Source organism: Nocardioides psychrotolerans, assembly GCF_900113685.1.
GTDB classification, from domain to species: domain Bacteria; phylum Actinomycetota; class Actinomycetes; order Propionibacteriales; family Nocardioidaceae; genus Nocardioides; species Nocardioides psychrotolerans.
Map to the genome: position 1 here is coordinate 1 of NZ_FOQG01000012.1, position 56,373 is coordinate 56,373.

At 68.4% G+C, this 56,373-nt stretch carries 57 protein-coding genes and 1 pseudogene (1 of these 58 only partly in view); 37 read left to right on the forward strand and 21 right to left on the reverse strand.

All coding sequences use genetic code 11. The features are described 5' to 3' along the window. Nucleotides 1-11: 11 nt before the first annotated feature. From BM204_RS14395 to BM204_RS14430, 8 genes and pseudogenes are all read right to left on the reverse strand, one after another. Nucleotides 12-293 (reverse strand): annotated as a pseudogene (locus tag BM204_RS14395) (transposase); the annotation flags it as partial. Between the two features lie 37 nt (nucleotides 294-330). After that, entirely contained in the window at nucleotides 331-1,203 is an 873-nt protein-coding gene (locus BM204_RS14400) for an alpha/beta fold hydrolase (RefSeq protein WP_218153745.1), read from the reverse strand. A gap of 435 nt (nucleotides 1,204-1,638) precedes the next feature. Beyond that, complete coding sequence (locus BM204_RS14405; RefSeq protein ID WP_091114676.1) at nucleotides 1,639-2,229, reverse strand: YceI family protein; 591 nt, start codon at nucleotides 2,227-2,229, stop codon at nucleotides 1,639-1,641. Between the two features lie 37 nt (nucleotides 2,230-2,266). Further along, nucleotides 2,267-2,602 carry a rhodanese-like domain-containing protein gene (locus tag BM204_RS14410; RefSeq protein ID WP_091114680.1) on the reverse strand — a complete coding sequence of 112 codons (336 nt, stop codon included), beginning with the start codon at nucleotides 2,600-2,602 and terminating at the stop codon, nucleotides 2,267-2,269. A 203-nt stretch (nucleotides 2,603-2,805) separates the two neighbouring features. Beyond that, on the reverse strand, nucleotides 2,806-3,255 hold the full coding sequence (locus BM204_RS14415; RefSeq protein WP_091114681.1) for a MarR family winged helix-turn-helix transcriptional regulator: 450 nt from the start codon (nucleotides 3,253-3,255) through the stop codon (nucleotides 2,806-2,808). Between the two features lie 239 nt (nucleotides 3,256-3,494). Then, complete coding sequence (locus tag BM204_RS14420; RefSeq protein WP_091114683.1) at nucleotides 3,495-4,103, reverse strand: DJ-1/PfpI family protein; 609 nt, start codon at nucleotides 4,101-4,103, stop codon at nucleotides 3,495-3,497. Nucleotides 4,104-4,423: 320 nt separating this feature from the next. Further along, nucleotides 4,424-4,681 (reverse strand): putative antibiotic biosynthesis monooxygenase, encoded by a 258-nt coding sequence (locus BM204_RS14425; protein ID WP_246166246.1) that lies wholly within the window; start codon nucleotides 4,679-4,681, stop codon nucleotides 4,424-4,426. Between the two features lie 242 nt (nucleotides 4,682-4,923). Then, a complete protein-coding gene (locus tag BM204_RS14430) occupies nucleotides 4,924-6,177 on the reverse strand; it encodes a DJ-1/PfpI family protein (protein ID WP_170259166.1) in 1,254 nt (417 codons plus the stop codon). Nucleotides 6,178-6,946: 769 nt separating this feature from the next. On the opposite strand from BM204_RS14430, the gene BM204_RS14435 reads away from it, so the two are divergent. Continuing rightward, nucleotides 6,947-7,909: a GlxA family transcriptional regulator gene (locus tag BM204_RS14435; RefSeq protein WP_218031228.1), complete on the forward strand. Its 963-nt coding sequence runs from the start codon at nucleotides 6,947-6,949 to the stop codon at nucleotides 7,907-7,909. A 73-nt stretch (nucleotides 7,910-7,982) separates the two neighbouring features. On the opposite strand, the gene BM204_RS14440 is transcribed toward BM204_RS14435, so the two are convergent. Continuing rightward, nucleotides 7,983-8,840, reverse strand: coding sequence for a helix-turn-helix domain-containing GNAT family N-acetyltransferase (locus BM204_RS14440; protein ID WP_091114689.1), 858 nt, complete (start codon nucleotides 8,838-8,840; stop codon nucleotides 7,983-7,985). A gap of 94 nt (nucleotides 8,841-8,934) precedes the next feature. Here BM204_RS14440 and BM204_RS14445 point away from each other — a divergent pair, with 94 nt between their 5' ends. The 3 genes from BM204_RS14445 to BM204_RS14455 all read left to right on the forward strand — a co-directional run bounded on the left by BM204_RS14445 (nucleotide 8,935) and on the right by BM204_RS14455 (nucleotide 12,187). Further along, a complete protein-coding gene (locus BM204_RS14445) occupies nucleotides 8,935-10,284 on the forward strand; it encodes an FAD-dependent oxidoreductase (RefSeq protein ID WP_091114692.1) in 1,350 nt (449 codons plus the stop codon). A gap of 29 nt (nucleotides 10,285-10,313) precedes the next feature. Continuing rightward, complete coding sequence (locus BM204_RS14450; RefSeq protein ID WP_091114693.1) at nucleotides 10,314-11,555, forward strand: MFS transporter; 1,242 nt, start codon at nucleotides 10,314-10,316, stop codon at nucleotides 11,553-11,555. Between the two features lie 233 nt (nucleotides 11,556-11,788). Next, the gene (locus tag BM204_RS14455; RefSeq protein WP_091114696.1) at nucleotides 11,789-12,187 is read left to right on the forward strand and encodes a hypothetical protein; all 399 of its coding nucleotides are present in this window, start codon (nucleotides 11,789-11,791) and stop codon (nucleotides 12,185-12,187) included. Between the two features lie 188 nt (nucleotides 12,188-12,375). On the opposite strand, the gene BM204_RS14460 is transcribed toward BM204_RS14455, so the two are convergent. Next, nucleotides 12,376-13,431 (reverse strand): helix-turn-helix domain-containing protein, encoded by a 1,056-nt coding sequence (locus BM204_RS14460; protein WP_307725908.1) that lies wholly within the window; start codon nucleotides 13,429-13,431, stop codon nucleotides 12,376-12,378. Nucleotides 13,432-13,557: 126 nt separating this feature from the next. On the opposite strand from BM204_RS14460, the gene BM204_RS14465 reads away from it, so the two are divergent. From BM204_RS14465 to BM204_RS14480, 4 genes are all read left to right on the forward strand, one after another. Then, the gene (locus tag BM204_RS14465) at nucleotides 13,558-14,250 is read left to right on the forward strand and encodes an MBL fold metallo-hydrolase (protein ID WP_369675204.1); all 693 of its coding nucleotides are present in this window, start codon (nucleotides 13,558-13,560) and stop codon (nucleotides 14,248-14,250) included. 691 nt (nucleotides 14,251-14,941) lie between these two features. After that, entirely contained in the window at nucleotides 14,942-15,343 is a 402-nt protein-coding gene (locus tag BM204_RS14470) for a cupin domain-containing protein (protein ID WP_218031229.1), read from the forward strand. Between the two features lie 165 nt (nucleotides 15,344-15,508). Further along, nucleotides 15,509-16,363 (forward strand): PhzF family phenazine biosynthesis protein, encoded by an 855-nt coding sequence (locus BM204_RS14475; RefSeq protein ID WP_091114702.1) that lies wholly within the window; start codon nucleotides 15,509-15,511, stop codon nucleotides 16,361-16,363. A gap of 33 nt (nucleotides 16,364-16,396) precedes the next feature. Beyond that, nucleotides 16,397-17,071 (forward strand): HD domain-containing protein, encoded by a 675-nt coding sequence (locus BM204_RS14480; protein ID WP_218031230.1) that lies wholly within the window; start codon nucleotides 16,397-16,399, stop codon nucleotides 17,069-17,071. 21 nt (nucleotides 17,072-17,092) lie between these two features. Here BM204_RS14480 and BM204_RS14485 read toward each other — a convergent pair whose 3' ends face one another. Then, nucleotides 17,093-18,343, reverse strand: a complete 1,251-nt coding sequence (locus BM204_RS14485) for a tyrosine-type recombinase/integrase (protein WP_091114704.1) — start codon at nucleotides 18,341-18,343, stop codon at nucleotides 17,093-17,095. Between the two features lie 288 nt (nucleotides 18,344-18,631). Here BM204_RS14485 and BM204_RS14490 point away from each other — a divergent pair, with 288 nt between their 5' ends. Beyond that, nucleotides 18,632-18,949 carry a hypothetical protein gene (locus tag BM204_RS14490; RefSeq protein WP_091114706.1) on the forward strand — a complete coding sequence of 106 codons (318 nt, stop codon included), beginning with the start codon at nucleotides 18,632-18,634 and terminating at the stop codon, nucleotides 18,947-18,949. Next, a complete protein-coding gene (locus tag BM204_RS14495) occupies nucleotides 18,946-19,380 on the forward strand; it encodes a hypothetical protein (RefSeq protein ID WP_091114708.1) in 435 nt (144 codons plus the stop codon). Before BM204_RS14490 ends, BM204_RS14495 begins: the two co-directional genes overlap by 4 nt. Before the next feature lie 121 nt (nucleotides 19,381-19,501). Here BM204_RS14495 and BM204_RS14500 read toward each other — a convergent pair whose 3' ends face one another. Beyond that, nucleotides 19,502-19,918, reverse strand: a complete 417-nt coding sequence (locus BM204_RS14500) for a hypothetical protein (protein WP_091114710.1) — start codon at nucleotides 19,916-19,918, stop codon at nucleotides 19,502-19,504. Between the two features lie 121 nt (nucleotides 19,919-20,039). Here BM204_RS14500 and BM204_RS14505 point away from each other — a divergent pair, with 121 nt between their 5' ends. Further along, on the forward strand, nucleotides 20,040-20,360 hold the full coding sequence (locus BM204_RS14505) for a translation initiation factor IF-2 N-terminal domain-containing protein (RefSeq protein ID WP_091114713.1): 321 nt from the start codon (nucleotides 20,040-20,042) through the stop codon (nucleotides 20,358-20,360). 213 nt (nucleotides 20,361-20,573) lie between these two features. Here BM204_RS14505 and BM204_RS14510 read toward each other — a convergent pair whose 3' ends face one another. Continuing rightward, nucleotides 20,574-21,287, reverse strand: a complete 714-nt coding sequence (locus tag BM204_RS14510) for a hypothetical protein (protein ID WP_091114714.1) — start codon at nucleotides 21,285-21,287, stop codon at nucleotides 20,574-20,576. A 287-nt stretch (nucleotides 21,288-21,574) separates the two neighbouring features. Between BM204_RS14510 and BM204_RS22270 the strand changes: the two genes are divergently transcribed. Further along, the gene (locus BM204_RS22270; protein WP_246166253.1) at nucleotides 21,575-21,835 is read left to right on the forward strand and encodes a TrkA C-terminal domain-containing protein; all 261 of its coding nucleotides are present in this window, start codon (nucleotides 21,575-21,577) and stop codon (nucleotides 21,833-21,835) included. Here BM204_RS22270 and BM204_RS14520 read toward each other — a convergent pair. Both BM204_RS14520 and BM204_RS14525 read right to left on the reverse strand, forming a co-directional pair. Beyond that, nucleotides 21,723-23,342, reverse strand: coding sequence for a cyclic nucleotide-binding domain-containing protein (locus BM204_RS14520; RefSeq protein WP_091114717.1), 1,620 nt, complete (start codon nucleotides 23,340-23,342; stop codon nucleotides 21,723-21,725). The two genes, BM204_RS22270 and BM204_RS14520, sit on opposite strands and share 113 nt — an antisense overlap. Further along, entirely contained in the window at nucleotides 23,339-24,391 is a 1,053-nt protein-coding gene (locus BM204_RS14525) for an adenylate/guanylate cyclase domain-containing protein (protein ID WP_170259167.1), read from the reverse strand. Before BM204_RS14525 ends, BM204_RS14520 begins: the two co-directional genes overlap by 4 nt. A gap of 334 nt (nucleotides 24,392-24,725) precedes the next feature. Here BM204_RS14525 and BM204_RS14530 point away from each other — a divergent pair, with 334 nt between their 5' ends. Together BM204_RS14530 and BM204_RS23660 are read left to right on the forward strand one after the other, a co-directional pair. Further along, nucleotides 24,726-28,010 carry a hybrid sensor histidine kinase/response regulator gene (locus BM204_RS14530; RefSeq protein ID WP_091114721.1) on the forward strand — a complete coding sequence of 1,095 codons (3,285 nt, stop codon included), beginning with the start codon at nucleotides 24,726-24,728 and terminating at the stop codon, nucleotides 28,008-28,010. A gap of 71 nt (nucleotides 28,011-28,081) precedes the next feature. Continuing rightward, nucleotides 28,082-28,858, forward strand: coding sequence for a DUF6884 domain-containing protein (locus BM204_RS23660; protein ID WP_371863256.1), 777 nt, complete (start codon nucleotides 28,082-28,084; stop codon nucleotides 28,856-28,858). On the opposite strand, the gene BM204_RS23555 is transcribed toward BM204_RS23660, so the two are convergent. From BM204_RS23555 to BM204_RS14540, 3 genes are all read right to left on the reverse strand, one after another. After that, nucleotides 28,769-28,990: a DUF6112 family protein gene (locus tag BM204_RS23555; protein ID WP_369675205.1), complete on the reverse strand. Its 222-nt coding sequence runs from the start codon at nucleotides 28,988-28,990 to the stop codon at nucleotides 28,769-28,771. The two genes, BM204_RS23660 and BM204_RS23555, sit on opposite strands and share 90 nt — an antisense overlap. A 604-nt stretch (nucleotides 28,991-29,594) precedes the next feature. Further along, nucleotides 29,595-29,729, reverse strand: coding sequence for a hypothetical protein (locus tag BM204_RS23295; RefSeq protein ID WP_256215719.1), 135 nt, complete (start codon nucleotides 29,727-29,729; stop codon nucleotides 29,595-29,597). A gap of 10 nt (nucleotides 29,730-29,739) precedes the next feature. Then, a complete protein-coding gene (locus BM204_RS14540) occupies nucleotides 29,740-30,663 on the reverse strand; it encodes a ferritin-like domain-containing protein (protein WP_091114722.1) in 924 nt (307 codons plus the stop codon). Between the two features lie 359 nt (nucleotides 30,664-31,022). Here BM204_RS14540 and BM204_RS14545 point away from each other — a divergent pair, with 359 nt between their 5' ends. After that, a complete protein-coding gene (locus BM204_RS14545) occupies nucleotides 31,023-32,261 on the forward strand; it encodes an Nramp family divalent metal transporter (protein ID WP_091114723.1) in 1,239 nt (412 codons plus the stop codon). Nucleotides 32,262-32,519: 258 nt separating this feature from the next. On the opposite strand, the gene BM204_RS14550 is transcribed toward BM204_RS14545, so the two are convergent. Together BM204_RS14550 and BM204_RS14555 are read right to left on the reverse strand one after the other, a co-directional pair. Continuing rightward, nucleotides 32,520-33,209, reverse strand: a complete 690-nt coding sequence (locus BM204_RS14550) for an aspartate/glutamate racemase family protein (protein ID WP_091114726.1) — start codon at nucleotides 33,207-33,209, stop codon at nucleotides 32,520-32,522. 15 nt (nucleotides 33,210-33,224) lie between these two features. Beyond that, on the reverse strand, nucleotides 33,225-34,097 hold the full coding sequence (locus BM204_RS14555; protein ID WP_091114729.1) for a sulfotransferase: 873 nt from the start codon (nucleotides 34,095-34,097) through the stop codon (nucleotides 33,225-33,227). Between the two features lie 144 nt (nucleotides 34,098-34,241). Here BM204_RS14555 and thrS point away from each other — a divergent pair, with 144 nt between their 5' ends. The 7 genes from thrS (at nucleotide 34,242) to BM204_RS14590 (ending at nucleotide 41,752) form a co-directional block, all read left to right on the forward strand. After that, nucleotides 34,242-36,239, forward strand: a complete 1,998-nt coding sequence (gene thrS, locus BM204_RS14560; RefSeq protein ID WP_091114731.1) for a threonine--tRNA ligase — start codon at nucleotides 34,242-34,244, stop codon at nucleotides 36,237-36,239. Nucleotides 36,240-36,286: 47 nt separating this feature from the next. Continuing rightward, a complete protein-coding gene (locus BM204_RS14565; protein WP_091114733.1) occupies nucleotides 36,287-36,757 on the forward strand; it encodes a PPOX class F420-dependent oxidoreductase in 471 nt (156 codons plus the stop codon). A gap of 1 nt (nucleotide 36,758) precedes the next feature. Next, nucleotides 36,759-37,724 (forward strand): glycoside hydrolase family 25 domain-containing protein, encoded by a 966-nt coding sequence (locus BM204_RS14570; RefSeq protein WP_091114736.1) that lies wholly within the window; start codon nucleotides 36,759-36,761, stop codon nucleotides 37,722-37,724. A 93-nt stretch (nucleotides 37,725-37,817) separates the two neighbouring features. Further along, nucleotides 37,818-38,777, forward strand: a complete 960-nt coding sequence (locus BM204_RS14575; protein WP_091114738.1) for an AurF N-oxygenase family protein — start codon at nucleotides 37,818-37,820, stop codon at nucleotides 38,775-38,777. Nucleotides 38,778-38,780: 3 nt separating this feature from the next. Then, complete coding sequence (locus BM204_RS14580; protein WP_091114740.1) at nucleotides 38,781-40,484, forward strand: FAD-dependent oxidoreductase; 1,704 nt, start codon at nucleotides 38,781-38,783, stop codon at nucleotides 40,482-40,484. A gap of 3 nt (nucleotides 40,485-40,487) precedes the next feature. Continuing rightward, nucleotides 40,488-41,216, forward strand: a complete 729-nt coding sequence (locus tag BM204_RS14585) for a TetR/AcrR family transcriptional regulator (RefSeq protein WP_091114949.1) — start codon at nucleotides 40,488-40,490, stop codon at nucleotides 41,214-41,216. Continuing rightward, the gene (locus tag BM204_RS14590) at nucleotides 41,213-41,752 is read left to right on the forward strand and encodes an HIT family protein (protein WP_091114743.1); all 540 of its coding nucleotides are present in this window, start codon (nucleotides 41,213-41,215) and stop codon (nucleotides 41,750-41,752) included. The genes BM204_RS14585 and BM204_RS14590 overlap by 4 nt, the downstream gene beginning before the upstream one ends. Nucleotides 41,753-42,109: 357 nt before the next feature. On the opposite strand, the gene BM204_RS14595 is transcribed toward BM204_RS14590, so the two are convergent. Beyond that, a complete protein-coding gene (locus BM204_RS14595; RefSeq protein ID WP_091114746.1) occupies nucleotides 42,110-43,261 on the reverse strand; it encodes a N(5)-(carboxyethyl)ornithine synthase in 1,152 nt (383 codons plus the stop codon). A gap of 244 nt (nucleotides 43,262-43,505) precedes the next feature. On the opposite strand from BM204_RS14595, the gene pgsA reads away from it, so the two are divergent. The 15 genes from pgsA to secF form a co-directional block, all read left to right on the forward strand. Continuing rightward, nucleotides 43,506-44,174 carry a phosphatidylinositol phosphate synthase gene (pgsA, locus tag BM204_RS14600; protein WP_091114748.1) on the forward strand — a complete coding sequence of 223 codons (669 nt, stop codon included), beginning with the start codon at nucleotides 43,506-43,508 and terminating at the stop codon, nucleotides 44,172-44,174. 18 nt (nucleotides 44,175-44,192) lie between these two features. Then, on the forward strand, nucleotides 44,193-45,110 hold the full coding sequence (gene pdxS, locus BM204_RS14605; RefSeq protein WP_091114751.1) for a pyridoxal 5'-phosphate synthase lyase subunit PdxS: 918 nt from the start codon (nucleotides 44,193-44,195) through the stop codon (nucleotides 45,108-45,110). Between the two features lie 158 nt (nucleotides 45,111-45,268). Continuing rightward, complete coding sequence (locus BM204_RS14610) at nucleotides 45,269-45,805, forward strand: alternate-type signal peptide domain-containing protein (RefSeq protein WP_170259168.1); 537 nt, start codon at nucleotides 45,269-45,271, stop codon at nucleotides 45,803-45,805. 19 nt (nucleotides 45,806-45,824) lie between these two features. After that, on the forward strand, nucleotides 45,825-46,352 hold the full coding sequence (locus BM204_RS14615; protein WP_091114756.1) for a signal peptidase I: 528 nt from the start codon (nucleotides 45,825-45,827) through the stop codon (nucleotides 46,350-46,352). After that, nucleotides 46,345-46,971: a TasA family protein gene (locus BM204_RS14620; RefSeq protein WP_170259169.1), complete on the forward strand. Its 627-nt coding sequence runs from the start codon at nucleotides 46,345-46,347 to the stop codon at nucleotides 46,969-46,971. Before BM204_RS14615 ends, BM204_RS14620 begins: the two co-directional genes overlap by 8 nt. An 11-nt stretch (nucleotides 46,972-46,982) precedes the next feature. Then, the gene (locus tag BM204_RS14625) at nucleotides 46,983-47,930 is read left to right on the forward strand and encodes a signal peptidase I (protein ID WP_170259170.1); all 948 of its coding nucleotides are present in this window, start codon (nucleotides 46,983-46,985) and stop codon (nucleotides 47,928-47,930) included. Nucleotides 47,931-48,099: 169 nt separating this feature from the next. Then, a complete protein-coding gene (locus BM204_RS14630; RefSeq protein ID WP_091114764.1) occupies nucleotides 48,100-49,629 on the forward strand; it encodes a carboxylesterase/lipase family protein in 1,530 nt (509 codons plus the stop codon). Next, a complete protein-coding gene (pdxT, locus tag BM204_RS14635) occupies nucleotides 49,626-50,255 on the forward strand; it encodes a pyridoxal 5'-phosphate synthase glutaminase subunit PdxT (protein ID WP_091114767.1) in 630 nt (209 codons plus the stop codon). Before BM204_RS14630 ends, pdxT begins: the two co-directional genes overlap by 4 nt. 29 nt (nucleotides 50,256-50,284) lie before the next feature. Beyond that, nucleotides 50,285-51,049, forward strand: a complete 765-nt coding sequence (locus tag BM204_RS14640; protein WP_091114769.1) for a YebC/PmpR family DNA-binding transcriptional regulator — start codon at nucleotides 50,285-50,287, stop codon at nucleotides 51,047-51,049. A gap of 103 nt (nucleotides 51,050-51,152) precedes the next feature. After that, nucleotides 51,153-51,698, forward strand: coding sequence for a crossover junction endodeoxyribonuclease RuvC (ruvC, locus tag BM204_RS14645; RefSeq protein ID WP_218031239.1), 546 nt, complete (start codon nucleotides 51,153-51,155; stop codon nucleotides 51,696-51,698). Further along, on the forward strand, nucleotides 51,695-52,291 hold the full coding sequence (gene ruvA / locus BM204_RS14650) for a Holliday junction branch migration protein RuvA (protein WP_091114772.1): 597 nt from the start codon (nucleotides 51,695-51,697) through the stop codon (nucleotides 52,289-52,291). Before ruvC ends, ruvA begins: the two co-directional genes overlap by 4 nt. Nucleotides 52,292-52,316: 25 nt before the next feature. Further along, complete coding sequence (gene ruvB / locus BM204_RS14655) at nucleotides 52,317-53,372, forward strand: Holliday junction branch migration DNA helicase RuvB (protein ID WP_091114952.1); 1,056 nt, start codon at nucleotides 52,317-52,319, stop codon at nucleotides 53,370-53,372. Between the two features lie 104 nt (nucleotides 53,373-53,476). Further along, nucleotides 53,477-53,770: a preprotein translocase subunit YajC gene (gene yajC / locus BM204_RS14660; protein ID WP_091114773.1), complete on the forward strand. Its 294-nt coding sequence runs from the start codon at nucleotides 53,477-53,479 to the stop codon at nucleotides 53,768-53,770. 1 nt (nucleotide 53,771) lies between these two features. Then, complete coding sequence (gene secD, locus BM204_RS14665) at nucleotides 53,772-55,568, forward strand: protein translocase subunit SecD (protein ID WP_091114776.1); 1,797 nt, start codon at nucleotides 53,772-53,774, stop codon at nucleotides 55,566-55,568. Further along, nucleotides 55,568-56,373: the 5' portion of a protein translocase subunit SecF gene (secF, locus tag BM204_RS14670; protein WP_091114777.1), read on the forward strand. Its footprint extends 436 nt past the window's final position; only the first 806 of its 1,242 coding nucleotides appear in the window; its start codon is at nucleotides 55,568-55,570; its stop codon lies beyond the right edge, outside the window. Before secD ends, secF begins: the two co-directional genes overlap by 1 nt.

Consider the following 56,373-nt stretch of genomic DNA (forward strand, 5'->3'; position numbering starts at 1 on the left):
CGGGTACATCATTTTGGGTTGACGTCACGCGAGAGGTAGGCGACCGCACGTCGCATCACCTCGGCCTCCTGCTCGAGCAGACGGATCCGCTTCTTGGCCTCACGCAGCTCGGCTGACTCGGCCGCGGTCGGGCCTGGCCGGGCACCGTCCTCGATGTCGGCTTTCTTCATCCAGCCGTGAAGGCAGCCCTCGGAGATCCCGAAGTCCTTCGCGATCTGGTTCAACGGAGCTTCGCCCTTGCGGGCAACGGCCACGACATCGTCGCGGAACTCCTTGGGGTACGGCTTCGGCATGACAGACATCCTTCCAGCGAGGAGCGATCCTCACAGGTCAGGTGTCAACCGATCCCTGGGCAGTCCCCTCGGCCGTCTGCTGCGGTGCGTGCTCGGGGATCCAGTGACTGATGCCGGGCAGCGTGACCAGCTGGTAGGGCCCGGTGACGTACCGGTGGGTGGCGTGGGCTCCGTACTCCCCGAGCGCCCAGTCGTCGTCGGACCAGATGTGGAGGGTTGGGACGGGTGTGTGCGGGGTAGCCAACGCCCGTTCGACAGACTGGGCGGCGTACCAGTGGAGGGCGCGCCGAAGCCGGTCGGGGGTGCCGACCTGGCTCAGGATGTGGTCGATGTCTACGCCCGTGCCAACCCCGAACAGCGCACGGAACTTGATGGCATCGTCAGCAAGCAGCGTTCTCTCGTAGCCTGGCGTGGCGAAGTCGATCATGTAACCCGAACGGCCCTGCTGGTCGGTGTCCGATGTGAGTGCTTCCATGAACGCTCCGGGGTGAGGTACCGAGATCGCGGTGAGGGTAGTGACCCGGTCGGGAAACAGGCTGGCCACCTGCCAGGCCACCGCGGCCCCCCAGTCGTGACCGACCAGGTCGACCGACTCGATACCGAGCACGTCGAGAACGCCGATCACGTCGCCGACGAGATGTTCGCCGGCGTAGTCCTCGACCGCGTCCGGGCTGGCTCCGGGGGAGTATCCGCGCTGGTCCAAGGCCAGCACACGATAGCCAGCGTCAACTAGTGCGGGTATGACGTTGCGCCACGACCAGGAAGTCTGGGGAAATCCGTGCAACAAGAGGACAGGACGATTCCCTGGGGCTCCGGTCTCGCTGACGCGAAAGGTCAGTGACCCGACCGTGATGTCGCGAACAGTCGAGTTGGTTTCCATCGGGACCTGGGTGGGGGAAATGTAGGGCATGGTGCTCCTCGGGCTGTGAACGTGCTTGGGCTGTGGACTTACGCTCAAACGATCAGTTCGAGCTGGCATGTGCCCCGCCCTCGTCAGTAGTGACGTTGCGGGTGAGGGGGTCGCTCATGCAGGCCAGGCTAGGTACCGGAGTGGTGAGGGCCTTGCCACTTCGGCAATGACGAGCTGATGTCGAGCGTGCAAGTCTCGGTCTCTAGGTCAGCGGTGCTGCCTGTCGGGTCGGGCAGGGTGCCCGGTGTGGTGGTGATGGTCATGCCGAGCTCCCATGGGTGAGGTTTGATGCGATGAGACTGTCTGCGAGCACTGTCCGCTCGCTGTCCATTCGGTGTGCGGCCGCTGGCGGGTGCTTTGGAAGCGGGCACAAAGCAGCAGCCGGGTTGCTCGGGCGGGCGACGGAGTGATTGCACTCCGCCACCCGCTGCGGCGTCACGCGCGGTTGAGGACCGTTTCAAGGTTGATCTCGATCTGGATGTCTTTGGAGACGAGGAGGCCTCCGGCTTCGAGGGCGACGTTCCAGGTGATGCCGAAGTCTTCGCGGTTGACCTTGGTCTCGGCGGAGAAGATGCCTCGATCACCGCCCCACGGATCGCGGACGTGTCCCTCGAAGGTGACTGCGAGGGGGACGTTGTGAGTCACTCCATGGATGGTGAGGTCGCCGTGAACGACGCCGCTGGCGCCGCGCCATTCCACTTTGGTGCTGGTGAAGGTGGCGGTAGGGAACTGCTCGACGTCAAACAGCTCATCGGACTTGATGTGTGTGTCGCGTGCTTCGCTGCCGGACTCGACGCTGGCCATGTTGATGGACACCTCGACCTTGGAGTCGTTGAGGTTCGGGGCGATGACGACGGTGCCGGTGACGTCGGTGAACCTGCCGCGAACCTTGGTGACCAGGAAATGGCGGCCGATGAAGGCCACGTCAGTGTGTCCTGGGTCAATCTCCCAGGCGCCGGGTGCGGGTAGGACGTCCCCGTCGAGGGTACGAGTCGGGGAGACCTCGTGGGTGGTGGTGTCGGACATGATGGTGCTCCTCACGTGGTGCAGTCGGTGATTGTGGTCAGGCGGCCTGGGTCGACTCGGTCTGGTTTCCGGCGGCTACCCAGTCCTCGATGCCTTCGCGGTACTTGCGCACCGCGGTGTAGCCAAGGCGTTCGAGACGGTTCGCGACTGCCTGGCTGTTGCCGCAGGCCTCGTTGGAGCAGTAGGTGACGATCGTGGCGCTCTTGTCGGGTAGGAGGCGAGGTGCCTCGGTGTCGACGTCGGACTCCACGAGGTTGAGGGCTCCGGGCAGGTGGAGCTGGTCGTAGTAGGACGCCGGGAGTGCGTCGACGAGGACCACGTCGCCGGTGGCGACGAGAGCCTCGAGGGCGGTGCGCGTGATGAGCTCGGTCATGGCAATTCTCCTTCGTAGTAGATGCGGGTGCACGCACATACTGTCACGACTGGATATCCAAGTCAAGATGCGTGCGCACGCACAGATAGCCTGGCGCAAACGGTAGCCAGGAGTTGTGCCGAGGGCTGGCTGCATGGAATCGCGCGCCGCTCCGACTGTGTGACGCCAGGTCAGCCAGAGCTCGGGACGACGAGGCAACTCGCTCAGACGATTCGGTCGGCTTCCTCGGCGACTACAACACGCCCGAGTGCGTCGGCGAGAACCCGGCACTCCTCGGCGCTCAAGCGCGACAAGAAGTGGGCCTCGATCGCTGCGAGGTAGATGGGGGCGGCGGCACGGAGTCGCTTGCGGCCTTCCGGCGTGATGACAGTGAAGGAGGATCTCTTGTCGTCCGGGTTTGCCTGCCGGACGACTAGGCCTGCACGTTCGAGTTCGGTGACGACGCGGCTGACTCGTTCGCGACTCACGACTGCCTGCTCGCCAAGTTCAGTCATCCGAAGGCGGCGGCCCGGGGCAGCGTTGACAACGAGCAGTACGTCGTACCACGTCAACGGCAAGCCGGTCGGCGTCAGGGCGCGCTCGACCTTCGGTATGACAGCGGCGTGGGTACGTAGCAGGGCAGCCCACGCACTGACGGGGTCGAAGTGGTCCATACCCTCACCATACATAGGACCGTGCGCACGCACACATAATCCTACGGCCCAATGGTTGGCCGTGCTCCTTCGGCAGTCACAGGCTTGAGGGGCGTCGTGCACCGGGGTGGCGGTCTTTACCCGGTTGTCGGGCCGCGCACCGTCCTCCCGTGCCGGTGATGTCGAGCAGAGCTGTCGCCAGGACCCATGACGGTCGGGAACGCCGAGTCGGTGTCGACTTGATGATGCTTCGATGGTCCTCAGACCGGGGGCTGCGGGTCGTATTGAATTGCGCGGCGGACCTCACGGGCGCGGTCGTCCCCGGCCAGCCGGGCGACCAGGTGCAGGGCCATGTCGATGCCGGCGCTGACGCCGGCACTGGTGATGACGTTCCCGTCATCGACGAATCGCGCGTCCGGGCGCACCTGGATCGTGGGGTCGAGCTCGTGGAGCAGGTCGAGGGACTCCCAGTGGGTGGTCGCGGGCCTCGCAGCGAGCAGGCCGGCGGCGGCGTAGACGAGGGCACCGGTGCAGACGCTCGTCATCAGGGGGACGGTGGTGGCCTGGCGGCGCACCCAGGCGAGGTGTTCCGGGTCCCGCATCAGCGGTCGTGTTCCTTGCCCGCCCGGGTGGATAAGGACGTCGAGCGGCGGGGCGCTGCTCATCGAGTGGTGCGCGGCAAGGGTCAGTCCCTTCGCGGCGAGGACAGGTGTCCCGTCGCGGGAGACGCATGAGATAGCCCAGCCGTCCTCAGGGTGGTGGAGGGTCCAGTAGGCAAGAACCTCCCACGGGCCGACCGCGTCGAGCTCCTCGACGTCGTCGAACAAGAGGAGTCCCAGGTGGCGGGTGGACGTTTTTGCGCTGGTCATGGGAAGTGCCCTTCTTCTTGCCGGGGAAATTGCATAACTGCTTCTGACGGTGTGGTGACGTTGCTAGTCAGCGCGCTCCGGGTGCTAGAAGCACGGGAGTTGCGAGGTGACGTGTCCTGAAACCGCAGGACCATGGGGCCAACGGCGAGAACCCGCAACGAGTCGGGCAGGGACTAGAGGCGTGTCGCTAGCGGCGCATCGGTAAACCGGGTGAGCGCCTCAAGGACAGAGAAGACCGTGCCGAGGATGGGCAGGACTGCGAGCCACTTGGGAACAGACGAGGCCGAGAGGCCGAGGCGAAGAGCCGAAGCGAGCCGAACTCATGGTGAGCTCGCGAGGTGGGTCAGGAAGAGCCGGCGAAGCCGGTGCAACTGCGGCATAACGGCGTAGCTGACGATTGGAACGGCGATGGTGACGAGGACGAAGGTGCGGACGACGGGGCTCAGAGTGTGAAGCCGGTTGCCGAGAGTGAGGTTGAGGACGGTGAGGGTCGGGAAAACGGCCAGCCAGATCATCACCGCCATCTGGTGCTGGGTCGGGGGTCCGGTCGCAGTCGTCTTGGAACTCGAGATGGCCACGATGATTCCTTCTGTGGGCTGTGAGTAGTTGGAGGCAGTGTCGACATCGCGGGCGGCGTTGCACGGCTGGTTTCTGACGATGCGGCGTTGAGGGCAGCGCTGCCTGTGAACTGAGCCCGCAGCGGCTGAGGACCAATCGCAGGGCGGCGTTTCCATTCAGCGCAAGCCTGCAGCGCGTCGTCGATGGCTTCGGTCCAGTCGCGCACAAGTGGATCCCGCGCCCGATGCGATGGGGCAAGGGTTCAAACTGCGGCGTTCACAGTCTCCGTGTCCGTCAGGGAGGCTGCGGCGGACGCGTTGGCCGGTAGGAGGCCGCGGCGGCGCCAGCGGCGTGCCAGGAAGGTGGGTGCCAGGCCGACGAGGACCGCGAGCGCGAGGCTCACGATGCCGAGCAGGATCGGCCGCAAGGACCGGGGTTGGTTTCCGAGGTCGAGGCTGGAGGTCGGGTATCCAATCATCTTGGCCGTGGCGGAAGTGGTGGCGGCGTCGGTATGAGCGGCAAGGTTCTGCAGGGCCGAGCTGAACCCACCCTCGCCGGCAGACCCGTCCGGACCTGGCGGTCCTGTGAGGGGCTCGAGGGAGAGTCGCTGCGCGTCCGCCCAGGCCCGCAGTCCTGGGTCGACGGCGTCGGCTGTGTCGGCGCCGGGGACGACGACACGGGACAGACCGGTTGCGTGCGTAAAGCTTGTGGTGAGCAGGACGAGTCCGTGGCGTGTCCTGACCGTGTCGCTCGTTGCGAGGGCGACGGTGCGGGCTGCTGCCGACTGGCTGTACACCTCGAACGCCGCCGTTGCGTCCAGTTCACCTACGCCCTCTTCCAGGGCGATGCCGACGGTTGGGCGGAACCACGGCATCACGTAGTTGAGCCCGACCGGCCAGTCGTGGACCGCGAAGTGATCCTTGGGGATCGTGGTCGTCTGAGTCGGGGTCCAGCGGAGCTCCGGGTGGAGGTTCGCTACTCGTTGTGCCTCATCGGGCCCGGCGAGCTCTGCGACGAGATGCAGGGCGGCCGGGACGCCGGAGGTCACGGCGGCCGTGGTGGTGACGGATCCGTCCTCGACGTACCGTTGGCCGCGCATCCAGTGCACGTTGGGATGGTCGCTTTCCAGGGCGCTGATGCGAGACCAGTGGCTGGTGGCGTCCAGTCCGTCCAGCATCCCGGTGGCGGCCAGGACGAGCGAGCCGGTGCACACCCCGAGGACCCTGGCCCCGTCGTCGTGCTGGCGCGTCACCCAGTCGCGCAGGGGTGCTTCCGTGGCACCGGTAGGGTGAGTAAGGGCGGGAACGACGACGAGGTCAGGGGTCAGAGCGGGGTCTGCGTCGACGTCGGCGAACGTGTAGGTCGGGACGACGGCCGGTCCACCTTCGAGCGGTGCCGCGCTGGCGACGTCGCTGACGACGTACGTGGTGAACGCTGGCGAGCTCGCGAAGATGTCGTAGGGCGCGAGGAGGTCGCTGGCGATGGTACCGCTGGTCCCGACAACGAACGCGACCACGAGCGGCCGACCGTGCCGCACGGCGGTGGATTCAGCCGCGCTGGTGGGCTCGGCGTGTTGGAGCGAGGTCGGGACCGTGTCCGCCGCCGAACTCGGGACGGGCTGATTGATGCTTCGACCCGTCTCAGTAGCCCCCGCGAAGACGACTCCTGCGACGGTTGCGAGTCCGAGAGCGAGCATGAGGGTCGCCCCGAGTACGCGACGGGGCCAGGTCCTCGTCGTAGGTCGCGCGCTGGTAGTCATTGCTTTGGGTCCTCTCGATGGGCCGATTCGGCCACGGGTATGCGAATGGGGTTCTCGGTAGAGCACGATGACGCGTTGCCTCAGCCTGGGCCCGGCTGTTCTGCGCTTGGGGTGGCCGCTCGGTCGTTGATGTCGCGCTAGGTGACAAGAGGTGGCGCGGCCGTTCCCCGTGAGTGACAGCCGCGGGTCGAGGCACCCGCGCCGCCCAACGACCGCGATTACCGCGTTGAAACGTCGGAGAAGGTCCCGCACGCGATCATCGAGCAGGGGGCGCTGCCGTATGCAACCGCGCGCGACAGGGGGCCACTAGCATCGGGCTCTCCTCGGGCGCGTCGGCAAGGTCTTGGACGGTCCGTCCACGTCGTGGGCGGTGGGACTAGGGGAGAGAACCGGTGCAACCTTCATGCTTTGAGCATGTGGGCATCCGCGTTGGGCGGCAAGGACGCGTTGTTGACGATTCCGGCCACCGCCAAACGGTTTACGCTGCACGCGTGAGTACCCGATGAGCCGTCCGCGTGTTGTCATCGTGACGTTCGACGAGGCGCAGATCCTAGACGTGACGGGACCTCTGGAGGTGTTCGCTAGCGTCACACGTTTCTTCCCGTCCGCGGGGTACCGCACCGACGTCGTCACCACTACAGGCGGGCCTGTTCTGGCCAGCTGCGGTCTTCAGTTCACCGCCACATCCATCGCTGAGGTCGACGCACCCATCGACACCCTCGTGGTCGCTGGAGGGGCTGAGATGAAGGCCGCCGCTGCGGACGATGAACTCTTGGAGCACGTTCGCCGACTGGCGGCTGATGCCCGACGTGTCACCTCAGTGTGCTCGGGTGCCTTCGTCCTCGCTGCGGCGGGATTGCTGCATGGACGACGAGTGACCACCCACTGGGCCGAGTGTGGGCGGCTGCAAGAAATCTACGCAGACGTGATCGTCGAGCCGGACTCGATCTACGTCCAAGACGGCAACGTGTGGACCTCGGCCGGGGTCACGGCCGGTATCGACCTCGCCCTCGCGCTAGTGGCGGACGACCACGGCCAGCAGGTGGCCGCTCGCGTGGCGCGCCACCTCGTGGTCTACCTGCAACGATCGGGCGGCCAGGCCCAGTTCTCCGCACTACTCACGGCACAAGGCGCCGACACGCAACCTGTCCGGGATCTGTTGTCGTGGCTCCGTGACCACCTGGAGGACGACCTCTCTGTGCCAGCCCTCGCTCGCCAGATCAACCTGTCCGAGCGGCACTTCAGCCGAGTGTTCAAGGCCGAGCTCGGCATCACCGCTGCGGACCACGTCGAGACCATGCGGCTCGAGTCGGCCTGCCGGCTGCTCGAGACCACCGGGAGCAGCATCGAACAGATCGCGCGCACCTGCGGTTTCGGGACCCCCGAGACCATGAACCGAACCTTCCGCCGACGACTCAACACCACGCCGGGAGAACACCGCGAGCACTTCAGACCCCCTGACGCGTCGACTCTCGAGACACGGTTCTAGGGCCCGCGGGCGTCCATGACGGCCATGTCGACGTGACGTCAAACCCCCATGCACATCGACCGATGGCAGGGGGTCAGTTCAAGTCGTTGCGACGCTCCAGCAGCACGGTGTCGCGCCACTGACCATCGAGCTGGGCGATGCGGCTGCGTACCGCGAGCGTGCGGTACCCGGCGGAGTGGTGCAGGGCCAGGCTGGCTCGATTCTCGGGGAATATGGACGTCTGCAGGGTCCACATTCCGGCGCCGTCGGCCCCGTTGACCTGGGTGTGAAGCAGCGTCTTGCCAACGCCTTGCCCGCGAGCGCTTTCGGCGACGTAGACCGAGGTCTCGCCAACGCCGGAATAACACGAGCGAGCAGAAATTGGCGTCACGGCGGTCCAGCCGACGACCTGGCCCTCGATCTCGGCGACCCAAGCGAGGTCGGGAAGCCATCCGGACCGCATGTGGTCGGACGTCGGCACGACAGTCTCGAACGTGGCGTTGCGGGTCGCGATGCCCGATGAGTAGATATCCAGCACTGTCTCCATGTCTCTGTCCTCGACGAGGCGCGTGGTGACGTCACTCGGCAGGTCAGTGGGGCAGCACGGCTGTGCGGATAGGGCGCCCATGACCACGTCTGCTGCGTGCGGCAGGCCCGTGCAGCAGGCAGCGTTGACCGAGACCATGCTGGCAGTGCCAACCTTGTCGACCACGACGAAACCCACCTTGTTGAGCACTTCGACATGGTGGGAGCAGGTGGACTGGCTGATGCCCAGTGCGGTGGCGAGGTCGCCGACGCGCAGCGCACCGGTCGGGGACGTGGACAGGGTATGAAGCAGGCGTACCCGAGTGGGGTCAGCGAGCACGCTGAACCATTCGGCGTAGCTCTCCGCGTCGGCCTTGGTCAGACTCGGTGCAGCTTGGGACACGGTCTCGACTGGTGCGGTGGTCATGTGCCGACGATACCTTGCTTTCATCGGTTCGGATCGATACAGTTGTTTTATCGACGATTGTCGATGAACAAAAGATGTGTCAGGAGCAGGTCCCATGCCTCACCCCGTAGTTGTCATCGGAGCCGGTCCCATCGGCTTGGCCGCAGCAGCCAACGCCGCCGAGCGCGGGCTCGACTTTGTGGTCCTCGAAGCAGGAGCGGACGCCGGTGCAGCAGTCGGGGAATGGTCGCACGTACGGCTCTTCTCGGACTGGTCCGAACTCATCGACCCCGCTGGCCGACGGCTCCTCGAGGGCACCGGCACCTGGGTCGCGCCGGACGAGGCGGAGTTCCCGACCGGCGGGGAGTGGCGCAGGGCGTACCTCCAACCGTTGGCCGACGCACTGAATGCCACCGCAGCAGGCTCGGTCCGCTACGGGGCCGAGGTGACCGGCGTCAGTCGCGCTGGTCGCGATCTCCTCGTCGACGCGGGCCGCGAGCGCGACCCCTTCGCTATCCACCTGCGCACTGCCGGTAGAGCCGAGCGCATGCTGGCCAGCGCTCTTGTCGACGCCACGGGCACGTGGCGTCGACCGAACCCGCTCGGAGCCGACGGATACCCGGCGCTGGGCGAGGCCGAGAACGCGGCCCGCGTCACCTACGGCATCCCCGACTTCTCAGACCGGTCCGTCGCTGCGCGTTACGCCGGGAAGCACGTGATCGTGGCCGGAAAGGGAGCTTCAGCGCAGGGTGTGCTCATCGGGCTCAGCAAAGTGGCGACTGCTGACCCCGCGACGCGGGTCTCGTGGCTACTGCGGCGCTCCAGCGTCGGGGACGCCTTCGGCGGCGGCGATAACGACCAGCTCGAGCAGCGCGGCAAGCTCGGGCAGGACGCCCGAAGCGCGGTCGAGAGCGGACTGGTCACGAATCTGACCGGGTTCCGCACCGAGTCGGTCCGCGTCCAGGACGACGACCGTCTCACTGTCACCTCGACCAACGGGCAGCAGGTGGCCGACGTCGACGAGATCATCGTAGTCACGGGCTTCCGTCCAGACTTCTCGTTCCTCTCCGAGGTCCGCCTCGACCTTGATCCCGCGCTCGGGGCCGTCCGGGCCCTGGCCGAGCAGATCCACCCTGATCACCACTCCTGCGGTGACGTCGCCCCGCACGGGCACCGCGAACTGGCCCAGCCCGAGCAGGGGCTCTTCGTCGTCGGTATGAAGTCCTACGGCCGTGCGCCGTCGTTCCTCGCCATGACCGGCTTCGAGCAAGCCCGCTCCGTCGTCGCCGCGCTCGACGGTGACCTCGACGCCGCCGACCGCGTCGAGCTCGTGCTCCCCGAGACCGGTGTGTGCCACGGCGCCGGAGCTTTCGACGACCCGAGTGCCGTGGCGGCGCCCGGTGGCTGTTGCGGAGCCCCGACCGACACTGACCCCCGACTCATCAGCCTCGGGCGCCCCTCCTGATAACCGGGAGCTGAGATTAGGTCGGGCTCATGACCTCGACCCAGACAGCCACCCAGCCCGGCGCCCTCGACGACGCCGGGCTGCGGCGCGTGGTCGTCGTGCTCAGCACGGTGCAGATCGTGTCGTGGGGTTGCCTGTACTACGCCTTCGCGGCCCTGCAGTCCTCCGTCATCGCTGAGACCGGCTGGTCCGGAGTCGCGGTTACCGGTGCGTTCTCTCTCGCCCAGGTTGTCTCAGCCGTGGCGGGCCTCTGGGTCGGGCGGCACATCGACGCCCACGGCCCCCGCGCTGTCATGACGTTCGCCTCGTTACTCGCCGTCCCCGGCCTGCTCGGTGTCGCTCTCGCCCCGACGCTTCCCTGGTTCTACGCCGGGTGGGTCCTGGTCGGCGCAGCCATGGCCGGCACCCTGTATCCTCCGGCGTTCGCGGCCCTCACTCGCTGGGGCGGCAGTCGTCGCATCGGCGCCCTGACCACGCTCACCCTCGTCGCTGGCCTGGCAAGCACCGTCTTCGCGCCCTTGGCCTCCGTGCTGGACGATCTGGTCGGGTGGCGACTGGCGTACATGCTCCTTTTGGGCGGCCTGGTCGTCATCACGGCACCGTTGCACTGGTGGGGCTTGAACGAGCCCTGGGAACAAAGCTCGGGTACGCGTCGCGAGCCGTACGGGTCGACGGCGCAGACTGCCGGCGCAGTGACCCGCAGCCGGGCGTTCCGGTGCCTGATGGTCGCCAATACCCTGACAGCTCTCGCGGTCTTCGCGGTTGTGATCAACCTGGTGCCGATGCTCGTGGAGCAGGGGATGAGCCGCGACCGCGCGGCCATGGCACTAGGGCTTGGGGGTCTCGGTCAGGTCGCCGGTCGACTGGGCTACGCACGCTTCGCCCGCAGCACCACGCTGGTCGTCCGCGCCGTGCTAGTCGGTGCCTGCGTCGCGGTCGCGACCGCCGCCCTGGCGTTGGCGCCGGCCACTGACGGGTGGCTCGTTACCGTCGGGATGCTCCTCGGGCTGGCCCGCGGGATCTACACCCTCGTTCAGGCCACTGCGATCACGGACCGGTGGAGTTCGGCTTCGTACGGAAAGCTCAATGGCGTCCTGACCGCGCCGGCCCTTTTCGCCGCTGCGGCGGCACCCTTCGTGGGCGCTGGTCTCGCGGACCTGCTTGGAAGCCATGCGCACGCGTTCCTGCTCCTTGCCGGGACGTCGGCGGTCGCAGCTGTCCTGATGCTGTGGTCCATTCCCGCTCCAGCCGACCCAAGCCTCCCGGCCTGACCGTCTACGCCCCCGTTTTCGGGGTCGATGGTGCAATTCCGACGACTGAGGCGGGGATGTGGGTCATCCGGGTGAGCTTGTGTCAGCGCCGATTTCGGTGCGTTCGCCGGTAGTGTGATGAGCCCCGTTGCGGCCCGGCCGAGCCTTCTCGCGCGACAGCCTCATCAGGAATGCGGTGGTCCGGTCCGGTGGCAGTTCGACGGCGGCCGCCCGCTGTGTGACAGCATCCTGACGTGAACATCGAGACCGTCGCAATGGTCGCCACTGCGCTCCTGGCGCTCGCCTCGGCCTTCCAGATCGGGCTCGCCGCCGGCGCACCCTGGGGAGCGGCGGCGTACGGCGGACGCGCGGTCCTCAGCGACGGGGCCCTGCCGATAGCCTACCGCTGGGCTAGTGCTGTCGCCGCGCTGACGCTTATCGGCGTCATATGGGTCGCCCTGGCGTCCGCCTCGCTCGTGGGTCGCGGATCGGTGTCCGGATCGGCGCTGACGGTCCTGCTGTGGGCCTTAACCGCCGTCTTCGTCCTCAATACGCTCGGCAACGCCCGCGGCCACCACCCGGTCGAGCGGTGGGGGGCCGGTACCGTCACCGCGATCCTGGCCGCCCTTTGTGCCGTTCTGGCCGCGCGCTGAGCCGCCGCCCCGCGTCTCGATCGACAGCTTGGTCCCCGCCATCGTCGGGTTGGTGACCGGACGAGAGCCGCAGGTCACTCAATGGACGCTTCGGGTGCTGACGCATCCGGGCATGCGGAGCGGGACGCCCGATCACAGTCATGGTCACGGCGACCAGTGCTCGGGGACGGCGAGTGTGGCGGGGCGCCCTATGTGAGGCGGCCGCTGGCGTCGATCGCGCGGAAGGCCTGACGGTAGGCCTGGGGGCTGATTCCTACCTGTCGACGGAAGTGTGGTCGTAGCGACACGCCGGCACCTAGCCCCACATGGTGGGCGATGGCGTCGACGGAGAGGTCGGTGCCCTCGAGCAGGCGTTGAGCGTGCAGCACGCGCTGATGCAGGAGCCACCTCATCGGGGAATCGCCGACAGCAGCACGGAATCGGCGGTCGAAGGCTCGTCTACTCATGTGGGCTCGTGCCGCCATGCCCTCCACGTCCAGGGGGGAGCCGAGGTGCTCGAGGGCATGGGCGAGGACCGCGAACATGTCGTCGTCGAGGCGCCCGGGCACGGGTTGGTCGAGGTACTGCGCCTGGGTGCCGCTGCGCTGTGGTGGCACCACCATCCGTCTGGCGATGGCAGCGGCCGGGCCCGCTCCGATCGTGCGGCGTACCAGGTGTAGACACGCGTCGATGCCGGCCGCGGCGCCGGCGCTGGTGAGCACGTCACCCTCGTCGACGAAGAGCGCGGCTGGGTCGACCGTCACCTTGGGGTAGGCCGCGGCCAGCGCGCCGGTGAAGGCCCAGTGCGTCGCCGCGCGCCTGCCGTCGAGAAGGCCCGCAGCTGCCACCACGAAGGCGCCGAGGCACAGCCCGACGATCACGGCGCCGTCGGCATGCGCTGCCTGTAGGGCTGCCAGCACTGGCTCACCCGGCCGCTCGTGCGGGTCTCGCCACGCGGGGACAACTACGATGCCGGCGGTCCTCAAGGCATCCAGCTCGTAGGGCGCCCGGATCTCCAACCCACCGGTGGTGCGCAGCGGCCCCTGCTCGGCTGCCACCGATTGGAGCTCAAAGCGGTGCCCCGCTCCGCGCGGGATGTCTGTGGAAAACACGCTGAGCGGGACGCTCATCTCGAACAGGGGCGAACGGTCGAAAACCAGAACCGACACCACCGATGGGTCACGCGTCACAACAATGTTCCTCTCGTGGCCGGATCCGATCGTAATGCGGCTGGCAGACCAGTTCCGGCGGCTCGCTAAGAACACCAGGATCGACCCATGCCCACGACGCGATGTTCCTCGACCTACCCTGCCCCCGGATCACAGTTCGGCCTCACCATCGAGGCCTTCGGTGGCCCCACGGCACTGCTGACCGTGGCCGGACTCCGGCTGTTGACCGACCCGACCTTCGACGAGCCCGGCGAGTACCCGGGCGAGATGTTCAAGCTCGTCAAGACCGCTCCGCCGGCGCGCAGCGCCGAGGACATCGGGACCGTGGACGCGGTCCTGCTCTCGCACGACGAGCACGCCGACAACCTCGACGACGCGGGACGCCGCTACCTCGCCACGGTGCCGCTGGTACTGAGTACGGTCGGGGCTGTACAGCGCCTTGCTGGTACGACAATCAGCCGTCCGGCGTGGGAGGGCCTGGACCTGATGGGTCCAGACGGGACGGTCGCTCGCGTCACGTGGGTGCCCGCTCAACATGGCCCCGAGTGGGCAACGGCATTCACCGGCGAAGTCACCGGCTTCGTGTTGTCCGGCCCCGGGCTTCCCACGGTCTACGTCAGTGGCGACAACTCTTCCCTCGACGTGGTCCGCACCATCGCCGAGCGGTGCGCGCCGATCGACGTTGCCTTGCTGTTCGCGGGCGCCGGAGTGGTGCAGCCTCTCGATGCGGTGCTCACCCTGACCGGAGAGGAAGCCGTGGAGGCCTCGGTGATCCTTGGGGCCCGGCACGTGGTCGTGGTGCACGCGGATGGTTGGACGCACTTCACCGAGGGGCGCACCGAGATCGAGGCCGCCTTCGAGCGCGCTGGCCAGTCCGTCACGGTCCTAGCGCCGGGGGCGGTTCTCACGCTGTGAACCTGCCGACTGTGCGACTTCGGATCACACACGTCGTACTCCGGCTGGCCCGGATAGCCCGGATAGCCCGGATAGCCCGGATAGCCTGAACACCCCGCAGCCCCGCACCCCCGACCCGAGAAGGCGCCATGGCCCGGCACTCCCGGCACGCTCGTCCTCCTCACCCATCCCAACCCCTCAACCTCCCGCGTCACACTGGCGACGCTGTCGCGGGCTTACTCGACGTTGCGGTCCGCGAGCTGATGCGGCCCCTGCGACGCCACCGCGCACCAGGGCAGCATGGCCTTCGCCGATCCGTTCGTCGTGGATGGCGCCGGGACCCTCGACAACGACGCGCTGGTGTCATACCGAGCACGCAGTCACATGGGAGGACCGCTGGCACCAATCGCCCGATGCTTGACGGTGGGCCTGCCGGCTCGTTCATCCTGAAGGGAACCTGCAGGTCGCAGCGAGCTTTGCACCCGGTCCCACACGAAGCGGAGGACCCGTTCGCCAGCGTCCACCGGCACTTCGTCGCTGGAAAGCCCAGGATCGCACGCTCCAAGCTCGCCCCCAGAAAGCCAAACACGGGTAGCCGCCACGCGTATTGTCACAGCCCGCCAACACTCCACCTCGACTCAGAAGGGGTCCCTCGTCCAGGTCTGGGGAAGGCCGCGACTCCTCGTGCGTTAGCCGATTCAATTCCACCGTCATGCCGACCTCGACGACTTGGCTGCCGACGACAGTCGGCTACTGGTCTGAGACATCTGCTGCGATCTACCCCTACGAAAGGACCATCATGCAGTTCGTCTCTGCTCATGCCTACACCGGCACAAAGCCCTGGGATGCCCTGGACCTCGTCACCTTCGAGCAACCCACGACGGTCCGATTGCACTGGACGAATGAGCCATACGTCTGGCACGTCAACGACGGCGAGGAAGTCTTTGTCGTCCTCGACGGAGAAGTCGATATGCACTACCGCGTGAACGGCGTCGACAAGATTCAGGCCATGCGTGCCGGCGACGTCTGTCAGGCCGCACTCGGCGACGAGCACGTTGCCCATCCGCGCGGCGAGGCAAGAATCCTCGTGGTGGAGCGACTGGGAAGCATCTGACTTGACACCACTTGCATCGCTGCACCCCGCGGGTCCCCACCCCACGCTTGGCCTGTCGTTTCCCCTGACGAGTGGGCCAGGTCGTCAAGCTCACACGAGTGGGCGCGACGGCCTCTTGAACAGCATCTACTCGTTAGTTCAGATCGAATACCTAGGAGCATGGCCATGGACAACACCCGCAGCGAAGTACTTCGCTACGCGGCCTTTACGGACTCCGGCAAGGGCGGCAACCCCGCCGGGGTGGTCCTCGATGCTCGATCGTTGAGCGAGACCGACATGCTCGCGATCGCCCGGGAAGTCGGCTATTCCGAGACCGCCTTCGTGCTACCGACTCTCGAGCCATCGGAATTTCAGGTGCGGTACTTCAGTCCCAAGTCGGAGGTCGCCTTCTGTGGGCACGCCACCGTGGCTGCGGCCGTCGCGTTGGCCGAGCGAGACGGTCCGGGGGCTCGCGACTTCACCACCCTGGCAGGACTAGTCACGGTGAACGCGGTTGCCGACGAGCGCGGTGTCACCGCCACCCTGACCTCCCCGGCCACCCGCACGCGCCCGGTGGAAGAGTCAGTCCTGAGCGCGACGCTAGCCGCGATCGGTTGGCGCGAAGAAGACCTTGACCCGATGTACCCTCCGCACGTTGCCTTCGCGGGCAACGACCACCTGGTGCTTGGCGTAGCGAGACTCGCGACCCTGGCTGGGCTGGACTACGACTTCGACCAGCTGTCCGCGCTCATGGAACGAGAGCAGTGGACGACCGTCCACATGTTCTGGGCCGAACAGGACGGCGTCTTCCATGTGCGCAACGCCTTTCCCCCTGGCGGCGTCGTGGAGGACCCGGCCACCGGAGCAGCCGCAGCAGCGTTCGGCGGGTACCTGCGCTCACTTGGGTTAGTCACCATCCCTGCTCGACTGACCCTCCTGCAGGGCACGCATATGGGCTCACCCAGCCGGCTCATCGTTGACATTGACGCCCATACCGACAGCGTGCGCGTCACTGGATCGGCTTCTCGAATGCCGCTGTAGTTTGCCGAAGCGCCCTTGAAGGACTCATCTGAAATGAACCACGACCTCGACAATCAGGCCCTGTACACGAGCAAGAACTCAATCATGAGGTTCGATGACATCCCGCAACCCGAAGACGCAGTCAGCCTGGCAGCTTTGGAGGTCGCCAAGGCCTACTACTCGCCCTCGTTGCTGAACCACAGCGTCCGCTCCTACCTGTGGGCTGCCGCGTACGGGCGACTGCACCAAATTTCGTTCGACGTCGAACTGCTCTACGTCTCCGCGCTCCTCCACGACCTGGGCTTGGTGAGTCCGTTCGATAGTCACACGCTCCCGTTCGAGGAGGTCGGCGGCCACGTGGCCTGGGTGTTCGGTGCAGGAGCCGGCTGGCCGTCCGCCCGATGCGAGCGCGCGGCGGAAGTTATCGTCCGGCATATGCGCGCTGACGTAGATCCACAGACGGATGCTGAGGGTCACCTGCTTCAGATCGCGACGAGCCTTGACATCTCAGGGCGCGGTTTAGAGAAGTGGCCGAACGAACTCCGACTAGAGGTCCTCGACCGGTTTCCCCGCTTCGTACTCGGCGAGGAATTTCTGCGGTGCTTTGAAGATCAGGCAAGCCGCAAGCCTGACAGCTCCGCGGCCGCAGCCGTACGCAGCGGCATCGCCGGTCGCATCATGGCCAACCCGCTCGACGGCGAGGTCACCCCACCCCACAGCGTGACTTGAGCGCCACGGCAAGATCCTGGTTCAGATCTCGTCTGGAGCGGCATCGCTTGGCGTCCAGCCTCGTGCCTCGGCCCTCTTTCGCGCGAGCTCGGCCAGGCGACCGGAAGCGGCCTGCTGATAGCGCATGGCCGCCTGATTGGTTGAGTGGCCACCGAGGGCCATGAGCTCAGCCAGGGTGGCGCCGTGCCGGGCGGCTTCGGTGAGGGCTCCGTGTCTGAGGTCGTGGAATCGAAGATCTTCACGCCCGGCGAGACGCCGTGCTTCGTACCAACCCCAGCCTGTCGTGTCGGGTTTGCCGCGGCGCTTCTTGGAGACCTTGCCGTAGAACGCGCTGGGGGAGAGGTGTTCGCTGTTGCGGCCGGGGAACAAGAGTCCCTGCGCGCCCGGAGCTGCGTGCTGCGCAATGTGGTCCCGAAGAGCGTCGAGAATGTCGGGTGGAATCGGCACGTCGCGGATTCCGGCCTCGCTCTTGGGTGCTTTGGCGACCACGCCGGCTGAGCGTGAGCGGACGACTCCGCGGCGTACGCGAATGACGGCGTTGGCGACGTCGATGTCTGAGCGCCGGAGTTCAGCCAGTTCGCCGAAGCGGAGCGCGCACGCATCGGCGAGGAGAACCATCAGCTGGTGGCGCTCGGATATGGCCGCGACGATGGTCGCGACCTCTTCGGCGCTGGCCGGTCGTATCCTGCGCTTGGTGCCCGAGGAGCCGCCGCCTGAGATCCCGCAGGGGTTGTACGGGATGAGGGGACGGCCGTTGTTCTTGGTTGGGTCGGCGGCGGTGCGCATGATCGCCCGGAGCAACGAGTAGGCGTGTGCTTGGTAGGTGGGGGTGTCGGGGGCAGCCGTGTCGTACCACTGGGCGACTGCCTCGGGGGAGATCGCTTTGAGTTCGACGTCTTTGAAGGTCGGGAGGATGATGCGGTCGAGCAGGTCTTGGTAATGGTCGCGGGTGCGGTCGGCCAGCGGCTGGCCCTTGACCTTGCGGGCGGCCAACCAACGGGGCGCATATTCACTCATCGTCGGCGACTTCTCGCGACGGTGTGCCTGGCGGTCGGCGGGGGAGGTCCAGTCGCCGTTCGTGATGAAGCGTCGCTCGTCGACGAGCCACGCTTCGGCGTCTGCTCTGGCCGTGAAGGTGTAGGGAGCGCTGTGACGGAAGGGCAGACCTGCCTCTGTCTGACGACCGTCGGGATCGGCATAGCGTGCCCGGTAGCGTCCGCTTGGCAGTTTGGTGATCTGCCCGAAATTCCGCCGCTCGACTGCGCGTGCCACCGCTGGCCCCCATCCCTTTCGTGTCCACTACGTGTCCACCAAGAGGGTATTCCTGTCCCTGGTAGTCCGCCAATCCGTTGCCACGCAGATCACATAATCGCAGGTCAGCGGCCTAATGACTACTGATGACCACTCGTGACCACTGGGCTAGCAGTCTGGTTCGAACCCAGTATCGCCCACTTGCGTTTGCGCAGGTCAGAGGCCGGTTTCCAGAAATGGAACCGGCCCCGTGCCATCTACATGCCAGACACCGGCAGGCACGCGGCCCCTCATTGAGAGGGATCTCAGATGACCAACACACTCACCGAACCGCAGATCACGACCTGCCCGTCGTGGTGCACCCGAAGCCGGACTACGGCTGAGATTCCTCTACACCGAGCGCGGCGTCTGGTCGCGCGGCCACGGCGGTCCGACGTTCGGCGCTACCTGTTCACGGGCGGCACGGAGTACAGCACCGCTCCGGGTGTCGTCGCCAACGTCGCGGTGGATATCCACACCGACGAGCACGCGATGAACAAGCTGACCCGGACCGACCTGCTAGACCTCGAGGCCGAGGCCGAGGCCGAGGCCGTGGCGGCGGCGGAGTGGCTGGAGCGCGTCCGATGACGCAGCACGACGCGCTCGACAAGTTGGTCGAGGACCGCGCGAAGTTGCCCAAGTTCTGCCCGTCGTGGTGCACGAGCGGACCTGCGGGCCACGCCGAAGCCATGCTCGAGGGGTGCGACCTGGAGAGCGCAAGCATGCACCTCAGTGCCGACATCGGCGGGCAACAGGACGAGATCAGGAACTACGTCACGGGGGAGGTCGTCCGGCCCGGAAAGGGCGGCTGGCGTGTGCAACTCCGGCAGCAGGTGCGGCCCGGTCACAGGCTCGACGTGCCCCTCCTCGGGGTGGAGTGTCACATCCGCGAGAGCGCTACCCCGACCGCCTACGTCCGTACCGAACTGAACCTCACGACGAGCGAGGCCCGCAAGCTCGCGGCGCAGTTGCTCCACCTAGCGGATGCGGAGGATCTCAGGCGGTACGACACCCTGTAGCAACCAGGACCGGAACACCCCCCGGGCCTCCGGAGAGGGGCTGGGGGCGCGGTTCCGTCGGCAAACGGACCACCAGGCTGTCCCGCGACGGGATTGTCGGTCAAGAGCAGGTCTCGGTTCACTATGACTGATCGATGATGACGCCCGTATCGGAGGTCTTGAGCCAAACCACGGCTTTGCCGAATGTATGAACGCAATTCCATCGACCGGCACCCGAGTCGTACCTGTAGTGATCACCGAAGAATTCGTAGGCGCCGCCGCCGTTGTCGAGGGTTCCGATGTCTTGGGAGGTGGCGTAGGCATCGGAGATGTCGTCTCGGTTGGCCAGTAGCAGTTGGACGCAATCGGCTTCAGCGTCCTCGACGGTTGTCACCGTCTCCAAGTCCTCGAAGTAGGGCTCTTCGGCCTCACTGAGAGCGGTACTAGAGATGTGGGCTTCGGCCGGAAGGAACAGCGCGTAGCTGATGAGTCCGACCCAAACCGGGGCGGCAATGACACAGCCGAAGACGACCACAATGATGCGATGAGCTAGGGGCACGGAGAAACGGTAAGGCTGAGCATCGACAGTTGCGGTCGCAAACGAACACCTGGCTAGACCGCCTTAGAGGCGGCCACAGCTCGGCTTCAGTGGCCGCGACTTGACGTAGACTTCATGAGTGATGCGGACGCGGGTGCACGAGCTTGCCAAGGAGTGCGGAGTCGAGTCGCGATGGGTCCTGGCGAGATTCAAGGAGCTCGGCGAGTTTGTGAAGTCGGCGTCATCCACCATCTCCACCGAGGCTGAGGCTCGCTTCCGAACAGAGTTCGGAGATCGACTGGCGTCGGGCGAGTCACCCGAGTCGGTGGGGGCCACGTTCGCCACGCGCGAGTACAAGCGCGGTCCGCGCCCACGCGGCCGCCGAAGGCGCCGAGGCGGACGTGTTGGGACGAAAGCCCGTTCTCGCCGGCTGACGCTGAGATGTGGCGCGAGCGTGGTCTGAGCGAGGATGCCGCGCCGCTGGCGCTCTACCTGCTGGAGAAGGGCATCTGGCCCGACGACCTGGTCCTTGGGTTTGCTCGGCAGGAGTGCCGCCGTTCGTTTTCGCGAGGGCTTTGAGTCGCGATCGGTTCTTGCTGCGGAACTCCTCGAGGTGCGCTCCTCTGTGAAGCCCGCGAGGCGTGAGCCGCCCCTCCACCAGGACCGTGCACCGGCGTTACGTAGGCGACGAATAAGTCTCCGCCCATAGGGCGGCGGTCTTTTGCCGCTCACGGTGATTCCGACTGTGGCGAACGGCGTTCTTGCTGCGGCACTTTAGGCACGCCCACTTGCCGTTAGGCCCTTGGATCGAATGTTCTGCTCGATCGTGCCCGTTGTAGCATTTGCTCGGGTCGAGAACCCTTACCTGCGAATGTGGCGTCTCGTGTTCGTGCCAGACAGCCAAGATCTGGTGCCGACCTCGTCTGAGGGTGCTCAGGTAGGCGGGCTTCTCCATCCCTAGCGCCTTGGCTGCCGCGGTGGTGTCGCCGTCGAATGCGGCCAGCGTGGCAATGACGTCGTACTGCTTGGCCGTGAGGACAGACAGAACGACCGGCAGCGTCAGGCGCTCGGCGACCCGCTCGGTGAAGTCGCCCTCGGCATGGTTGTGGTGGGCCGACCAGTACTGCTGAATCTTGGGCGCTGCGGAACCGTTCGCCTGGTCGCGGGTCGTGCCGGCGTTGATCCCGTGGTAGCTGATCATCCGCTTTATCTCGCCGGACAGAGCGCGGGTGCCGGCCACAATGAGATCAAAACGGGTGGGCGTTGACTCTTCGGTGTAGAGATCCTCGACGATGGCGAGCCAGGCGATCGCGACGGCCTCTTCGGGGTCGATCAGGGTGCTGTGGCGATACAGCGCAGCTCGTCGAGCCAACGCGTCGATGTCAGCCATCGTGCAGCCGTGCGCCAGCGTCGCGGTGTCTGCAACTCTCTTCATCACTTCGCCCTTGCTGCGCCGGAGCGGACGGCTCCATTGATGACCCTGCCGAACTCGACCGGGCTGGCCCGCCCGCGAAGAACTTCGTGATCAGCACGACGACAAGCACCACCCGGTGAAGGTGAGACCGACCGCGTTGATCGCCCGGGAGCGGTGCATGTGCCGCCGGTTGGCCGGGTCCTTCTCGGTCCTCGTACGTCGGCAAGCCGTCCGGGCTGATCCCGTTCCCCGAGAACTGCGCGCTGGCAACGATCCTGCGCGACGGACAGGTCTACCCGCCCGACGCGGACCAGCCGGTCGAGTCCGGCGACGAGCTGCTGTTCGTAGTGTCGGCGGACGTCGAGGAGGAGCTCGAGCGGCTCCTCGCTCCCAGCCTGCACGGGCCTAGAGCTATCGGTAGTGGTCGAAGGCGTGCGCGTCGGCGATCTGCTGCGACTGCGGCGCGGCCTGGACTGCGGTCAGGAACGAGTCCCGGTCGAGCGCCCACAGCTTCACGTCCGTGAGCGCCGTGACCGTGGCCGTCCTCGGCACATCATGCAAGAGGGAGAGCTCGCCGAACCAGTCGCCGCCACCGAGCTCACGGATGAACTCACCGTCCACGGTCACCGCCACAGCACCGCTGTCGATGACGTAGAAGAGGTCCCCCGCGTCACCCTGCTTGATGACGACGGCAGTGGAAGCCATCATCACCGGCACGCAGTCACGTGCCATCCGCTCGACGATCCGGGGAGCCAGGACCGCGAGGATCGGGATGTCCCGCAACAGCGCGAGCACGTCGAGGGGCACCACCGCCTGTGCGTCGAGACCGCGCAGGCGACCGAGCGTCAGCAGGGCGACGAGCGGTAGCAAGGCACCGGCCACCACGCACGACGCCTGCGGTCCGATCGCAGCCACCAGGATCGGCGCGGCAACCACACCGATACCGATTCCGACCATCGAGGAGGACTCCTGCACCGCGAACATTGACGTCAGGAGGTGGTCCGGGAAGAGCCGTTGTACGAGCGTGCGTGACGCCACGTCGTAAAAGAGCTTGCCGGCGCCGCACGCCGCAACGAGCACCATCACCATGGCCGGGGACGGCAGCTGCCCCGCCAGGGCGAACGCCCCCCCGGTGACGACCGCACCGAGGACCAGCGGCGTGGCCAGCTTGGCGCGCCCGATGAGGACGAACGTGAATCCCGCGCCGATGATCCCGCCGATGCCGAGCGCGGAATTGAGGATCCCCGGGCCGGCGCTCGACATCTGCAGCACCTCCACGGCGAGCACCACCAGCAGGATGTCCGACATCCCCAGGAGCGAGAACTCGGCGACGACGAGCAGCGACATGAGGCGTGCCGGCCGGCTGGCCAGGACGGTGCGGATGGGGCGCGCATGGCTGCGCCCGGACCCAGCGGCCACCCGACGCGCGGCCCCCGCCGGCACGGTCAGGGCTGTCGCGACCAGGCTCCCCGCACCCATCAGGACGAGAACTCCCCCGGGCGCCCAGACCGCTGTGACGACACCGCTGATCAGGGGTCCGATGAAGGTCGCAGCGGCCTCCAGCGAGCCCGAGACCGCGTTCCCGGCGGTGAGGTCGCCGGTGGTCCGCGAGACCTCGGGCAGCAGCGCGTGGTGGGCCGGCCGGGTCAAGGTGACCGCAACGGACGCAAGCGCCGCCAAGGTTGCCACCACCCACAGTGGGAGGTCGAGCAAGAGCGCCGAGCCCAGTCCCAGCAAGGTGACCGTCTGCGCGAGGTAGCTGACCGCGAGCGCGAGGGCCCGGGACAGCCGGCCGAACAGCGCGGCTCCGGGAGCAGCGAGCAGAGCGCCCGGCACGAGCTGGACGAGGGCGATGGCGCTGGCAGCGCCGACACCCCCGCGCTCGTAGGCCCAGACCAGCAGGGCGATCCAGCTCGCCCACTCGGCGACGTTGAAGATCAGATAGGCCACCAGCACCCGACGCAGGCGCCGGTTCCGCAGCGACTCCCGCACGACTGCGGCGCGACCGTTGCCGGCACGGTTCTCGCTCACGGGGGAACCGCGGCCACGTCGCTCAGGGTCCAAAGGCGGACAGGGTGCTCGCGCCCACGCAAGCTGAGCTCGTCGACGTAGGACACCGAGGCCCGCTCGCTGGTGAGGAAACCGACGGTCTCCTCCGTCATCAGGACGGGAAGTCCAACCTCCTTGGTGAGCGACTCGACGCGAGCCGCAGTGTTCGTCGTGTCACCCACTGCGGCGTACTCCATGCGTCGCGGGGAGCCGACGTTGCCCGACATCACCGGTCCGGAGGCCATACCCACACCGAGCCTGAAGCCCTGGAGCAGCCCCAGCCGTTCGAGGCGGAGATTGAGGTCACGCAACCGCGCGCCACACATCTCGCGCGCGGCAGCGACAGCCTGGTCGGCGTGATCCGGTGTCTCGACGGGAGCCCCGAAGACGCTCATCATGCCGTCGCCAAGGTAGGACACGAGCGTGCCGCCGTGCTCGAGAACGACGTCGGACATGACCGTGAGGTACTCGTTGAGCACCTCGATCACCTGCTCGGCCGACCGCGACTCCGCGAACGTGGTGAACCCACGGAGGTCGTTGAACATGACGGTGCAGGTCAGCTCGCGAGCGCCGATGCGTAGATCGTCCTGGTGCTCGGCGAGGACCTGGGCCACAACGGTCTCAGGGAGGAAGCGGGAGAACACCTCGTGCACCCGGCGCTGTTCCATCTGGGCGATCCGTACCTTGCGCAGCGCCGCAGTCAGTCGCGCCCGCAGGATCAGCCGGTCCGCCGGTTTCGGGAGAAAATCCTCGGCTCCCAGCTCGATGCAGCGGGCGATGTTGGCGGTGCCCTCGATCCCTGACACCACCACGACGGGGACTCGCGACAGCGCCGGGTCCGCCATCATGAACTCGAGCACGCCGAAGCCGTCGAGGCCGGGCATCAGGATGTCGAGCAGGACCACATCGACGGGAGACGTCGCGAGGATGTCGAGCGCGGCCTCGCCCGAGGTCGCCTGGAAGGTGCGGTGACCTTCGCTGCGGACCCCGGCCGCCAGCAGCCGACCGTTGAGAACGTCGTCATCGACCACGAGGACCGTTGCGGGTTCCGCCTGCCCATCCGCAGCAGCCAGGGGGACCCGCGGCGAGATCCCCGACGGGCTAACCGGCCGATCACCCACTCGCTTCTCCCGTCATGCACTCCCAGCGCGGCGCCTAAGGACACGGCCGCCCGGTGCGACAGTGAGCCCACCACCCGACTTCGACAACCCGGTCTAGCCACGTCTTTGGTCTGGGTCCGGCCTGGATCGCGTTCCTCCATGATCAGGTCGAGCACCCGAATCCGGGGGCCACGACCCGGGGAGGGTGGGCGTGAAGGTAAGCCGGCGAACTGCCGTCCTGACCGCGTGGGGTGTGGTGATTGCGATGGTGCTGCTCCACGCCGTCAGCCCCGTCGGTCCGTTAGGGGACACCACCTACCTCGTCGGCGTCTGGACGGGGGCCGTCCTGGCTTGGTACGGCGCATCCCTCACGTCGGGCGACAACCGCTTCTTGCCCGGGCTGGTCGCATGTGGACTGACTCTCGGCGCGCTCGGTGACCTCATCTGGTTTGCCTACTCCTGGACCGGGAACCAGCCGGACGTTTCGCTGGCGGACATCCCCTACCTGATGAACTTCCTCAGTCTGGGCGCCGCGGTCGTCATCGTCACGACGCTGCGGCAAGGGCGCACGACGTACCTCGACCCCGACGCCCTCATCGACGGCCTGTCGGTGATCATCGTCAGCCTGCTGTTCTTCTGGACGTTCTCGATCCGGGACATCGTCGCGGACGAGTCGGTCTCGGCCCTGACCCGGGCGGTATGGGCGGCCTACCCGATCCTGGACGCGGTGCTCCTCGCACTGGTCCTGCGCGCCATGTCGATCCGGAGTGCCCGCGACGCAGTCGGCATCCCGTTCGCGGCCGGGGTCGGCTGCTGGCTCGTCTCCGACATCGGCTACCTGGTGCTCGACGTCAGCGGGAACGTGTCGATGGTGCTCGACCTTGGCTGGATGCTCGGCGGAATTCTCATCGCCACGTCCACGCTGCGCCCGCAGGCGGCGCCGTGGGAGGAGGCGGAGGAGTGCGCAGAGGACGCCTCCTCCCACCCCATGCGCACGTTTGTCATCGGCATCGTCCCGCTGCTGGTGCCGCCCATGTTGCTGCTCACGAACGCCGTGCTCAGCCGCGACCCCCGGGCGGTGGCCGTGCTCCTCGGAATGCTCGGCCTCGTCGGGCTCACCTTCGCGCGCACCGCCCGCATGCTCCGGTCCGAGGCCCGTGCCCGCTCCGAGCTCGCCACCCAGAAGGCGTACTTCGAAGCCCTGGTCGAGATCAGCCCGGCGGCCGTCGTCACGATGGACCTCGAACGACAGGTCACAGGGTGGAACCCGGCAGCCACGCGACTGTTCGGCTACGAGCCACGTGAGGCCCTCCGACGGTCGATCGACGAGATGGTCCCGGCGCCGCGGACACGAGCCGAGGACGTCGCGTCGACCGGGACAGCCGTCACCACCGCCGGGCGGGTCGACGAGATCACCCAGCGGGTGCGCAAGGACGGCACTCTCGTCGATGTCGAGGTCGTCGTGGTGCCCCTGGTCGTGGGCGGTGAGCAAGTGGGGTCGTACGCGGTCTACCACGACATCACCGAGCTCCAGGACGCCCGCAGCGCGGCCGACCGCGCCAACGACGCCAAGAGCGCGTTCCTCGCGGCCATGAGCCATGAGATCCGCACCCCCATGAACGCGATCATCGGGATGAGCGGCCTGCTCGGCGACACGCCGCTCGACGAGGAGCAGCACGAGTACGTCGACATCATCGGCTCGAGCGGCGATGCCCTGCTGACGATCATCAACGACATTCTGGACTTCTCCAAGATCGAGGCAGGCCAGATGAGCCTTGAGTCGAAGACGTTCTCACTGCGCTCGTGCATTGAGGCGAGCCTCGACGTCATTGGTCCACTTGCTGCCCGAAAGGGGATCTCGCTCGCGTACGAGATGACGGGGGAGGTTCCGGAGGCCGTGGTCGGCGACCCCCTGCGACTGCGGCAGATCCTGCTGAACCTGCTGAGCAACGCGGTGAAGTTCACCGACGTCGGGCACGTGCGGGTGCACGTCACCGCCGCAAGCGGCCAGACCGAACAGACCAAGTGCCTCGTCGTCACGGTCACCGACACCGGCATCGGCCTCACGACGGAGCAGACGGCGCGGTTGTTCCGGTCCTTCAGCCAGGCCGACGCCTCCACGGCACGCAAGTACGGCGGGACGGGGCTGGGACTGGCCATCAGCAAGCAGCTGGCCCTCCTGATGGATGGTGACCTCACCGTGAGCAGCCCCGGCCTAGACGGGAGCGGAAGCACCTTCACCCTGACGGTCGAGTCGGCCGTGCCAGCCGGCCGTGGCACCCCGACCGGGATGACGGCAGGTGCGGACCGGCTGGTCGGACGGATGGTGCTCGTCGTGGACCCGGACGAGATGTACCGCGCAATCCTGGAGCGCTGCCTGGCTGCCTGGGAGGTCCAGACGATCTCGGTCGCGACCCCCGTGGCGGCGGAACGCGTGCTCCGCGAGCGCACCGTCGACCTGGTCGTGGCCGCCTGGTCACCGGGGGACACTGCAGCCGAGGACGAGTGGGGCCATCTCGCGGCGACTCTCCACGCGGGGCCACCCCTCGTCCTCACCTCGTCGTCACCGAAGCGGGAGGTGCTGACGAGACTCGGCGCGGTGGGAGCCGCACCGGGATTCGCGCCTGGGTGGTTCGCCAAACCGATGAAGCCGAAGAGCCTGCTCGTCGCGCTGCTCGACGCCCTGGGTGAGCAGGTGCCCGCCGACCTCGCCGACGGCGGGCCCACGCTGGCCGACGGACCCGAGTTGCCGAGCCGCAGCTTGTGCGTGCTGCTGGCCGACGACAACGCCTTCAACCAGAAGCTCGCCGTCGCGCTTCTCGAGCGCATGGGCCACTCGGTCGTCGTCGTGCCAGACGGTCGCCGGGCGGTCGCCGCCGTCGCGACGGGCGGGTTCGACGTTGTCCTGATGGACATCCAGATGCCGGAGATGGACGGGTACGAGGCGACTCGCCGCATCATCGAGGCGCACGGCGAGAACAGTCCCCCGATCATCGCGCTGACCGCCAACGCGATGGAGGAGGACCGCGAGGCCTCCCTCGCGGCCGGGATGTCCGACTTCCTCACCAAGCCACTCAGGCCCGAAGAGCTCGCGGCGGCGCTGGCCGCCGTCTCCGATCCGGCACCGTCCGGTCCGGTGGGGCACCAGGTGGTCGACGGGGAGGACGTCGGGGAGGACGTCGGGGGCGGGGACGCAGCGGTGCCCGTCGGTGCGGCCAGCCACACCGAGTTCCGGCACTACGTCAGCACCATGGCGGGCGGTGCGGACGAGCACCTCGAGCGTGAGCTGGTCAGCGACTTCCTCGCCGAGCAGGGCGTGCTGGTCGGCGCTCTCGAGTCAGGCTGGCGCGACAACGATCTCGAGGCGCTCCGCCGGGCGGCTCACACACTGAAGTCGCAGGCCGCCGTGTTCGGCGCCTCCCACCTGCGGTCGCTCTGCCAAGCGCTCGAGACGGCTGCCGCCTCGCCCGGCAGCCAGGACCTCCGGGCACTCGTCGACCAGGCCGTCACCGAGTCGGCCAGGGTGGCCGAAACCGTGGCCGCCTTCTGACCCTCGGGAAGCCCCGCGTCGAGTGTCGCGAGCACCGGCGGGCCGGAGGCTAGGCCGGCGACGGCTCCACGGTGGTCCGGTCGCGCGCCAGCAGTGCCACCATCGCGGCGAGGGCTGCCAGCGGTGCAACGCGGGCCGGCCACGAAGCCGGAGCGTCGTCGCTGCTTCTCGTCGCGTGTGTGAAGGCCAAGGCTGCAGCACCGGCGGCTGCTCGCGACTCGTACGTCTCGCCCTTGTTCCGAAAGGAGCGTGACGATGCCGAGCGCTCCGGCCTTCCGTGGTTCATCCTCTCGGCCGAACATGGGTTGGTGGCTCCGGACGTAGTCGTCCGGTCACCGGCTGCCGTAGAGCTGATGGCCTTGCCGGGGGGTCGTGTGCGCCGAGGTGTTTGGCGACGTGGGAGCCTGGTCGAGCAGTTGCGCACCAGGGCAGAGAAGGCCGAGGCCGAGCTCGCTAGGACGCACTCGGTGGTGTGGGAGGAGTACAGGCCCTCCCGGCGCAAGATCGCGCCACGCTCGCCATGGTCGGCGGCCTCGTACTCGCCAAGGATCTGGGCCTTGTACTCCGCGGTGAACGTGCGTCGCTCGGGTCTATCAGCTCTCGGGGTCACGCCCCCATCATCGATCCGGGTCGTGTCAGCCAACGTCATGGTCATCAGATGTCTCGCTTCTCACCCCGTGCAAGGGAAAGAACTCAGTGGCGGTGTCTCACCTCAGCCTGACGCACAGGGTCGCGCCGACGTCGAGCAGCCAGTTCGCTCAGGTGGCGCCGCAGGTGACCACCATGAGAACCGCGATGACCAGGCCGTAGGTGAGGAGCGCTCCGACGATCTGACGCAGGTCGGCTGAGCCGCCTACGGCGCCGAAGTCCGGCCGACGAGGGGGAGGAGGTGAGCATGGGCATTCATGGCCATCAGGTGCTATCTCGGCGACGCTCGCCGGATGGCCAGGTTCTTCTCGTGGCGCGTGACGCTCGTCCACAATAAACGAACGCAGTTGTGGTAGTAACCGTATACAGGTAATGCTATCTGCATACGAAAGCGATCATCAGGAGGTGCAGTGCGATGGAAACCCTGAAGCCCTATCAGGCGGCCGACCTCGGGATGTCCGCGAGCGGTTTCTACCGCGCTGCCCTAAGTGGACGCTACGACAAGATCGCGCGGGGCATCTACCGCGAGTCTGACGCGCCTGGGCGTGCTCGGGGTGCGACAGCGCGGCGGAGGAGAACAGCGAACGGATCGCGGTCAGCCGCACGTTGCGGGCCCGGATGCTGTTGTGCCGTGCGGTCTCGAGGTGGTTGAGGAACCCAGCGATCGTCGTGGCGTCCAGGTCCTCCCCGTCGAGCACGGCGGGCAGCTTCCCGGACTGTTCGTGGACGAGCACGAGCAGCAGCCGCAGGGGCTCGGCCGGCCGCGATCGTGCGGCCCCACGCGACGTCCTGGCCGACCCGTGAGCCGCAACGCCAATCCGGTGACGGGCGTGTCACCACACCCCCTGCGCCACGCCCTGGCACCACACCTCGGCGTTGGCCTTCCAGCCATGTCCGAGGTGTGGCGGCACCTGAGCCTTGCTCAACGAGGCAAGGTCACCGGTGCATCAACCCAGGATGCGTGCGAGCCATGGGAACCGGGTCGGCCCCTCCGGTCCTGACGGCCAGGACCAGGGCGCGTGCGATGACCAGTGCCCAGATGAGGGCCGCGATCGACTGCATCAGGTCCATGCCGTCCACCTCACCGCGGCTTCGGTCCGCTGGTGCGGATCGAGCCGTTGACGCCTTCGGGGTAGAAGCCACCCTTGTTGGTCTTGCCCGGGTTCAGGTAGACGATGTTGAGCACCCGGTCGGCGGACCTGCTGAAGACGATGCCGTTGCGATCGGTCGGGACGAGGTTGGCCCGCTTCCGAGTCCCGATGCCTTGGTCGAGCTGCGTCTTCCCGTCGAGGCTGTCGCGCGCGTCGGAGATCTTCCGCACCGCGTTGTTCAGGTTCTTGGAGTAGCAGACGGTCCTGATGATGCCTGCGTGGTAGGCCTCGACCGCCAGGATGCCGGCGGCGGCCTCCACGAAGGCCTTGTTGTTGATGAGCGGAGCGGCGCCCTTGTAGGCCGTGACCCCGACGTCCTCGAAAATGAACGCCGCCAGCAGGAAGTTGTTCTCGTTGGCGAACGGGTCGAACCGTTCGTTGGGCCCGATCAGCTTCGCCGCGCGAGCGGCTGCGGTGAAGCTGTGCTTGAGGTCGATCTTGGGCCGCGACACCTTGGCGCCGCCGAGAGCCGTGCGGAGGAACTTGACGTGATCGAGCTCGTCCATGGCGATCTCGCGGGCGTATTTCGCGATGACGGGCGAGTCGAAGCGGACCTTGCGACCACCGACGACACCACCCCTGGGGCCCTTCCCCGAGGTGAGGTTGTCGGGGAGGCTCTTGCCGAAGGCGGCCTGCTGGTAGAACTCCGCCTCGAGGTACTCGAGGTTGAGCGCGAAGTTCAGGATCGCCCCATCGCTCGGCCCTGCCGCGGAAGCGCTCTGGGTCGCCCCGAGGGCTCCTGCACCGACCACGCCGAGACCGGCGACCCCGGCCGATTTCAGGAAGATTCGACGGTCTGCCGGGTTCTCAGCGCTGCGTACGATCATGTCGCGAACGACGGTCTTTCCGAACATGGTGGCTCCAATTCTGAGATGAATATGCGAATACGAGAAGGGCGCGCAAAAGCCACCCGAAACCCGCAATTGATTCGACCGCGACGCGCTGGCGAGACGGCATCGGGCCGCGGTGCGGTGGAAGACAATCTCCAGTCCTTGAAAGGGTTTCGCCGACTCCGAAAGGATTCGCCAGTGGTTGGAAGGAGCGGCGGGACCTCTTCAAGGTACGCATGCAAACTCGTCGTTGTCACGCATTCAAAGTGGAATAATTCTTAAGAATTTTGGCCTCTGACAAATCCGGTCTAGCCCGGGCACCGAACCCCCTATGTCGAGTTCTGCATCCGAAATTTTCACACCACAAACGCGGGAGTTTGCCGATGTATCAAGAGGCCAGGACAGCGCTTCCGCGAGCCAGGGTGCGCGGACCGCTGCCGCTGCTGGGACCGGCCTTCGTCACGGCCATCGCCTATGTCGATCCCGGCAACTTCGCCACCAACATCACCGCCGGCTCGACGTTCGGCTACCTGCTGGTGTGGGTGGTGGTCGTCAGCAACCTGATGGCAATGCTGATCCAGTACCTCTCGGCGAAGGTGGGCATCGCGACCGGCGAGAGCCTCCCGGCCCTGTGCCGACGGCACTTCCCGCGCCCCGTCACCCGCGCCCTGTGGGTCCAGGGCGAGGTCGTGGCCATCGCGACCGACCTCGCCGAGGTGGTCGGAGGCGCGCTGGCCCTCAAGCTGCTGTTCGGGCTGCCCCTGGTCACCGGCGGCCTCATCACGGCGGTGGTGGCCTTCGCCCTGCTGGGCCTCCAGACGCGGGGGCACCGTCCGTTCGAGGTGGCGATCGCCGGACTCCTCGGCGTCATCCTGGTGGGCTTCGCCTACGACGTGGCAGTCAGCGGCCTGGAGCCGTTGGCGATCGTGTCCGGCACCGTCCCTCGCTTCGATGGCACCGAGAGCCTGCTCCTCGCGACCGGCATGCTCGGCGCGACCGTGATGCCGCACGCCATCTACCTGCACAGCGCCCTGACCCGGGACCGCTACGTCCGCACCACCGAGGCGGAGCGACGCTCGTTGCTGGCCAGCCAGCGAACCGATGTGGTGGTGGCGATGACTGTCGCCGGACTGATGAACCTCTCGTTGCTCGTCGTCGCCGCCAAGGTCCTCTCCGGACCCGGCAAGTCCGTGGACACGATCGAGGGCGCCCACGCGGGACTGGGAGATGCCCTGGGCCCGGGCGCGGCCCTGCTGTTCGCGCTCGCGCTCCTCGCGTCCGGCTTCGCTGCCTCGAGCGTCGGCACCTACGCCGGTCAGGTGGTCATGGAGGGGTTCCTGCGGCTGCGGGTCCCCCTCGTCGTACGCCGGCTCGTGACGCTCGTACCGGCGCTGGTCATCCTCGCCCTGGGCGTCGACCCCACGCGGGCGCTCGTGGTCTCCCAGGTCGTGCTGTCCTTCGGCATCCCGTTCGCGCTGGTGCCCCTGGTGATCTTCACCAGGCGCGCCGATGTCATGGGCTCCCTGGTCAACCGTCGTCTCACCACCGTCGTCGCGTCCCTGATCGCGGTTGTGATCATCGCGCTCAACGCGGTGCTCGTGCAGCAGACGGTGTGGGGGTGATGAGCGGGCCACGGCATCGGCGGTGGCGTCGGCGAGGTGGCCCCGCTCTTCAGCGTCCCTGCGGTGGCTGGTCTCCGGCCCTCGGCGTCAGCACGTAGCGGCTGCTGGTCGACAGGTCGCGCAGCACGACCTCGGGGAAGCGTCGCTGGACCGCGGGCGCGACGAAGGCGATGCCGGCCTGCTCGCCCAGCCTGTGGGTGGTCTGCTCGGTGAAGAGCTGCTCGTAGAGGGCAAAGGCACGTCGTCAGGCCAGCGCGGTCAGGCCAGCGCCCTCGTCACGGCCGCCTCCACGTGGAGGCGGGTCGTGGGGAAGACCGGGACCGGGCTGTCGGCTTCGTTGACGAGCAGCTCGATCTCGGTGCATCCGAGGATCACGCCCTCGACGCCGCGGGCGACCAGCCGCTCGATGACCTCCCGGTAGGCCGACCGGGACTCATCGCGCACGAGGCCGAGGCACAGCTCCTCGTAGATGACGCGGTGCACGGTGGCCCGGTCGTCCGCGTCCGGGGTCAGCACGGTGAGCCCGTGACCCTCGAGGCGGTCGCGGTAGAACGCCTGCTCCATCGTGTAGGCCGTGGCGAGCAGCCCCACCCGTCGTACGCCGGTGCGCAGCACGGCCTCGGCGGTGACGTCGGCGAGGTGGAGCAGCGGGATGTCGATGGCTGTCTCGATCGCGTCGGCCACCCGGTGCATGGTGTTGGTGCACAGGACGATGAAGTCGGCCCCACCGGCCTCGAGCGAGGTGGCGGCGCGCGCGAGCAGGTCTCCGGCGCCCGCCCAGTCGCCCCGCGCCTGAAGCCGCTCGACCTCGGCGAAGTCCAGCGAGGCGAGGAGGACCTGCGCGGAGGCCAGTCCGCCGAGACGCTCCCGGACCTGCTCGTTGGCCAGGCGGTAGTACTCCGCCGTGCTCTCCCAGCTCATCCCGCCGATCATCCCGATCGTCTTCACCGTCGTCCTCTCGCGTCAGGCGTCCGGCGTCAGCACGTAGCGGCTGCTGGTCCACAGGTCGCGCAGCACGACCTCGGGGAAGCGTTGCTGGACCGCGACGTAGACCTCGCGGTAGTGCTCGGCCACCAGCTGCACGGTGCTCTCCGGGACCACGTCGGTCGTGGGGGAGGCGTGGACCCGCTTGTCCACGTCGGGCACGACGAAGGGGATGCCGGCCTGCTCGCACAACCGACGGGTGGTCTGCTCGGTGAAGAGCTGCTCGTAGAAGCCGTGGAAGACCTCATCGGGCGCGAACACCGCGGCGAGGGCGGCGAGGGTCTGGTCGTAGCGGGTGCGCCGCTCGTAGGCCGGGGTGGCGTGGTGCTCCAGGAGGAACGCCGCCGACTCCTGTGACGCCGCCGCGTGCTCGTCGTACAGGCGGGCGTGCATGCGCACCTGCGACCAGATCCGCTCGACGGGGTCGCGCATCAGGAAGACCGGCAGGGTCCGGATTCCCCGCTCGGCGAAGCCGTCGCGGATCTGGCGGAACCGGTCGGCGGAGAGCATCCCGTAGGCCGGTGTCATGTCGGCGACGAGGCGGGTCTCCGGGGAGCGGTGCAGCAGGCCGGTGAAGTAGGCGACGTAGAGCTCCGGGTCGAGATACATGCTGAGCCGGTGGGCTGCTCGGGCGGCGACCCGGTCCCCGGGGCTCGGGTCCGTGCTGGCCGCGTGTGCCTTGGCGAGCAGCCGGTTGCGGACGCCCTGCTCGGAGGGGAGATCGAGGGCGTCGAAGACGTGGTACTCCTTGCGATACCCGTGAGCGAACGACGGCGAGCCCATCAGGTAGTCGTAGAGCCAGGTCGTCCCGCCCTTCTGGCACCCCACGCCGAGCAGGAACGTCTTCGTCACGGGCCGACCCTAGGGCACGACCGAGGCCCCCGACCTGCGTCGGCGCCGCTCCTGCGTCGCCCGGCGTAAACCCGTGGCCCGGGATCGATACGATCGACTGTCAGGTCCATCCAGCCGGGCCACAGCAACCAAGGGAGCCCCACCGTGTCCGAGATCAAGGTTGTCCGCGTCCACGCCGGTGAGCGTGAGGAGCGGACCACCACGACGGGCACCAAGGCCTGGGAGCTGTTCGCCGAGGACACCGAGGTGATCGCGGCACGGGTCGGCGCCGACGGGGGAGAGCTGAAGGATCTGGCTCACGAGCTCCAGGACGGCGACGTGGTCGCCGGCGTGGCGATCACCAGCCAGGACGGGCTCGACATCCTGCGCCACTCGGCCGCCCACGTCATGGCCCAGGCGGTCCAGGAGCTCTTCCCCGACGCCAAGCTCGGCATTGGCCCGCCGATCGAGAACGGCTTCTACTACGACTTCGACGTCGAGACCCCGTTCACGCCCGCGGACCTCGACAAGATCGAGACCCGGATGCGCAAGATCATCAAGGAGGGGCAGCGTTTCTCCCGGCGCGTCACCACTGACGGCGACGCGCTCACCGAGCTCCAGGACGAGCCCTACAAGATCGAGCTCATCGGCCTGAAGGGCTCGGGCAAGTCCGATGGGGCCGCCGAGGGCGCGAGCGTCGAGGTCGGCGTCGGCGAGCTCACCATCTACGACAACGTCCGCCGCAACGGCGACGTCGCGTGGAGCGACCTGTGTCGCGGCCCGCACCTGCCCACGACCAAGCGGATCCCGGCGTTCAAGCTGATGCGCTCGGCCGCGGCCTACTGGCGCGGCGACGAGAAGAACAAGATGCTCCAGCGCATCTACGGCACTGCTTGGCCCTCCAAGGAGGAGCTCGAGGCGCACCTGCACCGCATCGAGGAGGCCGAGCGTCGCGACCACCGCAAGCTCGGCCGCGAGCTGGACCTCTTCAGCTTTCCCGACGAGATCGGCTCCGGCCTGGTGGTCTTCCACCCCAAGGGCGGCGTTATCAAGCGGGTTATGGAGGACTACGTCCGCCAGCGCCACATCGAGGAGGGCTTCGACTACGTCGGCACCCCCCACATCGCCAAGGAGGGGCTGTTCCACACCTCGGGGCACCTGCCCTACTACGCCGACACCATGTTTCCGCCGATGGAGTTCGAGGGCGCCAACTACTACCTCAAGGCTATGAACTGCCCGATGCACAACCTGATCTTCTCCTCGCGCGGGCGTTCCTACCGTGAGCTGCCGCTGCGGTTCTTCGAGTTCGGCTCGGTCTACCGCTACGAGAAGTCCGGCGTCATCCACGGCCTCACCCGCGTGCGCGGGCTGACCCAGGACGACTCGCACTCCTACGTCACCCCTGAGCAGGCGCCGGCCGAGATCAAGCACCTGCTCAACTTCGTCCTCGGGCTGCTCAAGGACTTCGGGCTCGACGACTTCTACCTCGAGCTCTCGACCCGCGACGACTCCAAGCCCGACAAGTTCGTCGGCTCCGACGAGGACTGGGTCACCGCGACCACCGTGCTCGAGCAGGCGGCGATCGAGTCCGGCCTCGAGCTCGTGCCAGACCCGGGCGGCGCAGCGTTCTACGGGCCCAAGATCTCCGTGCAGTGTCGCGACGCCATCGGGCGCACCTGGCAGATGTCGACGATCCAATATGACTTCAACCAGCCGAAGGGCTTCGACCTGCAGTTCAACGCCTCCGACGGCTCGCGCCAGCAGCCGGTGATGATCCACTCGGCGAAGTTCGGCTCGCTCGAGCGCTTCTTCGGCGTCCTGGTCGAGCACTACGCCGGCGCCTTCCCGCCGTGGCTCGCGCCGGTCCAGGTGCAGGCGATCCCGGTCGCCGAGTTCGCTGCCGACTACCTGCACGACGTCGCGCGCCGGATGCGGACCCAGGGCCTGCGCGTCGAGGTCGACGACTCCGACGACCGCATGCAGAAGAAGATCCGCAACGCGCAGATGCAGAAGGTGCCGTTCATGATCATCGCCGGCGCCGACGACATCGAGGCCGGTGCGGTCTCGTTCCGCTACCGCGACGGGCGCCAGGACAACGGGGTGCCGATCGACGAGGCCATCGAGCGGGTCGCCGCCGCGATCGCCACGCGCGAGCAGGTCTGAGGGCTCGGCCGGCTCGCACCTCACCACCGGTGTGGTGAGGTGTGGGCATGGCCCGGACCATCGCAACCACGACCGACGTCGAGCTCGAGCAGCTGCTGGAGTTCATCAGACCCCGCCACCAGATGGTGCTGATCACGACGCGCAAGGACGGCCAGCCCCAGTCCTCGCCCGTGACCGGTGGCGTCGACGACGAGGGGCGGATCGTCATCTCGACCTATCCGGAGCGGGCCAAGGCGGCCAATGCCCGCCGCACGGGCAGGGCCACGGTGCTGGTCCTCTCCGACGCGTTCAACGACGCGTGGGTGCAGGTCGAGGGCACCTGCGAGGTCATCGACATGCCCGACGCGGTCGAGCCGCTGGTCGACTACTTCCGCAGCATCTCGGGGGAGCACCCCGACTGGGACGACTACCGCCAGGCCATGCGCGACCAGGGCAAGTCCCTGATCCGCGTCACGCCCGAGCGCTGGTCGCCGGTTGCGACCGGCGGCTTCCCGGCCCGCCTCGTCGACCAGGACTGACGTGCGCCGGGCCCTGCTGAGCCTCGCGAGCCTGGCCGTCCTGGCCGGGTGTGGAGGCACCGCGGGGTCCGCGGACACGTCGGGCGAGACGCCCGGAGCGAGCGCCGCCAGCGAGCCGCCGGCGCCGGCGCCGGCAACGCGCAAGCCCGTGCCGAAGCCGTCGCCGAGTCCGCGCGACGAGCTTGCCGACCTCGCCGAACAGGCCGCAACCGCCGTGCCCAGCCCGCAGATCCCGCCCGAGACCGGAGCCGTGCTCGGCGGCGACATCAGCTGGCCGCAGTGCCCGGTCGGGATGGGGATCCCACAGAAGCGCACCCTCGGCCTGCCTCTGCCGATCCCGGAGGCGCGCTACGTCGTCATCGGCCTCACCAACGGCCCCGGGTTCTACGCCAACCCCTGCCTGGGCGAGCAGGTCGCCTGGGCGCGCGACAACGACGTGCTCGTCTCGGCCTACGCCGTCGCGAGCTATCCCGAGGCACCCGAGCTGCGACGCTTCGCCACCGAGGGCCCGTACGACGGGTCCGACGGGCTGGGTGCCCTGCGCAACGTCGGCTACCAGCAGGCGCGCTTCAACATCGCCTCGATGCAGACGGCCGGCTTCGAGACGCCGATCGTGTGGATCGACGTCGAGCCCGTGCCGGACTTCGAGTGGAGTGGGGACCCGGTCGCCAACGCCGCCGTCGTCGAGGGACTCGCGCGGGGTTACCGCGACGCCGGCTATGCGATCGGCGTCTACTCCACGCCCTACCTCTGGGAGGGCGTCGTCGGCGACCTCGCCCTCGGGGTGCCCGAGTGGCGCGCGGCCGGGCAGACCTCGCGGGAGGAGGCGTTGGGGCGCTGCGGGGCCGACTGGGTGATCCAGGGCGGGGAGGCGGTGATGGGGCAGTGGGTCGAGGCCGAGCGGGACCAGAACGTGACGTGCCCAGGGGTGGCCGCTGACCTCGGCAGGTGGTTCCACCGATATTAGCGCGACGCCATGTCGCGCTAACTCTTTACATGTGACGCACTGTCGCACTAACCTCGGTGTCGTTGACCAACCAACGGTGAGAGGTGAGTGCACATGAGCGCCGTGCAGAGCTACCAGGACACGCTCCAGACCCTGTCGGAGGCGTCGGTGCACCAGCACTTCGACGCCTTCCTCGACATCGACTGGGACAACCCGGCCTACGCGATCGACCCGCACGACGAGCGTTGGATCCTCCCGGAGGCCGACGTGCTCGGCCGCCACCCGTGGTATCGCTCGCTGCCGCGCGAGGAGCAGATCCGCATCGGGCTCTACCGCCAGGCGCAGGTCACCAAGGTGGGCCTGCAGTTCGAGCAGATCCTGATCGCCGGGCTGATGAACTTCGCCTTCAACCTGCCCAACGGGTCGCCGGAGTTCCGCTACTCCACGCACGAGGCGACCGAGGAGTGCCACCACACCCAGATGTTCCAGGAGTTCGTCAACCGCTCCGGCCAGGACGTCGGAGGTGGCTCGCGGCTCTTCCGCGCGGTCGCGCCGTTCCTCCCCCTCGCCGCGAAGTGGGTGCCGTTCGCCTTCTTCTTCGGCGTCCTGGCCGGCGAGGAGCCGATCGACCACGTCCAGAAGTCGGTCCTGCGCGCCGGCGACGACATGCACCCGCTGCTGCAGCGGATCATGCAGATCCACGTCGCCGAGGAAGCCCGCCACATCGGCTTCGCGCACCAGTACCTCGAGCACCAGGCGCCCAAGCTGCGCCGCCTCGACCGCGCCGTCCTGTCGGTCATCGTGCCCGTGATCATGCGCTGGCTCTGCGACGAGATCCTCAAGCCGACCACGAAGGCCCGCAAGGACATGGGCATCCCGCGCAGCGTCGTCAAGGAGATCTACTGGGACTCGCCCGAGGGCGCCAAGATGCTGCGCGACCTCTTCGGCGACGTGCGGATGCTCGCCGAGGAGACCGGCATGATGAACCCGGTCTCACGCCGGGTCTGGCGCCTGATGCGCATCGACGGCCGCTCCTCGCGCTTCCGCAGCGAGCCCGCCTCGGCCGCGGCCTGATCCGTGACCTACGTCGTCACGCAGTCGTGCTGCGCCGACGCCTCGTGCGTCGTCGCCTGCCCCGTCAACTGCATCCACCCGGCGCCGGGTGAGCCCGGCTTCGCCGAGGCCGAGATGCTCTACGTCGACGCGAACTCCTGCGTCGACTGCGGTGCCTGCGCGACGGCATGCCCAGCCGACGCGGTCGTGCCCCACACGGCGCTGAGCGAGGCACAGCTTCCCTTCCTCAAGCTCAACGCCGACTACTACGAGGTCTTCGCGCACGTCGGTCGGGCACCCCTCGCGATCGTTCCGCCCCAGCGCCGGCTCACGCGACCCGGGCCCTTCCGGGTCGCGGTCGTCGGCGCCGGGCCGGCCGGCCTCTACACCGCCGACGAGCTGCTCAAGCAGCCCGAGGTCAGCGTCGACGTCTACGACCGGCTGCCCACGCCCTACGGCCTGGTCCGCGCCGGGGTCGCACCCGACCACCAGCACACCAAACAGGTCGACCAGCTCTTCCGCGAGATCGAGCAGCAGCCCGGCTTCCGCTACTTCCTCGGCGTCGAGGTCGGCCGCGACCTCAGCCTCGAGGAGCTCACCGCCCAGTACGACGGCGTCGTCTACGCCGTCGGCGCGTCCTCCGACCGCTCGCTCGGCATCGAGGGTGAGGAGCTGACCGGCTCGGTCGCCGCGACCGACGTCGTCGGTTGGTACAACGGTCACCCGGACAAGCAGGACCTCGACCTCGGCCTCGACCGGCTCTCCTCGGGGCGCGTCGTGATCGTCGGCAACGGCAACGTGGCCCTCGACGTCGCACGCATCCTCACCGCCGACCCGGCCGAGCTCGAGCGCACCGACATCGCCGCCGTGCCGTGGTCGATCCTGCACCGCAGCCGGGTGCGCGAGGTCGTCGTGCTCGGGCGTCGCGGGGCCGCCCAGGCCGCTTTCACCGTGCCCGAGCTGATCGGGCTCGCGGGGTTGCGCGGGGTGGACGTGCGGGTGTCGGGGCTCGCTGGTGCCACGGCGGTGGAGGCCGGCGGGGCGGTGGACGAGCGGAGCCGGCTCCTCGCGGAGCTCGCGGCCCGCCCGCGGCGGCCCAGTCTCCCGACGATCGAGCTGCGCTTCCTCACCTCGCCGACCCGCATCGTCGGCGACGAGCACGGAGTCACCGGCGTCGAGGTCGTGACCAACCGCCTCGAGGTCGGCGCCGACGGCGAGCTGCGCGCCGTGCCGTCCGGGGAGCGGCAGCTCCTTGAGACCCGCCTCGTGCTCCGCTCGGTCGGCTATCGCGGGGAGCCCGTCGCCGACCTTCCCCACGACCCCGCGACCGGCGTGGTGCCGAGCGACCGGGGGCGCGTGCGGCCCGGGGTCTACGTCGTCGGGTGGGCCAAGCGCGGTCCGAGCGGCTTCATCGGGACCAACAAGACCTGCGCGCAGGAGACCGTCACGCGGATCCTGGACGACCTCGACTCCGGCGCGACGGCGACGCCCGTGGGGACCCGCGCGTCCATCGCGGAGGTCGTGCGCGGCCGGTGCCCCGACGTGGTCGACCTCGCAGGGTGGCAGGCCATCGATGCCGAGGAGCGGCGCCGTGGTGCCGCCCGCGGTCGGGCCCGCGCCAAGTTCGTCGACGTCGAGGAGCTGGTGCGCGTCGCGCAGCAAGGTGCCCGACGTCCGGCCCGTCGCCGTTACCCTTCAGCCAGGGAGTGGTTCGAGAAACGGAGTTGAGTGGTGGCCAGCGCGAGGGTGGACGGACGTCAGGCGCGCTGGGACCGACACAACCAGCAGCGCCGCCAGCAGATCCTCGACGCCGCGATCGCGGTCGTGGAGACCGCCGAGCCTGGCGCGGAGTTCCACGTCCAGCAGATCGCGGACGAGGCCGGCCTCAACCGCACGGTCGTCTACCGCCACTTCTCCGACCGCGCCGACCTCGACCGGGCCATCCAGGCCGAGATCCTGGTGCAGCTCACCGCGCTGCTGGTGCCGCAGGTCAGCCTCGACGGCACGGTCAACGAGATCATCCACCGGATCATCTCGACCTACGTCGACTGGGCTGTCGAGCACCCGGCGCTGCACCGCCTCGCTGAGCATGACTCCACCGGCGGCCCCGGCCCGCTCCAGAACGGCATCCACCAGATCGCCGGCGTGCTCGTCGAGATCCTCGAGACGGCGGTGACCATGCTCGAGGTGCAGCTCGACGACGGCGAGAAGGCGGCGATCGACCCGCTGGCCTACGCCCTGGTGGGTGCGGTCTTCGGCGCCGTACGACGATGGGCGTCGCGCGAGGAGCGCGAGCCCTCGGCCGCCCAGCTCTCCGACATCCTCAGCCGCTCGGTGTGGCACCTGCTCGACGGCCACGCCCGCCGGCTCGGCCTCGACCTCGACCCGGACCGGCCGATCGAGGAGCTCTTCGGGCTTTGGGGCCTGGTCGACGACGGACCTGAGGTGGCGCAAGCATGAGTGACACGATCGTGCAGGACGGCGTCGGTGAGCCCGACGACCTCGACCGGCTCTGGACCCCGCACCGGATGGCCTACATCCGCGGCGAGAACAAGCCGGCCAATGCGACGTCGGGGGAGTGCCCGTTCTGCCGGATCCCGTCCATCGACGATGCCGCGGGGCTCGTGGTGCGCCGAGGACGGCTCGCCTTCGTGGTCCTCAACCTCTACCCCTACGCGCCGGGCCACCTGATGGTCTGTCCCTACCGCCACGTCGCCGACTACACCGCGACCACCGACGAGGAGGCCGCCGACATCGCCGACCTCACCCGCCGGGCGATGAGTGTCATCCGCTCGGTCTCCGGCGCGGGCGGTTTCAACATCGGGATGAACCAGGGTGTCGTCGCCGGCGCCGGCATCGCGGCCCACCTGCACCAGCACGTCGTGCCGCGCTGGACCGGCGACCAGAACTTCATGCCGATCATCGGGCGCACCAAGACCCTTCCCGAGCTCCTCACCGACACGCGGTCCCTGATCGCCGACGCCTGGGACCGTTGAGCGCCCCTCGTCGGTCGGAGAGCCGAAGTCGCGGGCCCAGCGCTCGCCCAGGACCCCTTTCCCGCGGTGGTCAAACGATTGACCATCGGGGCGGGGCCTTTCCCTCACGAGGATGCACGCCAGCGGAAATGTTCGTGGAGCGCGGCATGGTCGCACGCCCGCGGGCGCCGCAACAGCTCGACGAAGTCGAGTCTGGAATGGCGTGATCGCCTGCTGCATTCTCGGGTCGCCCGCGCGCGGAGCCCCTCAGATGGAAGTCGAAGGCGGATCGGGCCGGAGAAGTGGGACACCCAACAAGGCCAGGCCCCCTCTGACCGAGCCCGAGGGCTCCTCGGGCTCGACCAGCGAGCAGGCGCGTCAGACGTCAGGCACGTCGTACGGCGCGGTGGCGGAGCGCCCCTGGAAGGCCAGGATCGCCGGGTTGACGATGGCCCCCTCACGGATCTCGATGGCGCGGTGGATGGTCTCGTCGGCGTCCCACGACGCCGACCCCTCGAGCACGGTGCGGATGAAGGGCACCGTCGCCGAGCTGTTGTCCCACGTCGCCGAGCCCCACAGGTAGGACGGGCTGTGGTCGACGGCGTAGTAGCTCACCTGGCCGTGCTCGCCGACGGGGAACGTCGGCTCGTCGAAGCCCGTGGGTCGGGCCCACTCGAAGCCCATGCCCAGGTCGCACGACACGTCCACGATCAGGCTGCCGCGGCGGAACGCCTCGAGGTCTGCGGTCTGCAGGTAGGTCAGCGGGGCCGCCGTGTCCTGCAGGGTGCAGTTGACGATGATGTCGTTCTCGGCGAGGTAGGCAGCCAACGGCTCGCGCCCACGCTCGGTGATGACGCTCATGGCCAGTCCGTCGGCGTCGTGGTCGACCGTGCGGATGCGCACCGAGTGGATCGGCGCTGCGACCGCGGTGACCTGCCGCGTCGTCAGGACCGCGACCTCGTGCACGCCGTGCGCGTTGAGGGCCGTGACCGCGCCTCGCGCCGTGGCACCGAAGCCGATGACGATCGCGCTCAGCCGCCGCCCGTAGTCGCCGGTGATGCCCGCGATCTGCATCGCCTGCAGGACCGAGCAGTAGCCGGCGAGCTCGTTGTTCTTGTGGAAGACGTGCAGCCCGACCGAGCCGTCGCGGGTCCAGTGGTTCATCGCCTCGAAGGCGATCAGGGTCAGCTGCCGGTCGATCGCGGCTTGGGTGACCGCGGTGTCCTGGACGCAGTGCGGCCAGCCCCAGAGGACCTGCCCGGGGGAGAGTGCCTCGACATCGGCGAGCTGCGGCTTGGGTAGCAGCACGACGTCGGAGGCGGCCAGGATCTCGTCGCGTGGCAGGAAGCCCGCGACGAGGTCGGCGAGCTCGCGGTCGTCGTACCCGAAGTGGGTGCCATAGCCGGTCTCGAGGGTGATGCTGGCGCGCAGGTCGGCGTCGAGCTCCGCGATGTGCTCGGGGTGGAGCGGGAGACGACGTTCGTTCTCCTTCTCCGAGGTCCCCACCACCCCCAGGCTCAGGAGTGGCACGGGGGTGCTCAGCGCTTCTTCTCGCTGAGCTTCTCCATCGAGCCGGAGCCGGCGCCGCTGGCCGAGTCGCGCTTCTCGGCTCGCTTCTCCTTGATGGACTTGCCAGTCTTCTTCGTCATTCCTTGTCGTGGCGACTTGTCGCTCATCCGGGAATCTCTCGATATGGGTTGCCTGAGTGGCCCCTGCCAGCGACTCTACGCCTCCGAGTTGTGGCCCGGAGGTCGGCAGCGACTAGCCTCCGACCATGCTCGACAGGTTCAAGAGTTTCTGGCAGGGCGTCATGCTCGCGCCGTTCGTCAACCTCTTCATCAAGCTGGGCATCAGCCCGGACACGGTGACGTTCGTGGGGACCGTCGGGGTATCGGCCGGCGCGCTGGTCTTCTTCCCGATGGGGGAGTTGCTGATCGGCGTCCTGGTGATCACCGCCTTCGTGTTCAGCGATCTCGTCGACGGGCAGATGGCGCGTCAGACGGGCCGCACCTCGAAGTTCGGCGCGTTCTGGGACTCCACGCTCGACCGGATCGGCGACGGCGCGATCTTCGGCGGCCTGGCGCTCTACTTCGCCGGTCCCGGTGACTACTACCTCTACCTCTGCCTCACGCTCTACTGCCTGGTCATGGGTTCGGTGACGTCCTACTCCCGCGCTCGCGCCGAGTCGTTGGGCATGGATGCCAAGGGGGGTTTGGCCGAGCGCGCCGACCGGCTGGTGGCGATCCTCGTGATGACCGGCCTGAGCGCGATCCTCGACCTGCCGATCCTGATGTACCTCACGCTGTGGGTCCTCGCGTTCGCCAACACCTACACGGTGATCTTCCGCGTCATGAAGGTCCGCCGCCAGGCCATCGCCGCGGACGCGCTGGTCCAGTCCGGCGAGTCGTCCCAGGACGGTCCCGAAACGGCTCCCGCGACCTGACCGCCGTACGATGGAGGCATGTCTGAGACCTCTTCCCCCACTGCTGAGAACGGCTCCACCACCGGCACCTCGCGCGTGAAGCGCGGCATGGCCGAGATGCTCAAGGGCGGCGTCATCATGGACGTCGTGACGGCCGAGCAGGCCAAGATCGCGGAAGACGCCGGCGCGGTCGCCGTCATGGCGCTGGAGCGGGTCCCGGCCGACATCCGCGCCCAGGGCGGCGTCTCGCGGATGAGCGACCCCGACATGATCGACTCGATCATCGCGGCCGTCTCGATCCCTGTCATGGCCAAGGCCCGCATCGGTCACTTCGCTGAGGCGCAGGTCCTGCAGAGCCTCGGTGTCGACTACATCGACGAGTCCGAGGTGCTGACCCCGGCCGACTACACCCACCACATCGACAAGTGGAAATTCACGGCACCGTTCGTGTGCGGGGCGACCAACCTCGGTGAGGCGCTGCGCCGCATCAACGAGGGCGCGGCGATGATCCGCTCCAAGGGCGAGGCCGGCACGGGTGACGTGTCCAACGCGGTCATGCATATGCGCACCATCAACGCCGAGCTCCGCCGGCTGTCCTCGATGGAGCACGACGAGCTCTATGTCGCGGCCAAGGAGCTGCAGGCTCCCTACCAGCTGGTCGAGGAGGTGGCCGTGCGCGGCAAGCTCCCGGTCGTGCTGTTCACCGCCGGCGGCATCGCGACTCCCGCCGACGCGGCGATGATGATGCAGCTCGGCGCCGAGGGTGTCTTCGTGGGCTCGGGCATCTTCAAGTCCGGCAACCCCGCCGAGCGTGCCGAGGCGATCGTCAAGGCCACCACGTTCTACGACGACCCCGACGTCGTCGCCAAGGTCTCGCGCGGCCTGGGCGAGGCCATGGTCGGCATCAACGTCGACGAGATCCCCCAGCCCCACCGCCTCTCCGAGCGCGGCTGGTAGTCCCTCCAGGTCGGTCCCGTCAGCACCCCGTGGTCAGTCCCGACCACGGGGTGCTGGCGATGGTGACGGGAAATCCCTCAGGTGACGTGCATTCGTGCCGTTGTCCCAGGGGAGAGGCGTTGGGGGAACCGCGTGCCTCGAGGATCCTGGGAGGAACCATGCACAAGACCACCAAAGGCGCACTGGCTACCGGAGCCGCTGCGGTGCTGCTCACGGGCGGTGCCGGCACGCTGGCGTTCTGGACGGACTCGCTCGACGTGGGCACCTCGAACATCACGTCGGGGACCGTGACGCTGACCGCCCCCACGTGCGTCGGGGCGGGCCTCCATAACTGGGAGCTCGACGGCGCGGGTGCCTACACGCCCGGGGTGACCAACATCGTGCCGGGCGACGTGATCACGAAGGTGTGCAGCGCGACGCTCACCCTGAACGGCGAACACGTCGGCGCCACCCTCGCGATCGACACAGCTGCCCTCGTCGCCGATCCCACGACCACCTTGGACACCGAGCTGGCGGCCACCGCGACGTTCCTCGTCGACGGGGCGGCCTACGCGCCGCTGACCGCCCCGGGCACCTATGCGATCAAGTCCACGATCACCGTGACCTTCGACGGACCTGCTGCGACGAACGGATCGAAGCTGGGTGACGTCGATCTCGGTGCCGTCAACATCACCGCGACCCAGACGCACTCCTGAGGGGCCCGTCGTGTCGCGGATGGGACGGATCGTCGCCTGGCTGGTCATCGCCGGGGGCCTCGCCCTGCTCGCTGTCGCCGTCGTGATCCCTCGGGTCGTCGGCGCGACGCCCTACGTGGTGCTGACGAGCTCCATGCAGCCCGGCCTGCCTCCCGGCACCCTCGTCGTAACGCGACCGACCTCAGGTAAGGAGATCGCGGCGGGTGACGTCGTGACCTACCAGGTCGCCTCCGGCGAGCCGGTGTTCGTGACGCACCGCGTGGTGTCGGTCCGCTACGACGGACGCGGCGAGCTCTCGCTGCTGACGCGGGGTGACGCCAACCCCGTGCCTGACGAGGACGTCGTCCGTGAGGTGCAGGTGCGCGGCGAGCTCTGGTACTCCGTGCCCTACGTCGGCCACTTCAGCGACCTGTTCTCGCCCCACGAGCGACAGCTCGGAATCTTCGTCGTGGCCGGCGTACTGCTTCTCTATGCCCTCGTCGAGTTCGCCGGAGCCCTGCGGGACCGATGGTCCAAGGTGCCGCACCGGGAGCGCTCCCATGCCTAGCCATGCGGCTGCTGGCAGCAGGCGTCGTCCTCGGGTCCTGGGGTCTGCTCGACTGCGTGCCCTGCTGGGCCTCGGTCTCGTCGGGGTCCTCGGGACGACCGGCACCTTCGCGTTCTGGACCGACGACGTGGTCATCAGCGGCACGACCTTCACCGCCGGGACCCTGGACCTGCAGGTCAACAACACCGACGTCTCGGTGAGCACCACGACGCTCGGGATGTCCATCATGGTGCCGGGCAACACCTCGGCCGAGGTGCTGACCCTGAAGAACAACGGCACCGCGCCACTGAAGTGGACGATGACCGGAGGACTCACCGGCACCGATGCTGCTGCCTTCGGGACCGCGGGTGCCCTCAAGTTGACGGTGTCCGCCGGAGGGACCAGGTCGGGCACGGGCAACGGAGCCACGTGTGTCGGTGGAACGAGCCTGGTCAACGTGGTGGCCTTGACCGTGACCACGTCGACCGGGCTGGTCACTGCGCGCCAGGGCCCCATGGCGGCCGCAGGCACGCAGACGCTCTGCTTCCAGATGACGTTCGACGGTGCTGCCCCGAGCAGCCTGCAGGGGAAGACGGCCAACGCGACCTTCACCGTCACCGGCACCTCGGACGTCTCGTGAGGTCCCGGCTGGTGCGAGGTGTCGGCGAGCTGGTCCTGACCCTCGGGGCCCTGCTGGGGTCGCTCGGGCTGCTCGTGGTGCTGGCCGGCCTGACGCTCGATGTGCGTCCCCTCGTCTTCAGGTCGGGCTCGATGGCGCCGGCCATCGACACCGGCGCGCTCGCACTGGTCCGCACCGTCCCCGCCGCCGACCTGCGCGTCGGGGACGTCGTGTCGGTCGTGGATGCAGGCGGCACGCGGGTGACGCACCGGGTCGTGAGCCTCGCCTCGCAAGGAGATCAGCGTCAGCTGACCCTCCGGGGCGACGCCAACCGCTCGGCCGACCGCGAGATCCACACGGTGAGCGAGGCGGACCGCGTGATCGCCAGCGTGCCGCGGCTCGGTTACGTGCTCGGCTGGATGTCGGGTCGCGTCGGCATGCTCCTGCTCGGCCTCTACGGAGCGTTCCTGGCCTCGGTGCTCCTCCGTGGCCGCGACGACGTCCCGCCCTCCGTGCCACGCCCGCCACCTCCGCCACCTCCGCCACCTCCAGCGCGCGGGAAGCGCCGGGCCGTCTCGACGGCGGCCGGTCGGCATGCCTCCCGGGTGCTCGCGATGGCGGTGGTCGGTGGTGCGGGATTGCTGCCCTCGCCGGCGTCGGCGAACTGGACGGACGGTGTCGATGTCACGAGCACGTCGCTCGCGGCAGTGTCGACGTCAGCACCGGCGACCTTCACCTGCGGCGGACTGGGGGTCCTCTCGGTCACGTTCAACTGGAGCTCCGTGGCGGGCGCGACGAGCTACACGCTCCACTACGGGAGCGGCGGGGCGCAGAGCCAGACCTACGCCGGCACCAGTGCGACGCTCGTTTCCGCGATCTCGGGGGGGACCGCGTGGGTGACGGCCAACTTCGGGCCGTGGTCCTCGGGTCCCTCGACGACGCGCGGCTACACCGTGGCGGTCGTCAGTCTCTGTGGCTGAGCCGATTCCCGGACGGGGCACTCGTGGACCGACGGACACCAAGGCTCTCCCGGTAGCGCACGTGCCGACCAGCACCAGCGCAGGGCCAGGCACCTGAGCCGCGCAGCCGACCGGCCGCACACGCCGAGAACCGCCTCACGGGTGCCCACCCTGCCACTAGGTTCGCCGCGTGGATCGTCGACGGGGAGCGCTCGCCGCGGCCGCGGTCTGTCTGCTGCTGCTCGGGGGCTGCAGCAGCCTGATCGACCAGCCCGTGCAGCCAGTGCCGCGCGTGGCGGGCTCCGCGCTCGTCGTCGAGACCGACGACGGGCTGCTCCAAGGGATCGACCACGAAGGCGTGCGCTCGTGGCGTGGCATCCCCTTTGCTGCACCGCCCCTGGGTGACCTGCGCTGGCGGGCGCCTCAAGCGGCGGCCCCGTGGGAGGGGGGGCGCGACGCCACGCAGTTCGGAGCGGACTGCCTGCACCCACCGTCGCTCGCCAGCACGCTCACCAGCACGCTCACCAGCGAGGACTGCCTCTTCCTCAACGTCGAGCGGCCAGCGGAGGTCGGCGAGGACCTCCCGGTCCTGGTGTGGATCCACGGTGGGGGCTTCGTCATGGGCTCGGGACGCACCGAGGCCGCTGACGGCGAGGCGTTCGTCCGCCGCGGGGTCCTGCTGGTCACGCTGAACTACCGCCTCGGCCGGCTCGGCTTCCTCGCTCACCCCGCCCTCGATCCCGAGTCGGCCAACGCCGGCCTGCGTGACCAGGTGGCCGCGCTGGAGTGGGTGCAGGACAACATCGCCGACTTCGGTGGCGACCCCGATCGCGTGACGGTGGGCGGCGGCTCCGCCGGCGGACTCTCCGTCAACGCCCTGATGGCGTCGCCGACGACCGACGGCCTCTTCGCGCAGGCGATCTCCCAGTCCGGCCTGGGCCGCGAGCCCACGCAGACCTTCGCCCAGGCGACCTCGGAGGGGCGACGCCTGGCCACCGCGGCCGGCGCGCTCGACGCCGCTGCCCTGCGCTCCCTCGACGCCGCCGAGGTGATGACCTGGCCGCTGGACGTCTTCGCCGGCCAGGTGCCGGTCGTCGACGGCACCCTCGTGACCGCGCCCGTGGCGCAGGCCTTCGCCGCCGGTCAGGAGCAGGACGTCCCCTTCCTCGTCGGCAGCACCGACCTCGACCTCGAGGCCGACCTCCTCAAACCCCTGGGCCTGGACGACGAGGCCCGCGCGCTGCTCCGATCAGCCGGCGAGGCGAGCCTGGTCCGCGCCTACGCCACCCCCGACGCCGTACGACGGCACCTGATGGCCGACGCCATCTTCACCGAGCCCGCCCGCTTGCTCGCCACCGCGCACGGCCGTCGCGCGCCGACCTGGCGCTACCGCTTCGAGGTCGTCACCGCGGAAGCGTTCGCGCGTGTCGGTGGAGCGCCCCACGCGAGCGAGCTGCCCTACGTCTTCGACGGGGTCCTGCCTCTCGGGGCCCAGGCGGACGCCCCGGGGATGGCGGCCGTCGTGAGTGACTACTGGGCGTCGTTCGTGCGCACGGGTGATCCCAACCTCGTCGGCGGGCAGACCTGGCCCACGGCCGAGGACGGGGCGCTGCTGCGTCTGACCAACACCGGGGCGGTGACCGAAGCGGTCGACCCGTGGCAGCGACGTCTGGATGCCGTGCGCCGGGCTGTCGAGGGCGCTCCTAAACTAGAGCGGTGACCGCACCCACCATCGGCGTCTTCGCTCTCCAGGGCGACGTGCGCGAGCATCTGCGGATGCTCGAGACGCTCGGCGTTAAGGCGATCGGGGTGCGCCGCCCGGCCGAGCTCGACGCCGTCGACGGGCTGGTCGTCCCGGGCGGCGAATCCACCACGATGGCCAAGCTGGCCCGCACCTTCGAGCTGCTCGAGCCGTTGCGCGACCGGATCAAGCGGGGCATGCCGACCTTCGGGACGTGCGCAGGGATGATCCTGCTCGCCGACCGCATCGAGGACGGCTCGCTCGGTCAGGAGACCTTCGGCGGGCTCGACATCACCGTGCGGCGCAACGCCTTCGGCCGCCAGGTCGACTCCTTCGAGGGAGAGCTCACGATCAGGGGTGTCGAGGGGCAGGTGCACGCCGTCTTCATCCGCGCCCCGTGGGTCGAGTCGGTCGGCCCGGGCGTCGAGGTCCTCGGGCAGGTCGAGGTCGCGGAGGGCGCGAGTAGGATCGTCGCGGTCCGGCAGGGGCCGTTGATGGCGACGTCCTTCCACCCGGAGGTCGGCGGCGACACCCGGATCCACGAGCTGTTCGTCGACCTTGTGCGCGACTCCACTGCCGGCACCACCGTGCACAGCACTTCCTGAGCAACCGACTTCTCACAGAAGAGGGACGCATGTCCGGCCACTCCAAATGGGCGACCACCAAGCACAAGAAGGCCGTCGTCGACGCCAAGCGCGGCAAGATGTTCGCCAAGCTCATCAAGAACATCGAGGTCGCTGCCCGGATGGGCGGCGGTGACCTCACGGGCAACCCGACGCTCTACGACGCCATCCAGAAGGCCAAGAAGTCCTCGGTCCCCAACGACAACATCGACCGCGCCGTCAAGCGGGGCTCCGGTGCGGAGACGGGCGGCGCGGACTACCAGACGATCATGTACGAGGGCTACGGCCCCTCCGGCGTCGCGATGCTCATCGAGTGCCTCACGGACAACAAGAACCGTGCCGCCATGGAGGTCCGCACCGCGATGAGCCGCAACGGCGGCTCGCTCGCCGACCCTGGCTCGGTCTCGTTCCTCTTCAACCGCAAGGGCGTCGTCGTGGTGCCGCGGTCCCAGGAGGGCAAGGAGATCAGCGAGGACGACCTGCTCGAGGCGACCCTCGAGGCCGGCGCCGACGACGTCAACGACCTGGGGGAGGCCTTCGAGCTGATCTCCGAGGCGACCGACCTGGTCGGCGTGCGCACGGCGCTCCAGGCCGCGGGCATCGACTACGACTCCGCCGACGCCTCGTTCGTCCCCGACATGCAGGTCGAGCTCGACGCCGAGGCCGCCGGCAAGATGTTTCGCCTGGTCGACGTGCTCGAGGACCTCGACGACGTGCAGAACATCTTCGCCAACTTCGACGTCTCCGACGAGGTCATGGCCGAGCTCGACGCCTGACCAGGGCGTGTCGCGGGCCCGAGGGTCCCGCAGGCCGGATAGCGTGGACCTCCGAACAGGTGTTCGGACGAGAGGCGTTGTGATGACCGGGCTGATGCGGGTGCTGGGGATCGATCCCGGGCTGACGCGCATGGGCATGGGCGTCGTCGAGGGCATGGTGGGTCGTCCACTGACCCTGATCGACGTCAACGTCATCCGCACGACCAGCACCCTGCCGATCGCGGAGCGCCTGGTCACGATCGAGCGCGGCATCGACGCGTGGCTCGACGAGCACCAGCCCGACGCGGTCGCCGTCGAGCGGGTCTTCGCGCGCTCCGATGTCAGCACGATCATGGGCACCGCCCAGGCCAGCGGCATCGCGCTTGTCTGCGCAGCCCGGCGTGGCCTGCCGGTCGCCCTGCACACGCCCAGCGAGGTCAAGGCCGCCGTCTCCGGCAACGGTCGTGCCGACAAGGCCCAGGTCGGCGCGATGGTGACCCGCATCCTGCGCCTCGATGCGCCTCCCAAGCCGGCCGACGCCGCCGACGCCCTCGCGTTGGCGATCACCCATATCTGGCGCGGTGGCGCGCAGGCCCGCATCGACGCGGCGCTCGCGGCCTCCCGTCGCCCGACGTCCACCTCGACCCGGACCACCAGGAGCAGAGCATGATCGCGTTCGTGCGTGGCGAGGTCGCCGCGCTGACCCTCACCAGCGCCGTCCTCGAGGTCGGCGGGGTCGGCCTCGAGCTGCTGTGCACCCCCGGCACGCTCGCCACCCTGCGACCGGGGCACCTCGCGACCCTGCCCACCAGCATGGTCGTCCGCGAGGACTCCCTGACCCTCTTCGGTTTCGTCGACGACGACGAGAAGGCGGCCTTCGAGCTGGTGCAGACCGCCTCCGGCGTCGGCCCCAAGCTCGCCCAGGCGATGCTCGCGGTGCTGAGCCCCGACGACCTGCGCCGGGCCGTGGCCTCCGACGACGTGAAGACGCTCACCCGCGTCCCCGGTGTCGGCCAGAAGGGCGCCCAGCGGATCATCCTCGAGCTCAAGGACCGCATCGGCCCGCCCGTCGGTGGCCGCGTCAGCACGCCGGTCTCGATGATCCCGGCCTGGCGCGACCAGGTCACCCAGGGCCTGCTCGGGCTCGGCTGGTCGGCCAAGGACGCCGACAACGCCGCCGAGAGCGTGGCGCCCCAGGCCGGCGACCACCCCGACGTCGGTGCACTGCTCCGCGCCGCCCTCCGCTCGCTGAGCAAGGCCTGAGGCGGTGCACGAGGACGACCTGGACATGGTCGAGGAGCAGCACCTACGGTCCCTGACCGCCCCAGAGCTCGAGGGTGACGAGCGCGCCATCGACGCGGCGCTGCGACCGCGCTCGCTCGACGAGGTCGTCGGACAGACCCGGGTGCGCGAGCAGCTCGGTCTGGTCCTCGAGGCCGCGCGGCGTCGCGGTCGGGCTCCTGACCACGTGTTGCTCTCCGGTCCTCCGGGGCTGGGGAAGACCACGCTGGCGATGATCATCGCCCACGAGATGTCGACGCCCCTGCGGCTCACCAGCGGCCCGGCGATCACCCACGCGGGCGACCTCGCCGCGATCCTGTCGGGCATGAACGACGGCGACGTGCTGTTCGTCGACGAGATCCACCGCATGTCCCGCCCGGCCGAGGAGATGCTCTACATGGCCATGGAGGACTTCCGGGTCGACGTGATCATCGGCAAGGGCCCGGGCGCGACCGCCATCCCGCTGGAGATCCCGCCCTTCACGCTGGTCGGGGCGACGACCCGCGCCGGGCTGCTGCCCGGGCCGCTGCGAGACCGCTTCGGGTTCACCGCGCACCTGGAGTTCTACGAGGCCCACGAGCTCGACCGGATCGTGCACCGCTCGGCCGGGCTCCTCGACGTCGAGCTGACCGAGGAGGGCTCCGCCGAGATCGCCTCGCGCTCCCGCGGCACCCCGCGCATCGCCAACCGGCTGCTGCGCCGGGTCCGCGACTTCGCCCAGGTGCGCGCCGACGGCGTGGTCAACCGTGACGTCGCCCAGGCCGCCCTCGAGCTCTACGAGGTCGATGAGCTCGGTCTCGACCGACTGGACCGAGCCGTCCTGGACGTCCTGTGCCGCCGCTTCGGCGGGGGACCGGTCGGCATCTCCACGCTGGCCGTCGCGGTCGGCGAGGAGCGCGAGACGGTCGAGGAGGTCGCGGAGCCGTTCCTCGTCCGCAACGGCTTCCTCGCCCGCACGCCGCGGGGCCGGGTGGCGACTGCCGGAGCCTGGCGACACCTGGGCCTCGTGCCGCCCGAGGCGACCCTGGCGATGGACGCCGAAGCCACGCTGTTCGAGGACTGATTCGTCGCACGACGGACCCACGCGGTTAGACTCTCCCGTCGCGGTCGGTCTCCCCCCTCGGGGTGTGCGCCGCGCCCCCCATCAGTCGCGTGGAAGGTCATGTTGTGCCCCCAGAGCTTGTCCAGCTCTTGCCGCTCGTCGGAATCGCTCTCCTGTTCTGGCTTCTGGTCATCCGGCCGGCTTCTCGGCGGTCCAAGGAACTCTCACGCATGCAGTCAGCGTTGTCCGTGGGGGACGAGGTCATGCTCACCTCCGGTGTCTACGGCACGCTGCGCGAGCTGAACGACGACCGCGTGGGCGTCGAGATCGCTCCGGGCGTGGTCATCCACGTCGCCCGCGGCGCCGTCGGCACCGTCACACAACCGGAGCTCGGCGAGGCCGAGCCGGAGGAGAACTGACATGGCTCGCAAGACCGCCCGCCCCGGACGCACCCTGTTGGTGTTCCTCATGGGCGTGGCCATCTCCTACGGGCTGGTGGCACTCTCCGGGACCTGGAAGCCCGAGCTCGGTCTCGACCTCCAGGGCGGCACCCGCATCACCCTGACCGCCATCGGTGACCCCAGCGCGAGCAGCCTCGACGAGGCCCGCCAGATCATCGACCAGCGCGTCAACGGGTCCGGCGTCGTCGAGGCCGAGGTCACCACGCAGAGCGGCCGCTTCATCGTCGCCGAGATCCCCGGCGACAGCCGCCGCGACCTGGTCGACACCGTCCAGCGCCAGGCGCAGCTGCGGTTCCGCCTGGTCGCGTGCTCCGACTTCGCGCCGTGCGGCACCGGCACCGTCGATCCCAACCAGCAGTTCGACCCCAACCAGTTCGTCCCGCAGGAAGGAGCCACCGGCGGAGCGACCGGCGGGGCAGGCACGGGCGAGGGCGCCGGCAACGGCACCGCCAACCGCCCGCCCCTGGGCTACCTGACGAAGTCCGGTGGGACGACGTCCCCGACGCCGACCGAGGCGCCGAGCGACGCCGCCTCCCCGAGCGCCGCACCGACCGACAGCCCCAGCGACTCCGCGGGCACCGAGCCCTCCGGGTCGGCCTCGCCGACCGAGTCGCAGGCCGTGGTGCCGCAGGGCGACCCCGCGCTCGAGGCGGAGCGCCTCGACGAGGAGCTCGCTTGGATGAACAACCCCGACCAGGCCTCGATCGACGCCTTCAATGCCTTCCAGTGCCCGACCGACGGCTCGCCGCCGGTCGTCGTCGATGACCCCAACCAGCCGCTCGTCACCTGCGAGCGACCCGACGAGGACGGTCAGGTCGTCAAGTACCTGCTCTCCAAGAGCGTCATCGAGGGCACCGACCTGGACTCCGCCTCGGCCGGCATCCCGCAGAACGAGGTCAACTGGGTCGTCAACATCGACATCGGTGGCATCGGTGAGGACGTGTTCGCCAAGGTCTCCAACACCCTCGTCTCCACGGGCCAGCAGTTCGCGATCGTCCTCGACGGCCAGATCATCTCGGCCCCGACGATGAACGGCCGGATCCCCAACGGTCAGGCCGAGATCAGCGGCAACTTCAACGAGGAGTCGGCCACCAGCCTGGCCACGAGCCTGAAGTTCGGCGCCCTGCCGATCGCCTTCCAGGACGACGTGACCGTCGAGACCATCGGTCCCTCGCTCGCCGGCAACCAGCTCAACGCAGGGCTCATCGCCGGTGGCTTCGGTCTCGGTCTCGTGATGCTCTACTGCCTGCTCTACTACCGCGGCCTCGGCCTGGTGGTGCTCGGCTCGCTGGCCATCGCCGCGGTCATCACCTACTCGATGGTGCTGCTGCTCGGTGTCTCGGCCGGCTTCACGCTGACCCTGCCCGGCATCGCGGGCCTGATCATCGCGGTCGGCATCACCGCTGACTCCTTCATCATCTTCTTCGAGCGCATCCGCGACGAGATGCGCGACGGCAAGACCATGCGCGTCGCGGTCGAGAGCGGCTGGAAGCGGGCCAAGGTCACGCGTCTGGCGGCCAACGTGGTGTCGCTGCTGTCGGCGTTCGTGCTCTACTTCTTCGCGACGGGTGCGGTCAAGGGCTTCGGCTTCGCGCTCGGCCTGTCCACCCTGATCGACCTCGCGGTGCTCTTCTGGTTCACCAAGCCGCTGGTCTCGTGGTTGGGACAGTTCCGCTTCTTCAACGGCGGTGGTCGGTTCTCCGGCCTGAGCACCGAGACACTGGGCATGGACGTCCGCGTGGAGGGGAGGGTCTGATGGGCAAGTTCTCACGGATCGGCAACGACCTCTACGGGGGCCGCCGCTCGATCGACTTCGTCGGACGCAAGGCGCTCTGGTACTCCATCTCGGGGTTCCTGGTGCTGGCCGCCATCGCGATCGTGTTCCTCAAGCCGCTCAACTTCGGCATCGAGTTCACTGGTGGCACGCAGTACCGCGTGCCGGTGAGCACCTCGCAAGCCACCCAGGAGACGGCCGACGCGTTGCGCGAGGCGGTCGCCGGCGCCGGTGTCGAGGGTGCGTCCTCGCCCTCCGCCACGACCGCGGGTGACGACTCGATCATCCTGCAGGTCGAGGACCTCGACCAGGCCGAGAGCGACCAGGTCGTCGCTGCCATGCAGACGGTCGTCGACTTCGACGCGCAGGACCTGTCGCAGGACGAGATCGGCGCCAGCTGGGGCCAGGAGGTCGCCCAGCGGGCGGCCATCGGTGTGCTCGTCTTCCTCGTGCTCGTCATGCTGTTCATCTGGGTCTACTTCCGCGAGTGGAAGATGTCGGTCGCCGCGTTCGTCGCCCTGGCCCACGACATCATGATCACGATCGGGATCTACGCCCTTTCCGGCTTCCAGGTGACACCGTCAGCGGTCACGGGACTGCTCGCGATCCTCGGGTTCTCCCTCTACGACACCGTCGTCGTCTTCGACAAGGTCCGCGAGAACACCCACGAACGGCTCCAGAGCGGTCAGTCCTACAGTGACGCGGCCAACCTGGCCGTCAACCAGACCCTGGTGCGCTCGATCAACACCGGCATCGTGGCGCTGATCCCGATCGGCGCGATCCTCTA

Bases quoted from the DNA above. Each gene is read 5' to 3' on its own strand.
- BM204_RS14400 (WP_218153745.1), bottom strand. From the start codon at position 1,203: ATGCCCTACATTTCCCCCACCCAGGTCCCGATGGAAACCAACTCGACT.
- BM204_RS14405 (WP_091114676.1), bottom strand. From the start codon at position 2,229: ATGTCCGACACCACCACCCACGAGGTCTCCCCGACTCGTACCCTCGAC.
- BM204_RS14410 (WP_091114680.1), bottom strand. From the start codon at position 2,602: ATGACCGAGCTCATCACGCGCACCGCCCTCGAGGCTCTCGTCGCCACC.
- BM204_RS14415 (WP_091114681.1), bottom strand. From the start codon at position 3,255: ATGGACCACTTCGACCCCGTCAGTGCGTGGGCTGCCCTGCTACGTACC.
- BM204_RS14420 (WP_091114683.1), bottom strand. From the start codon at position 4,103: ATGACCAGCGCAAAAACGTCCACCCGCCACCTGGGACTCCTCTTGTTC.
- BM204_RS14440 (WP_091114689.1), bottom strand. From the start codon at position 8,840: ATGACCACCGCACCAGTCGAGACCGTGTCCCAAGCTGCACCGAGTCTG.
- BM204_RS14445 (WP_091114692.1), top strand. From the start codon at position 8,935: ATGCCTCACCCCGTAGTTGTCATCGGAGCCGGTCCCATCGGCTTGGCC.
- BM204_RS14450 (WP_091114693.1), top strand. From the start codon at position 10,314: ATGACCTCGACCCAGACAGCCACCCAGCCCGGCGCCCTCGACGACGCC.
- BM204_RS14470 (WP_218031229.1), top strand. From the start codon at position 14,942: ATGCCGACCTCGACGACTTGGCTGCCGACGACAGTCGGCTACTGGTCT.
- BM204_RS14475 (WP_091114702.1), top strand. From the start codon at position 15,509: ATGGACAACACCCGCAGCGAAGTACTTCGCTACGCGGCCTTTACGGAC.
- BM204_RS14480 (WP_218031230.1), top strand. From the start codon at position 16,397: ATGAACCACGACCTCGACAATCAGGCCCTGTACACGAGCAAGAACTCA.
- BM204_RS14490 (WP_091114706.1), top strand. From the start codon at position 18,632: ATGACCAACACACTCACCGAACCGCAGATCACGACCTGCCCGTCGTGG.
- BM204_RS14495 (WP_091114708.1), top strand. From the start codon at position 18,946: ATGACGCAGCACGACGCGCTCGACAAGTTGGTCGAGGACCGCGCGAAG.
- BM204_RS14505 (WP_091114713.1), top strand. From the start codon at position 20,040: ATGCGGACGCGGGTGCACGAGCTTGCCAAGGAGTGCGGAGTCGAGTCG.
- BM204_RS14510 (WP_091114714.1), bottom strand. From the start codon at position 21,287: ATGGCTGACATCGACGCGTTGGCTCGACGAGCTGCGCTGTATCGCCAC.
- BM204_RS14530 (WP_091114721.1), top strand. From the start codon at position 24,726: ATGGTGCTGCTCCACGCCGTCAGCCCCGTCGGTCCGTTAGGGGACACC.
- BM204_RS23295 (WP_256215719.1), bottom strand. From the start codon at position 29,729: ATGGACCTGATGCAGTCGATCGCGGCCCTCATCTGGGCACTGGTCATC.
- BM204_RS14540 (WP_091114722.1), bottom strand. From the start codon at position 30,663: ATGTTCGGAAAGACCGTCGTTCGCGACATGATCGTACGCAGCGCTGAG.
- BM204_RS14545 (WP_091114723.1), top strand. From the start codon at position 31,023: ATGTATCAAGAGGCCAGGACAGCGCTTCCGCGAGCCAGGGTGCGCGGA.
- BM204_RS14565 (WP_091114733.1), top strand. From the start codon at position 36,287: ATGGCCCGGACCATCGCAACCACGACCGACGTCGAGCTCGAGCAGCTG.
- BM204_RS14575 (WP_091114738.1), top strand. From the start codon at position 37,818: ATGAGCGCCGTGCAGAGCTACCAGGACACGCTCCAGACCCTGTCGGAG.
- BM204_RS14590 (WP_091114743.1), top strand. From the start codon at position 41,213: ATGAGTGACACGATCGTGCAGGACGGCGTCGGTGAGCCCGACGACCTC.
- pgsA (WP_091114748.1), top strand. From the start codon at position 43,506: ATGCTCGACAGGTTCAAGAGTTTCTGGCAGGGCGTCATGCTCGCGCCG.
- pdxS (WP_091114751.1), top strand. From the start codon at position 44,193: ATGTCTGAGACCTCTTCCCCCACTGCTGAGAACGGCTCCACCACCGGC.
- BM204_RS14610 (WP_170259168.1), top strand. From the start codon at position 45,269: ATGCACAAGACCACCAAAGGCGCACTGGCTACCGGAGCCGCTGCGGTG.
- BM204_RS14615 (WP_091114756.1), top strand. From the start codon at position 45,825: ATGGGACGGATCGTCGCCTGGCTGGTCATCGCCGGGGGCCTCGCCCTG.
- BM204_RS14620 (WP_170259169.1), top strand. From the start codon at position 46,345: ATGCCTAGCCATGCGGCTGCTGGCAGCAGGCGTCGTCCTCGGGTCCTG.
- BM204_RS14640 (WP_091114769.1), top strand. From the start codon at position 50,285: ATGTCCGGCCACTCCAAATGGGCGACCACCAAGCACAAGAAGGCCGTC.
- ruvA (WP_091114772.1), top strand. From the start codon at position 51,695: ATGATCGCGTTCGTGCGTGGCGAGGTCGCCGCGCTGACCCTCACCAGC.
- ruvB (WP_091114952.1), top strand. From the start codon at position 52,317: ATGGTCGAGGAGCAGCACCTACGGTCCCTGACCGCCCCAGAGCTCGAG.
- secD (WP_091114776.1), top strand. From the start codon at position 53,772: ATGGCTCGCAAGACCGCCCGCCCCGGACGCACCCTGTTGGTGTTCCTC.